The organism is Nostoc sp. (genome assembly GCF_036917515.1).
Taxonomy (GTDB): Bacteria; Cyanobacteriota; Cyanobacteriia; order Cyanobacteriales; family Nostocaceae; genus Nostoc.
Map to the genome: position 1 here is coordinate 1 of NZ_JBALDE010000272.1, position 52904 is coordinate 52904.

The following is a 52904-nucleotide window of genomic DNA, read 5'->3' on the forward strand; positions in this document are numbered from 1 at the left end:
GTAAAACTCTTGTTAACTGTGTTTCTTTCATTTATTGCGGGCGTGTAATCGCGCCCCTTGGGCGCTCACATCTTGCACCTAACCGAATAAACCCGCAAAAGATAAATAAAGAGCGCAAAATATAACAGTAAGACAAAAACATTAACCAAGTACAGGTAAGTTTTGAAAAGAACAAAATATGTCGTAATGCTACATAGAAAGCTTCAAAACGACAAAATGATGGGATGACGCTTTCTACGTCATCAAGAGTGCGATGGCGTACCCACCCGCCCTCCGGCGATCCCCAAAGGCGAAGCGTCAAGACCCGCCCTTAGCGATCGCCATTTCCTCGACTATATTTAATAGTTGTTGCCCTTGTTCGTCGGCTATTTCTGCTACCAGCAGTCTTCCTCCTAACTCTTGGGCAATTACGCTTCCGCCTTGACGGAGACAGGCAATTTTATACAAACTTCCCACTGCGATCGCAATTATTGTAATCCCAGCCACGTAGAGAAATAACCCTGGATGCCACCAAACACGAGGAGTCATGCGAAACAGAAATAAAGTGGCAATATAAATCGCCATAATCATGACTGCGATCGCCAAGGAAAATAACCCGATTAATTGTTGCGTATTTTGGCGTGCCCGATCCTGATGTTCAAAGAAATTCATAGACATCTAAAAAGACACGCGTGGAGCATTTCTTATTTCTGGAGTTGCTTCCGGGAGCAATTGAGCAACAGTAAAGTTAAAAGTATTTGCCACCAGGTTACTAGGAAAAGATTCGCTCTTGGTGTTGTAAAGTGTCACCGCATCATTAAAAGCCTGATGGGCAAAAGCAATTCGGTTTTCAGTCGAAGATAGTTCTTCCATTACCTGAGTCATGGCGCGATCAGCTTTCAATTCTGGATAAGATTCTGAAAGTACCATCAACCGACTTAACGCACTCGTCAGCGCCCCTTCAGCATTACCCAACTGTTGCATCACTTGGGGATCGCCAGGATTTTGGGTGGCACGACTGCTAGCGTTAATTGCAGAATTCCGGGCGGCAATAACTGCTTCTAAGGTTTCTTGCTCATGTTTCATATACCCTTTAGCTGTTTCCACCAAGTTGGGAATTAAATCATAGCGACGCTGTAATTGAACATCGATTTGAGAGTAAGCATTTTTGTAACGATTGCGATACTTAATTAAATCATTGTAGGTATTAATGATAATTACAGCAATAATGGCAACTAAAGCAACAGAAAATATTAGAAGCCCCATATTTTTAGATTATTTTCATTAAGTTCTTACTTTATATCCAGCAGAATTTGTGTGAATATAAAGATGAGTCTACTTATAGCAAGTTGGCTTCGTCGTCTGTAAAATTACTTACGCAATTATACTGTCTATATAGTTGGTAAGATTTTTTAAATAACCACAGAGGCACAGAGAAGCCAGTGCGTTGCGGGGGTTCCCCCGTTGAAGCAACTGGCGCGGCGCAGAGAGAAAGAAACACAAAGATAAAAGAAATAATTTACAACAATTCTAAATTTTTGTGAATATCATCTCTCTTTTCTCTGTGTACTCTGCCCTCTGCGGTTGATGAAAAATTGTATAGTTAAGTTATCTATGAATATGAATAAATAGGGAATAACCACTGATAGCAAAAATAAAAAGGATGGCGGTAGGAAAAATTATTACATCTCTGACAATAAATAAAATCCAATCTTTTCTTAGTTCTTGTTTAAACTTGAGTTCTCGAAGTTTTCGCTCAAGTTCTAAGTCTTCTTGTGACTGCAAGTTTACAGGTGGCAAAATTAACGAGTTGTTATCTTTGCTGACAATATTTTTTGCTAAATCTGTTATATCTGTCATGCTGTTTAGATACCAATAATTTCAGTTTAAATATTTTGGTTATCATTTACAATCTAAATAGGTTTGCCTTTTTGCTTGGCTGATAAACCTACTTTTAGGAGTACATAGGTGCAGCCAGCGCTAGACATTGCCTTTGCATTTATTGAGCAATGTCAGGTTGTCATTGACGTAGTTTTGAATTGAGTTATTGTAAAGCATCCATTTAGATAAAAAAGAGCCAGAGAGTGTTAGTTCTCTGACTCAAACCTGGAGACAAAAGAATCATCAAATAAAGGCTAACTTGAGTAAGAACCTAAATTCTTCCCAGGTTATGCAGCCCTAAAATAGCACCTACTCCCAAGATATGACCAAAGGCGGTAGTTGCTAAAAGGGCTGGTACACCAAAATTACCAAAGAAATTGGCTGAGGGTAGTTTTGGTTCTGCGTTGGGATACTTGATGGTAGATTTGCCAAAAGCAATGGCAATGATATTAGCAATAATCATAATCAGTCCAACTGTAGGACTCCATTGCAGAGGTGTAGTTGCAGCAGCGAGTAAGGTTGAGGTCAACACCTGGTTTGCTCCTGAAATTTATTAATGGTTGAAAACATAATCTGAAACTTTCCGAAGCAAATTCAAGAAATTACCTGATTTTGCATCAATATTTAACAGTTATTCTTACTACTTAACGTAAGTTGCTAGTTAATGTCCATAAACTATATCAAGATTTGATACAAAAAAACCAAGTTTTAAGTACTGCTAAATACCAAAAAATAAAATGTTGTACTTAAGCAAAGGCACTTTTTGATAACTAGCAACTTGGGTTATTAGTCCTTTGCACCAATAAACCTGTCCAATTCTTATTGCCCTAAATTGCTGCGCAGCTTGGCGATGTCACGATGCGGGGGAATACCAAATAGTTTTTTATATTCCCGGCTGAAATAAGACGGGTCATCGTAACCGACGCGGAAGCTGGCGATCGCCACGTCCATGTTTTCGCCTAGCATCAGACGGCGTGCTTCCTGAAGCCGTATTTGTTTCTGGAACTGCAAAGGACTCATCGCCGTGACAGACTTAAAATGTTGGTGAAAGCCTGACACGCTCATGCCGAGTTCGCGGGCTGTATCTTCGATTTTCATCGGCTGATCAATGTTTTCGCGGATTTGCCTGACCACCCTGGAGATGCGTTGCGCGTCGCCTTCCGTAGCGATCAGCTGGCTGAGTCGTGCCCTCTGTTTTCCTTTTAAAAGCCGATAGATGATCTCGCGGATAATGAGCGGCGCGAGAAACTTCATTTCGTCCGGCGTGTCAAATAGTTTCACTAATTTGACAATCGCATCCAGTAAATCGGCATCAACCGGGCTGACATCCATCGCCTTGACTCCGGCACCGCTTTTTTTTGTTTCAATGCCGCATTCAATCATCACCGCAGCCACAAGTGCCGGATCGAGGTCTATCCGAAGATTCAAATAAGGTTTTTCTTCAGAGGCTTCGACGACATTACTCATAATTGGCAGATCGAGTGTCGAGATTAAGTAATGACCGGAATCGTAGTGAAATAATTCATCGTTCAAAAGGATATCTTTGCTGCCCTGGGCGATGACGCAGAAGGCAGGCTTTAATACGGATACCTGACTCTCGGTCGGTTTCGACGATTGATATATGAAAATGCCCGGAAACACTTCCAAAAGGCTATTTTCGGGGGCGAGACGAATCATTCTTTCGATCAGCTCTTCCCGGTTGATCTGCATCTTTCGCTTTTCAAATTCTGCTTCTCTTTGGTTCATAAATTCATCTTAAAGGCTTTGTTTTTCTTCAGCACATTGCGCGGCAGATTTTTGGAGAATTGTCCGGTTTTTTTCGATGAACGTCCTCACGCTATCCGTTTTCACGCCCGTATATTGAACTTATAAGCAAATAGACCGGAAGAAAAACAGTCATTAAACTAGAGGATCTAAAAATTATGGAAACGAAAGAAAATAAATTATTTAAAGACAAGGTTGCCTTTATCACTGGCGGCGGAACGGGTATTGGCTTGGCTACTGCTCTGGCATTTGCAAAGGAAGATGCCAGCGTGTGCGTTGCCGGTTTGTCCGAGAAAGATATTCAAGAAGCTGTAAATCGTATCAAACAGGAAAGCGGAGAAGCGATTGCTGTTAAATGCGATGTTCAGCGGGCAGAAGATATAAAAGCCGCACTCGACCAAACCATCAAAACGTATGGCAGGCTGGATTACGCTTTCAACAATGCCGGTGTCGAACAGCCGCAAATTGCATTGGCTGATATTACCGAGGGAGGAAGAATTTGATCGCCAGATGAATATTAACCTAAAAGGTGTTTTTCTTGGCATGAAGTATCAAATTCCCCTGATCCTCAAAAGCGGCGGTGGTGCCATTGTCAACACATCTTCCGGTGCAGGAGTCAAAGGATTTAAAGGACAGGCAGCTTATACAGCAGTGAAGCATGGAGTCATTGGTCTGACCCGCTCGGCAGCTCTGGATTATGCAACAGACAATATCAGGATTAATGTCGTGGCTCCGGGCATCATTGATACGCCGATGATGGCTCGATTCACGGGCGGAACGGAAGAAGGGCGCAAAGGAGCTATTTCTCAGGAACCTATTGGCAGAGCGGGAACACCGGAAGAGATTGCCAATGCTGTCATCTGGCTATGCTCGGATGCTTCATCCTTTGTGACAGGTCACGCGCTAGTAGCTGACGGCGGACAAACGGTATAAAGCATTTGGGAAAAGCGTTTTTACTAGCAGAGCTTTCTAAAACTTTTAGCAGCATTGCCGCCATTACTTACATTCAGAAAACAAGTAATAAATACAGGTCTATGAGTCAGAAAAATGAAGATGAAATATATATTAATTTTAGCAATGATGACTCTGACGATCGGTGGGCAGGCTTACACACAAACAGAACAAAAAGGACAATCAAAACAAACAGCAGAAATGGAAAAAATAACACCAAAGGGATATACAACTTTTAAGGTAAGCGACAACGTTACGATGTATAAGGTTACTTTTAAAAACCAATACAAAATGGATGTTGCGGGACATCTTTTTATTCCCAAGAATTTAGATCAAAGTAAAAAACATTCGGCGATTATTGTTGGGCATTCTATGGGAGCTGTAAAAGAACAAAGTGCCAACGTGTATGCTGCAAATATGGCTGAACGAGGGTTTGTAACTTTATCTCTTGACTTGTCTTTCTGGGGTGAGAGTGAGGGCGAACCACGCAACGCTGTTGCACCTGATATTTATGCTGAAGATTTCAGTGCAGCAGTTGACTTTCTTGGCACCTGTCCATTTGTTGACAAAAACCGAATCGGAATAATTGGAATTTGTGGTAGTGGAAGCTTTGTTATCAGTGCCGCTAAGATTGATCCGCGAATGAAAGCGATCGCAACTGTCAGCATGTACGATATGGGAGCAGCCAACCGAAATGCACTCAACCATTCGCTGACCCTTGAGCAGAGAAAGAAAATCCAGGATGAGGCTGCAAAGCAACGTTATGTAGAGTTTACCGATGGTGAAACCAAATACACGAGTGGGACTGTACATAAGTTAGATCAAAACACAGACCCCATCCAGCGTGAGTTTTATGATTTCTACCGTACACCGAGAGGTGAATACACTCCAAAAGGAGGTTCGCCGGAACTCACAACGCACCCGACGTTAAGCAGTAACGTTAAGTTTATGAATTTTTACCCGTTTAATGACATAGAAACGATTTCCCCTCGTCCTATGCTTTTCATCATGGGTGATAAAGCTCACTCAAGAGAGTTTAGTGAGGATGCCTACAAACGTGCAGCCGAACCCAAAGAATTGTATATCATTCCGAAAGCAGGACACGTTGATTTATATGACGAGTTAAGTTAATTCCCTTAGATAAACTCACATCATTTTTTACCGAACATTTAAAGTAACGTTCGTTTGGGATAAGAACCGAAGAATTATTGAAGAAACCGTCGTTGAAAGTACGATTGCGTTTCTGTTTTGAAAAGCCATTATGAAAAAGCCATGATGCAGCACTGGCGAGTGGAAGGCGGCCACCGCGTAGGCGTCATCGGGCTGGGCGGCTTGGGTCAAGCGATTAACAAAGGAGAAGGAGTTACATCATGATCAATCCATTGGACTTCAACGGCAAAGTGGCACTCGTCACCGGGGCCGCAGCCGGTATGGGACTTGCGACCGCGCAGGCATTCGCTGATGCGGGCGCGGCTGTCGTTCTGGCGGATGTCAATGAAGACGCGGTGAAAGCCGCAGCGGAAAAGCTCGTCAGCGCGGGTCACAAGGCATTTGCCATTCGTTGCGATGTCAGTGATGACGCCGAAGTGGCGGCGATGGTGGACCGCACCGTCGCCGAGTTCGGACGACTCGACGCCGCGTTCAACAACGCAGGGGTGATGGCTCGAATCGCACCCATCGCCGACAGCACCCACGAGGACTTTGACCGCGTGATCGCGATCAACTTGCGGGGTGTGTGGAGTTGTATGAAGCACGAGCTTCGGCAGATGGAACGACAAAGCAGCGGCGCGATCGTCAACAACGCCTCGGTCGGTGCGTTGACCGGCAACCCTGGAATCGCTTCCTACATTGCCTCCAAGCATGGCGTGGTGGGCCTGACACGGACGGCGGCGCTCGAATATATCAAGCACGGCATCCGCGTTAATGCGGTGAATCCTGGCCTGATCGACACGCAGATCGCCCGCGACGTCGTCGCCGGGGACGAGAAGGCGTATGCCGACATAGCGAAGAACATTCCTATCGGCCGTGCGGGCAGACCTGAGGAAATCGCGTCGGTGGTCCTGTGGCTTTGCAGTCCGGGAGCGAGCTTCGTGGTCGGCCACGCCCTCACCGTCGATGGAGGAGCGACTGTGCCATGAGGAAGCGAAAGTTACTCTCGGTTTTGCTCCTGACCGCGGCGCTGGTCGGAGCTATCGCGCTTGGCTGTGTCGACACGAACGACTCTGCATCAACGGAAAGAACACCTGGCAAGAAGACGAACACCATGAAGATTCGCATCAAACTCGATAACAAGACGCTCACCGCCACGCTCGCCGACAACGCAACGTCCGCAGATTTTGTTTCCCTGCTGCCACTCACGCTGACGCTGAAAAACTACGCCTCGACCGAAAAGATCGGCGATCTGCCAAAGCAGTTATCCACCGAAGGCGCGCCCGCAGGCTGCGATCCTGATGTTGGCGACATCGCTTACTACGCGCCATGGGGTAATCTGGCGATTTTCTACAAGGACTCCAGCAACGGCTATGCACGCGGGCTGATCAAACTCGGAAAGATTGATGAAGATGTAGGAGCGTTGAATACGACCGACGATCTGAAAACGACAATCGAGTTGATCAAGTAACCAAACTAACAGGAAAAAACCACGATAACGAACGGAACTCAGCTTTGGCAGTGTACAAGACTCGAAGAATTATTGAATAAACCGTCGTTTGAGATACAACGACGGTTTCTTTTCAAGTAATTTCAACAATAATTGAAACAAATCTTTGTCACGATGATTGAATTCGTATTTGCACTCGAATGAGTGCAAATAAAAGTTCTATTAAAGATTGACTCTCGATTTTTAAGAAGCGGTCTAACTATTTGACTGTGATAGCTAGTTTGAATTTCAATATCTAAAACAAGCAACCTATTAGTCTCGATTTATACTTAGATAACAGTAATTTGGATAAAATTATTTCAATGTATTCATAGCAATTTGGGCAGCAGTTAGGAATAAAAAGATCCTCGACTTTTTGAGGAATACAGTTGAAGTAAAAAATTTAAGGAGCGGATTCACCTTTCGGTAGATTTAGACAGAATCATCAAAACTGTATATTTGGATGAGATAACACATAATTTGCCACAAAACCTCATGCTAAATCAGTAATTTCAAGTGTAACAGATGAAATTTTGATTGAATTCTAGTTAATTTGTTCCTTAAGTTCCTCAAAAGCCATGACATCCCCTGAGCCTCAAACTGATTTTGGAGAAAAAGCTCCACAAACGTCATTTGAGCCACCTTCTGGAAAACGGCGGTGGCTTTGGTTGAGTTTAGCCGCACTCCTATTGTTAGGGGGCGGAGCAACTCTAGTTTGGCGTTTACTCACTCTGCAAAATTCAGCACCTTCAACTGTTAACGCTCAACCTCAAGGGGTAAGAGTCAAAATATCAACAGTACAAAGCGGCATAATTGAGGAAAGTTCAGATTTTATTGCTAGTTTAAAATCCCGGCGCTCAGTCACGCTCCAGCCGAAAATTCCGGGTCAAGTTACCCAGATACTTGTCAAATCGGGAGATCCAATCGTCGAAGGAGCTGCAATTCTCCAAGTAGATCCTATATCACAGGCAGCGATCGCGAGAAATAATACTGTGCCTCAAGCATTTTTCGTACAACTGGCAAATGCCCGCGCTACACTCAAATCTCTAGAAGCAGAACGACCGTCCTACGTTGCGAATGTGCAACTGTACCAGCAGAACTACGAAAAGTTTGTCAGCCTAGCTGAACAAGGAGCGGTGTCTCAACAGGCTAGCAATCAGTTTGCTAATCGGCTTGCCAATGCTAAGACTAGTCTGGATGCAATTGATTCCAGGATTCAAGCACAACGAGCTACCATTTTGCAGGCTGAAAAATCCTTGCAGCAATCTAATGTAAATACTCAAACACAACAGCCCCAGTCTGACAAAATTACCGCTCCCTTTAGTGGCACAGTTGGCAACATCCCTGTGAAAGTCGGTGATTTAGTTAATACTTCTACACCATTAGTTAATATCAAGCAAAATCGACCTTTAGAAGTGAATATCTCTGTACCACTACAGCAAGGGCCCCAATTGCGTAAGGGTATGCCAGTAGAGGTGATGAACACACAAGGTCAAAAGCTTGGTAGAAGTAGGATATTTTTTATTGCACCTAATGCCAGCAATGAAACACAAACCATATTAATTAAAGCACTTTTTGAGAACACTAACGATCAGCTACGTGCAGATCAATTGGTCAGGACTAGAGTGTTCTGGAATCAGCGCCCCGGAGTTTTAATTCCCACAACAGCAATGACTCGTGTAGGCGGAGACACTTTTGTTTATATAGTTGAAACAGAAACATCTCCCCAAGGTGTATCCCAACAAATAGCTCGGCAAAGGCGAGTGAAGCTAGGCGAGATCAAAGGTAACAATTACCAAGTTATTGAAGGATTACAGCCAGAAGATAAAGTTATTATTTCAGGGTTGCTTAATCTTAGGGATGGTATTGCGATCGTTCCAGAATCTTAAAAATGGGTGCTAAATGGTAGTATGTGACTACCAGTATACTACCAGCATACTACCAAATACCTACCACCAATCCCTATGTTTGTTGATTTCTTTATTAAGCGACCTGTATTTGCAAGTGTTTGCTCCATTATCATTTTGTTGGTAGGAGCCATCAGTATCCCGACACTACCCACAGATCAATATCCAGAGATCAGCCCGACTCAAATTAACGTTACTGCTAACTATGTCGGTGCTAATGCTGAAGTCGTAGAAAATACCGTCACGACTATTTTAGAGCGGCAGATTAATGGCGTTGAAGGCATGAAGTACATGACTTCAAATAGCAGCAACAATGGCAATAGTACGATTACAGTTACATTTGACGCATCGCGCAACAAAGATATTGCAGCAGTCGATGTGCAAAATCGTGTGTCCATCGCCCAACCGCTCTTACCAGAAGCTGTACAGCAAACTGGAGTCACCGTCACTAAGCAGTCTAACAACATTCTCTTAGCGATCGGACTGTACTCAGATAACAAAGAATACGACAACGTTTTTTTAAGTAACTATGCCGACCTCTACATAGTAGACGCCCTCAAAAGAATCAAAGGTGTGGGTGAGGTGCAGATTTTTGGTGAACGCCGCTATGCGATGCGCTTGTGGCTCAACCCCAACAGTCTTGCTAGTCGTAACCTCACCCCCCAAGATGTGGTCAATGCACTCAACGAGCAAAACTTACAGGTGGGGGCTGGGCAAATCGGGCAGCAGCCAACATTACCAGATCAGATGTATCAAATCGATTTGCAAGCTGTTGGCAGACTAAGTGGGGCAACGGAATTTGCCGACATGGTGATTAAGACATCTGAGAATGGCACGCTGGTAAAGTTAAGAGATGTCGGTCGAGCGGAATTGGGAGCAGAAAATTATAGTACTTTTCTGCGATTTAGAGGCAACGAAGGTGTGGGTCTAGGGATATTTCCTAGCCCTGGGAGTAACGCTTTAGACGTTGCTAGGGCAGTTAAAACCGAAATGCTGCGGCTGGAGCAAAGTTTTCCTCCAGGACTGAAATATCAGGTGGCGTTTGATACAACACTTTTTGTGGAAGCGTCGCTAGCAGAAGTAGTTAAGACGTTGATAGAAGCGATCGCTCTGGTCGTTTTAGTAATTTATATCTTCTTGCAGGACTGGCGGACTACGCTGATTCCGGTGATTGTTGTTCCCCTAACCTTGATTGGTACTTTTGCCTTTATCAAGGTTTTTGGATTTTCGATCAACACCCTAACCATGTTTGGTTTAACTTTGGCAACAGGATTGGTGGTTGATGACGCAATTATCATTGTTGAGAATATATCTCGGTTAATTGAGAATGAGAAGATGTCGCCTCGCCAAGCTGCCTCTGAGTCAATGCGGGAGCTGTTTGGGGCGGTGATTGCAACTTCCCTAGTGATGATGGCTGTATTTGTGCCCGTGGCATTCTTCCCAGGAGCTACAGGACAGATATATAAGCAATTTGCGCTGACGATCGCCTTTTCAATGGCGATTTCTACCTTTCTGGCTATTACCCTGAGTCCTTCCCTCTCAGCCTTGCTACTACGTCAGGGGCAAAGACCACGCGGTTGGTTGGGCTGGATTTTTGAGCGGGTTAACAGATTTATTGATTGGATGCGTAGGGGGTATGAACAAATACTCAAGCGCTTGACACGAATCAAAGCGATCGTAGTGGCGGTATTTATATTGTCCTTGGGGGTGACGGCCTGGCTTTACATCAACGTACCTACAGCGTTTATCCCTGATGACGACCAAGGTTATTTCATTACCATTATCCAAGGACCAGAGGGAGTTTCACTCAACTACACCAGCAATGTCATGGCTCAGGTAGAAAAAGAAATCCTCAAATTGCCGGAAGTCACAGGTACTTTCGCCATCGGTGGCTTTGGTTTTAGTGGTAACTCTGCCAATAGTGGTGCAATTTTTTCGACTCTCCAGCCTTGGGACAAGCGTCACGAACCGGGACAGTCAGCACAGGCAATCATTGGTAAGTTGAGTGGAGTGCTTGGAGCAATTTCCGAAGCGAGAATTTTCGCGGTGAATCCACCATCTATTCAGGGTTTAGGCAGTTTTGGCGGTTTCCAGTTTGAGCTACAAGATAGAACAGGGAACAGTGGTTTAAATAACTTAGTGCAAGTTATGGGTCAGTTACTCCAACGTGGTAATCAGACACCAGGATTGCAAGCTGTGTTTAGCACTTTTAGCGCCAAGACACCGCAGATGTTAATTGAAGTAGACCGTAACAAAGCTAAATCCCTGCAAGTTGGAGTAAGCGATATCTTTAATACCCTACAGGCTTACTTGGGTTCGCGGTATGTCAACGACTTTAATTTGCTACAACGGACTTATCGGGTGTATGTTCAAGCAGATGCTCAGTTTCGCTCTAACCCTGCGGATATCGGTAAATTATACGTGCGTTCTGCGAATAATCAGATGATTGCCCTGAGCAATTTTGTGAAAATTACTTCTGCCACTGGGGCGCAAACGATCAATCATTACAACTTGTTCCGTGCCATTGAAATTAATGGTTCCGCTGCTCCTGGTTATAGTTCCGGTGAAGCAACAGTAGCAATGGAGCAAATAGCAAAGCAGGTTTTGCCAGCAAGTATGGGCTATGAATGGTCGGGAATCGTTGCCGAAGAAAAACAGTCTGGCGGTCTAGCGCCCCTGATTTTTGGATTGGGACTTGTCTTTGTCTTTTTGGTGCTGGCTGCTCAGTATGAGAACTATGTTGATCCACTAATTATTATGCTGTCAGTTCCCCTAGCTATTTTGGGGGCGTTGTCGGCGCAGATGTTGCGGGGTTTACCTAACGATGTATTTTGCCAGGTTGGTTTAGTGATGCTGATTGGTCTGGCAAGTAAAAATGCCATTCTGATTGTGGAATTTGCCAACCAACTGCAAGAGCAGGGTTTTTCAATTACCAAAGCAGCAGTGCAAGCATCACAAGAACGCTTACGACCTATCCTGATGACTTCCTTCGCCTTTATCTTGGGTATTTGGCCATTGGTAAATCCTGAAGGAGCAGGAGCAGCTAGCAGAAAATCTCTTGGTACTGCGATCGCTGGTGGGACAATTGTCTCTACTTTGTTGACTCTGTTTTTTGTACCAATTTTATACATCGTGATTGGCAAAATTCGCGAGCGCTTGAGTCCACGTCGTCAGCCTCATAAGCTAGATGATAGTCAAGATAGCAAAGTTCCTTCTATCAGCCATCGGTAAGGAGTTGAAATTTTCTCCTTATTAATAACTGAAGCAAAAACAGGTGAATCTATGGCATCAATAACCGGAAAAGTTGCAATTATTACTGGTGCATCACGGGGAATTGGACGAGCGATCGCATTAAAATTAGCTGGTAACGGCGCATCTATTGTCGTTAACTATGCAGGTAATGCAGGCAAAGCACAAGAAGTTGTTGCAGAAATTGAAAAGTTGGGAGTAGAGGCAGTTGCTATCCAAGCTGATATTAGCAAAGTGCCCGACATCCAAAGGTTATTTAAGCAAACTCTTGAACACTTCGGTAAAATCGATATTTTGGTCAACAATGCCGGAATCGCCTTCTATAAACCAATTACTGAGGTGAGTGAAGAAGATTTCGACGCGATTTTTGCCATTAATGTTAAAGGCACTTATTTTGCTTGCCAACAAGCCGTGCAACACATGGCAGAAGGGGGACGGATTATCAACTTTTCCTCATCAACTACGGTGATGATGCTGCCAACTTATAGTGCCTATGTCGGAACCAAGGGTGCTGTTGAACAAATCACGCGGGTACTAGCTAAAGAATTGGGTGCAAAAGCGATCGCAGTTAATGTTATTTCTCCTGGCCCCACCGATACAGAACTGTTTCGAGAAGGCAAAACACAAGAACAGATAGATCGTTTAGCCCAAATGGCTGCTTTTAGTAAACTGGGAGATGTGCAAGAAATCGCCGATGTAGTAGCGTTTCTCGCTAGCGATGAAGCTAGATGGATCACTGGGCAAAATATTCGTGTCAATGGTGGAATCGCCTGAGGAAAAGCAAGGGGGCAGAATTTTTTTGCAACTTTGGCATTCTAGGAGAGTTTCTCACTCAGCTTTACTTAGTGGATTGCCAGTTGCTCCTAGTGCGATTGCTGGGATTAGCTCACTCCACACACCCATAGGTAAAGTATCGTTGGAAACTCCCCCTACTTTAGAAAACGCAGAAATTTCCGAGATTGTTGAGCAATTTTGCAAAGGTGCCGAAAATGCTTTAGCAGCCTCCTGTTCTGCAACGCCAATATTTTTTACCCCTCCCTAACCCACTGTATGTATTGGGGAGCCACTGCGTTGAGCGGGCAATGCCCGACTTGTACCCCTCCGGGGAAGCAAGCTAGCAAGAGCGTCTCCCCTTGGGAGAAGCAAGTGGCGTGAGGGAACCGCATTTTTCTTGTTTCCCCCCAATACAATCCATTAGTCATATCAAGTCCGGCCAATTAGTTATGATTCCCGAATCTATGCAGAAACCCAAAAACCCTTCCCCTGTGCCCCTCTGCCCCCCAGCCCCTCTGCTGCCTTAATGATAAGTCTTTAACCGGACATGATATCACATCTTTCTTTACAATCTGGAAACGCTTGTTTTGTAAGTATCTTAAACACATTCAGTGTGAGGCATACTTGACAAGTTATCTTTTAATCTTCTCGTTAAAAGGAGATTTTTATTAAGAATTAATAATAAACGAATCAGGATTAGAAAAAATCTGAGTGAATACTCTCGCAAATGTTGAGAAAGATCCGGGTAATGGATAACAATACATCGGGGAGACTAAGGGGGGTAACAACGCAATTAAAATCACAGCTAACCGCTTTTCAAACAACCTCTTAAAGAAATTACAGTCATCTCTAAATCAAAAATATAATTTGTCAGTTGCAAAACTTTTCGGTTTTATATTTGTCCAAATAGGAGAACACGCCCGTGCTACCTGACTATGAAAACGGATTGCTAAATATGGGCTGAAAAAGTTTGTATTAATATCATGTCCAGCTAATTAGTTATGATTCCCTTTCTCTATGCAGAAAGCACAATGAACAGAAGTTACAAAACTCAAAAATAAAATTTACTTTATATCTAGTTCTTGAGTTTAAAAACGTAGCTTATTAACTTGCAAACTGCTGTTATTAAGCTGTCTTTTTAGCACATAAATGCGAAGTATCTCTTGAGATATTTCGCATTCTTACTTTATATACAACTTCTACAGTCAGTTAACAGGTTATTAACATAACTTTTTGCATAGATGCTACCCGAATGCCTTCTTTTAAAAAATCTCAAAATATTTACAAACTGTTTAATATTTGAGTGTATTACTAATTGAAATCTCAATAATTCTTAATTGGATATCAGTTAAAATAGATAATAATTAACTTTTAGCAATACTTTTTTAGTAATATCGTTTAATATTTCAATAACTACAGAATTTACGTATTCTTTATGTAAATTTGAAATTTGCTAGCTAATTACTAAGTTTCAAACATTTCGGAGATATTTTTGTGTCAGTTATTAAAATTGCACACGAGCAGACTCATGCATACCAAAGATTTTCAAAACAGTATTCCAACTTAGGAATTGAAGGGACATATTATCTTGCGTTCGCCAATATTCCCCAACGCATTCAAAACCCTGCTTATGGTTTACTAGCTCTAGATTTTGGGTGTGGAGCAGGGCGATCAACTCGGTTTCTCAAGTCTTTGGGATGGAATGCGATCGGTGTTGATATTAATGCCGAAATGTTAGCCCAAGCTGATCAAATCGATCCCACCGGAACATACTATTTGATTGATGCATTACCGTTACCTTTTGCAGATGCTAACTTCAATCTGATTTTTCAAAGTTTTGTCTTGCTCGAATATTCCTCTATTTCTCAGATGATAGAAACACTTAAAGAATGCGATCGCCTACTAAAAAATGATGGCATCGCGATCATCGTGACTTGTTCAGAGGAATATTACTCTCATGATTGGCTGTCGTTTCAAAATGATTTTCCAGAAAATCAAAGCCTTCAATCAGGGGAAAAAGTTCGAGTCTCAATTCGGGGAACAGAGATAGTCTTATATGACTATTACTGGACAGATCGAGACTACCGAATTGCGTTTGAGCAGGCGGGGTTTGAGGTCATTCAAGCGCAACGACCTCTCGCTCAAGGGAACGAACCCTTTACCTGGGTAAGTGAACTAGAGCATCCATGTTGGGTGATTTATTCACTCAAGAAACGTACTAACTAAAAAAGGAGACTTTACCCATGACCGGAGTATTACCTATCAAGGCTGAACTAGAAAATCGGCCTTCTGTAATGTCTACTCTTGAAGGGAATAATGTGGTGCAGAGTGTGCTTGACGATATTCACCAAACCCTTGGTAATACAGGGGGTGAAGTTTACTTCAGTGGTGTCGATGAGCGTCGTTTTATGGAGTCTGATCCAGACAACATTGTTTCCCGTTGGCGTCAACTAATAGCTCAAGGGATTGAAACACGAGTACTTACCCGATTTGGTGATGCTTTCACCCTTAGAGACTCCAAATCCCAACATCGTTGGATTCCAGAGCATTTCTTTAATCCCACTACTATTTGTGTCTACGGCGATAAGGTCGCCACAATTCTTTGGGGTTCTCCGGCTCAGGTATTAGTAGTGCAAGATTTTGCCTTTGCTGACGCACAGCGCAAACAGTTTCTCTGTATGTGGGAACAAGCAGAGATTCCAAGTACAGAGAGCAACACACTAGAAGCAAAGCATCTCTTGGCTGAACGGACAATCAAACGATTTGGCGGTCGAGTCAGCTACATTAGTGGCAAAGATCGGCAGCTTTTTCGAGATTTTCGCTTATTAGATAAAACGCAGACTTACGGTAACAGCTTTTATTATGTCTGCCAAGCAGCTAATGGACTCGGGCCAGATCGCCTCGGACTGAAGTACTTTGATGGTCGGATGCTAGCTGGTATCGGTATTGGTAATCGCTTCTCACTCGGTGGTAACTGGCACTTCCATGTTGTTAACCCGATGGGAGAATTCGATCCAGAAAGCTTACAGCGTCTATGTCGGCATTTATTAGAGCTAAGTGGCGTTCCTGTGTTCGTGAAAAAGTTAACTACAGAAGAACGCGATCGCCTTTTAGGCATTGGCTTTTCACCAATCGAGGACTATCCCTGGCACGCCCAAGCGATGGAAGAAGATGATACCTTTGCTGAACAAATCCTCGATGTCAATGCCGTTTTGGAAAAGCTAAAGGTGCATCAACGCAGTGGTCTCAAGACCAACTATCGCTACTTCTGCTCTAAGTTTGGAGATCAAACCACATCTGAGTTTCTCGGCGAAGAGAATGCTGCTGAAGCACATGATATCGTCAATAAGTTCTTTGACTATTTGGATATCAAGCAGTTGCACATTTCCCAGACCTCAGACTACGACAACATTATTCATTATCCGCCATTGGGCAACAACGGCAAAATGTACTTCTCACGGTTGATTCGGATTGGCGGTAAGGCTGCGGCTTTCTTTGCTATGGAGCCTGTAAGTGATGATACAGTAGGGCTTTATGCTAGCATCACCCTGCATCAAGAATTTCCTAACCTTTCAGAGTACTTGATTGTGGAATGCTGTCGGCTCCTGCAAAAAGCAGGATATCGGTATTTAAATTTAGGTGGTTCGGAAACAAGTGGATTGTTTAGCTTCAAAGAGAAGTTCTCACCTGTAGAATACAAGAAGCTTCAATGGGTGGTATATAAGGTTTAGATTATTCCTCTTGTACCGTGGCAAGAAAAAATAGTTATGATTTTTGGGAATTTGATTGCATGAAAATTTTGGACTTCAGATTGAAAATAAATTTTATTAATTAACAATGGAATAAAGTTATTTCAATCAAGGATTTCAGATTTTCTTTATTGAAAGTGAAAAAGAGTTATTATCTTAACAAACTAGATTAAAGAGTGCTAATGTTGCCTATCTTGGCAACATATACTGATTTAATCGGGATTTCAATGCAAAACTTTGCCCCTTGTCCTGGCTCAGAAATACACTCTATTTTGCCACCGTGTTTATCTACTACAATTTGGTAGCTAATAGATAATCCCAAACCCGTGCCTTTACCCACGGGTTTTGTAGTGAAAAAAGGATCGAATAGCTTCTGTTTAACACTTGCGCTGATTCCAGGGCCATTATCTTGAATAGAGATAGCTATCCAATCAGGATTTAATACTTTAGTACAAATGATAATCATACTAGGGTAGTTTTTGATCTCTGCTACTGTTCTTTCATGGTTGTACTTGTCTAACGCATCAATAGCATTACTAAGAATGTTCATAAATACTTGGTTCAATTGTCCGGCATAACATTCTACGGTTGGTAATTCTCCATACTCTTTGTAAATCTCAATAGCCGGATGGTCTGATTTTGTCTTCAAACGATTATGCAAAATTAATAGTGTGCTATCTATTCCCTCATGAATGTTGACAGGTTTCATCTCTGCTTCGTCCAGTCGAGAGAAGTTGCGTAAGGTAAGTACAATTTCGCAGATGCGCTCAGTACCAACTTTCATCGAAGAAAGGGTTTTGGGCATATCTTCTATCAGATAATCAAGTTCAACTTCTGAGATCAATTTTTGAATATCTGGTACTGGATTTGGATAAACATCTTGATAAAGCTCGATTAAACTAATTAGATCCTGGGTATAGTTATCAATATGAGTGAGATTTCCGTAGATAAAATTAACGGGGTTATTGATTTCGTGTGCTACACCAGCAACAAGTTGACCGAGGCTAGACATTTTCTCAGTTTGAATTAACTGTCCTTGGGTATGCTGTAAATCTTGTAAAGTTTTTTCCAGTTCAGCCGCTTGCTGGCGCAAAGTTGCTTCAGAATCGCGTAATGCTTCTTCTACTTGCTTGCGATCGCTAATATCCCGTAAGAAAACAATATATTCTTGGCGCTGGTGATTGATTTTGTGTGAAATTGTTGTTTCAATGATTTGCTTATCTTGTGGAGATTTTTGTAAGATTTGCTCACTTCTGCTTTGCCAATAAGCAGGCACATCACTTAATTCCGGAAAAAAATCATCAAGATGAAGCCCAAGCAGCTGATGAACATCTATTCCTAATAATGCTTTAGCAGCCGAGTTAGCTTGAGTGATTACGCCATTTTCATCCAGTACTAAAACTGTATCTAGGACAGTATCTAAGGCAGTAATGAAGCGACTTTCAGCCACTTCGCGGGCTTCGGCAATCGATGCAATTTGTGGTAAAGTAGTCCAGCAAGCGATCGCTACTGCCATAAATGAAATTATCATCAGCAGAATGAAAAAAAGATTGTTATCTGCACCACTAGGAAGTTTTTCAAACTGCTCCTTAATCACCCAGGTAATAGTGGCAGTACTAGAAATTAATACTACTAAAATTCCTACCTGAAACCCAACAAAATCTTTAATCTGGGTACTGTATGACTGTCGGCGTTGTATCCACCATCTCAGATTGAAAGGTGCAAAAGGAATTCGCCTGATAGCTGCATCAGCTACCAAAACTATCATAGGTAACAGTAGCCCAGCAGCTAAATTTTGCCATCTCCAGGCTAAACCACCAACAACTAAAGCTACTAGCTCCACAAAACAAAAGCCCAAGGATAACCAAGGCCATCGTATTCCAGGCTGTCCGCGGTTCAACCATAGCCCAAAGTGGAATGTGATAATACATAACAAATAGCTAATAGTGATAGTTATCACTAAATTATTAAGATCGCCCGAAATTAAATAAAACAAACTGAATATAAAAGCAAATATTAAACTAGGTTGCAATACCCCTTGACGAGAAACAACTGTAAAGACTGGAGACATATACCCGTCTAAAGCTAGTTGGTACAAAATACGAGGAGTATTAGCTACCCCGATAGCAGCACCAAGAAGGCAACTAGAGCAAATCAATAACGTTACAATTAATGAAGCTGCCTGGCCCCAAAAAGGTGAAGCGGCTACAAAAGTCTTAAACAAATCGCCTTCTAACTCTGGGTTACTAGCTAAACGCATCAATACCCAAGAGCCACACAGAGAAATGATCGCGATCGAATAACCAGCTACTGATAATAAACGTAAAGTTTGATGGGGTTTTTGACTATCCGCTACAAACGCTGCGCCTGTTTCCACACTATAAACAGCATAAACGGCGAAGAAAAACCACTTCGGCCATTCAACAGCTGAAAAACTAGGCAAACTACCAGCAAACAAACCAGGACTTTGTGGCGAAAACGCTAACCAGCCTATGCCTTGAACAGAAAACAGAAGCACTAATCCTACTGCTGGAATAATAAAACATAAATGCAGAATTGCCAAAGCGCGTGTACCGCTAAATGCAATACTGAATAAAAGTAGTGTGAAGCCAATTTTCATTACCATTTCTGGACAATGAATGCCCCAAGGTTCAAGCTGAACTTTGATCAATTCTGTAAGAATGATACCGTTGATGGGAAATGAAACCCAACCAACAAAATATCCTAGTGCTGCGTAGCGTCCTAAAAACGGAAAATTTTTCAGCAGTCTGCTGGTGTAATTAGGTGTTCCTCCTGACACATCCGGCCATTGCCTGCCCAACGCTTGCACCTGAAAGCACAGCATTACACCTATAATCGTTGCTGGTATCCACACAAACAAGGCTTGTATTCCTAGCCCAGAAGTTATAAATGGTGCAGAGGTAAACCATGAAAGTAAGCCAGACAAACCAAAGCCAAAAGTTTCAATAGCAGTTAAAGAACGCGGAAGCTTCATGACTGATTTGTAATTTTTTTCCACACCCAAAACTGACTGGGTAGGCATAATTAGTTAAAAATGACACTATAAGCGTTTAAATAACATATTTTTAGTTGTTGGAATAAGGGTGAAAATGCTGAAAGCTTCAAGATTAGCTCATATTATGACTATTTTGATCGGTAATTATCCATAACCTTCTAAAGGAAGTATTGCCTGTTTGATTACTTTTACTGAGATAGCTGTCTCTATTGCTTTGAATATTTCAGTACTTTAGACCTCTTGCAAAAATCCTTGAATCACCCCTCCCCAACCCTCCCCGTATGTATTGGGGAGCAGGGTAGTTTCATACAAACAGAGAAAAAAAATAATGATTTATAGGGGGTAATGAAACATTTACAACAGGCCAAATATGAATCTGATCGAGCAGTTGCAACAAGTTCCAGACTATCGGCATATCCGGCGAGGAAGACACGAACTATGGTTGGTTGTGTTGTTGATATTACTAGGAGTAATCACGGGGTACTGGGGTTATCGACCACTGGAGGACTTTACTAACGTACATCGGCAAAGCTTGATTCAAATGTTAGAACTGACACCTGATATCAAGTTTCCTTCATACTCGACGTTCCGACGGGTACTAAAAACCATCGATTTTCAGCGGTTAACAGACTTATTTAATACTTGGGCATTGGCGATCGCCTCACCAAAACCAGAGGAACGATTGGCAGTTAATGATAAGAGCATTCGTTGCACACTGACAGATTATAGTCAGTCATATCAGAACTTTATTTCAGTTGTGTCAGTATTTAGTCACCAACGCGGTGTTGTTATCCAGATGCAAATTTGCTAATCAACAAGTCAGCGAAGTCGCAGTTGTGCAACAGTTAATATCTGAGTTTACAGGTCAAAACCTAATGTTTACCCTTGATGCTTTGCACTATCAAAAAAAACACTATCGTTGATTATTAATACTGACAATGATTATTTGATTGGATTGAAGCAAAACCAGCCTATGCTCTACAAAATGGCTCAAACTCAATTACAACAATCATCTCCACTCAGTTGTGCCACGGCTATTGATTTGTGGCATTCAAGAATCGTCAAACGCACTTGCCAAGTATTTCCAGTTCCAGAATCACTTCAAAATCAATAGGCTGGACTCAAAACATTTTGAAAATATTCCCAGCCCTGATTAAATAAAGTTCGCTCAATTTCAATTAATTCTATTTCAGGACTTTCCAATAACCACTTCCTAACTTCAACTGCTTTATAATGAAGATTTCGACCATTAAAAAAAGTAATAACTTTTTCAAAAATGTATGTTGTTGTTATTAAAAAAGGTTTAAATTTTATTAAAGTAGCCCAATTTTGTAATACTTTTTGATGAGCCTCTTCATTTTTGATTTCCAGAGCTAAAATATAGCTGGTATCTAAAAAGTAGATACCTCTCATGGATTATAGAGATAGCGATCGTGGTTAATTGCACCATCTTTTACATCACATTCCACAGGGTTTGAACCTAAATTCCAAATAGAAGATATTTGTTTGATGCTATTAATAATAATTTTCCCATTTTCTTGAATAATCTCAAATTCTTAGTTTTCTCCTAATAGTTATTTATGCATTAATAAGCCTTTTTCTGTTGCTATTAATTTCATGTTTAATTACCTCGATTGTTTTTGTAAGTTAATCAGATGAATTTGCTTTATATCAGATCCCCGACTTCTTCAAGAAGTCGGGGATCTAAATTTAGCTTAAGTACGTAACTCACCATTCAGGTTTTCGGTGCGTTAGCCTACGGCATAACATACCCGACGAAACTACGAGGCTACCAGCTACCTACAGGTTGAGCGATCGCAGAAAACATTGAAGGATCAATTGAAATGCCCAATCCCTCAGCTACACGACGACCATAAGAAATATCTGCCCGGAAGAAGTGGCAAAGTTGGCGCATTTGAATATCCTGTCTCGCTTGAGAGAGACTGCCAACAATATTATGAGCAAGACGCTCTTGCTGCTCAGGAGTCATTAACCGATACAGATTACCTGCTTGGGTGTAATCGTCGTTTCCTTCACGATGATTGTAACGATCAACTGTAACATCGCCCAAATGATTAGGTGGTTCTGCATAAGCTGGATTTTCTTTAGGCGTACCCTCAGCACTATTCGGTTCATAGTTAGGAGCGCTACCGTAGTTGTTCCCCGGTGCCATAAAGCCATCTCGCTGATAATGCATCACTGGACATTTGGGCTGGTTGACAGGTAGTTGCTGATAGTTACCACCCAAGCGATACCGTTGAGCATCTGGGTAAGAAAAGATGCGAGCTTGCAGCATTTTGTCTGGAGAGAAACTAACGCCCGGAACCACTGCACTAGGGCTAAAAGCGGCTTGCTCTACTTCAGCGAAATAATTCTCAGGGTTGCGATTTAGCTCTAATATTCCGACTTCGATTAAAGGATAATCTGAGTGCTTCCAAACTTTGGTCAAGTCAAAGGGATTATCTGGATGTTTGGCTGCTTGCTCCTCAGTCATTACTTGAATACACATCCGCCACTTAGGATAGTCTTTGTTAGCGATCGCTTCAAACAGATCGTGAGTTGCATGATCTGGATCTTCGCCCTTAATCATAGTCGATTCTTCCTCAGTCAAGGTTTGATGCCCTTGCAGAGTTTTAAAGTGAAATTTGCACCAAACGCGATCACCTTCAGCGTTAATCAAACTGAAGGTGTGGCTACCGAAGCCATCCATGTGGCGATAGCTTTTCGGTATTCCCCTGTCTGAAAACAGAATCGTCACCTGGTGAAGCGATTCTGGACTGAGTGACCAAAAATCCCATCTTGCATTATGGTCTTTGCAATTAGTTTGGGGATTGCGCTTTTGGGTATGGATGAAATCAGGAAACTTCAGGGGGTCGCGGATGAAGAAAATAGGGGTATTGTTACCTGTAATATCCCAGTTGCCCTCTTCAGTGTAAAACTTGATGGCAAAACCTCTAGGGTCACGTTCGGCATCTGCTGAACCTTTTTCTCCCCCGACTGTAGAAAAGCGTAGGAGAACTTCTGTTTTCTTGCCAATTTCAGAAAAAAGTTTGGCTTTACTGTAGCGAGTGATGTCATTGGTGACAGTAAAAGTACCGTGAGCTGCCGCACCTTTAGCGTGGACAACGCGCTCAGGAATACGTTCTCTGTTGAAATGAGCCAGCTTTTCTAAGAGGTGAAAATCCTGTATTAATAAAGGCCCGCGCGATCCAGCCGTGAGTGAATTCTGATTATCAGCAACAGGAATACCGTCAGCAGTTGTCAATCTTTGGGGTTCAGTCATGGGTTAAGAAGCTCTCCATTAAGTTACTCAGATTGCCCATAATACATATTAGTCAGTAGATTAACGGATGCCTACTGATAGAGCAATCTAATTCATAGTCATAACGAGTTTATATATAAAGCATACTCGATATGATTATGAATTACAAATAATAATTTTGTATTTTTGTAATAGGATTTGCTACAAACGAATCGGCTGTAGGGACGTACAGCTAGCTGTCCCTATCAATGAATGTGTAGGATGTAGAGAGGCGATATATTGCTTCTCTACTGCCTTTTAGGTATCTAAATGTTTGAGAATCAACGAGCAAACATCTGTCGCTTCAATTTGATGTTCGTCAACTAGGTGAGTTTGATGGGTGATAAATAGAGGCCCTTCAGATGGAGAAGTGGTGATGTTACCGTGAGAACCACGCACCAGAGAAGCATCCAGAGGAATCACATCCATTAAGTAGCGAAGACCGAGTTGTTTCTTAAGTAACTTGAGAGCAATTTTTCCTTGGGGGAATTTTATTTGCGGATCGAGGAAAAGTTCTACAGGATCGTAACCAGGTTTGCGGTGGATATCTACAGTTCTAGCAAAATCAGGCGCTTTGGCATCATCAAGCCAATAATAATAGGTAAACCAAGCATCAGATTGAGCGATCGCTACCAACTCTCCCGATCTAGAATGATCGAGATGGTAGGCTTGTTTACCCTCTTCATCCAATACCTGCGCCACGCCTTCAGTCGCTTCTAAAAGCGATCGCACTTTCGGGATATACGCCGACTCGTTCACATATACATGAGCAATTTGGTGATCAGCGACGGCAAAGGCAATGCTAGCACCAAAATCAAGCAGTTCTCGCCCTAATTCTTCTCGCACAGCAATTAAACCATTTTCCCGTAATACGCGGTTCAAATCCACAGCTTGAGAAACTGGCGTAATGCCATACTCAGAAAGAATAATTATCTGAGTATTACGTGCTTGAAAATATTCAATTAAATCGCCACAAACAGCATCAATTTCTCGTAAATCTGCTTGAATCTGTGTTTGATTGTTACCAAATTTTTGCAGACAGTAATCTAAATGTGGTAGATAAACTAGTGATAATGTGGGGCTGTAGCGTTCCTCAATCCATTTTGCGGAATTGGCAATCCATTGACTAGAACTAATGGTAGTTTTTGGTCCCCAGAAATCGAACAGAGGGAAATTTCCTAAATCAGATTGAATTTGCGATCGCACATCACTAGGATGAGTATAAATATCAGGTAATTTTCTCCCATCTGCGGGATACATTGGGCGCGGCGTAATCGCATAATCTACTGAAGAATACATATTGTACCACCAAAAAAGGTTGGCACAAGTGAAGTTTGGATCGATTGATTTAGCTATTTCCCAAACTTTGGGAGCCTGTACAAGTTTATTAGATTGTCGCCAAAACTTCACTTCGCATTCATCGCGGAAGTACCAGCCATTAGCGACAATTCCATGCTCATTGGGCAATTTTCCTGTTAAATAAGTAGCTTGAACTGAGCAAGTTACAGCAGGTAAAACTGTTTTAATGGAAGCTACTTGACCAATAGCCGCCCAAGAAGATAAAAACGGTGTGTTTTCTCCTAGTAAACTGGGCGTTAATCCCACGACATTTAGAACAACCGTTTTCTGCATAAAATTAATCTCCTTATTAATTTGCGGCAAATTCCTTTAATACCCATTCATACTCACGCTGAATAGAAGTCAGCAAATCTATCTTCATTTCTGATGGCAATACATCCCAAGTGTAAGTCTCAATTTCTAAATGGGAGCAAGCATCGTTTGTCTGAAGTAAATGCAAAACAGTAGCAATGTCATCTTGGGTAGATTGCAAAATTTGATAATCATGAATAAAAATTGGGACATGAAAGTGAGTCCGCCATTCTTCAGCTAAAGATTGCTCTAAATTTGGTAATGCAGTTATTAAATCAGGATAATGATGGAGTGTACCATCGTTACGACGTTCTATTACCTGGTGAAGATAGGTAGATTCTGCAAAAGGACGTAAGCGTTCAACTATCAAACTCCGCTTCTCAATATCAGTAGGTATTTTTACTTTAATTGCAGCGCTGATTTGAATTTTCCCAATCTTAATACCTACCGATTGCAAACGTGTAAATACAGATTGTGGCTGCTCATATTCAACTGAAAAATGGCAGGTGTCATAGCAAACCCGAACGTGTTCTAGCAATTTAGTCTGTGCTAAATCCCGCTCAATATTTAACTTTTCTGATAAATAACTACCACTTATTGGCAATAACCAATTTTGATAAAAGTCAATTATTTCTGAGGTATTTTCGATTAAACCATCAGGCTCAGGTTCTAAATCAATATGAAGTATCTTGCCTGTTTCTTCGCTGATGCGAATCATTTCTACAACAACTGATGCTATGTTCAAACAACTCTTTTTCAGAACTGTCTCGAAAGTTGTTTGGTCTTTTACCCACCAAGGTTTATAGGATAATGGTAGTGTAGAAATTCCACCATCAAGTCCTTCGGGTAACAGAGCAGCTAAAATGTGTGCCAAGTTTAATGTATAATTAACCCGTTCTGGTGTAGACCAATCTGGTGCATAAACGTGGTCTTTTACTACCTGTCGATGAAATCCGCCATAAGGGAATCCGTTTAAGGTGAAAACATATAAATCTTCTTGAGTCAGCCATGCTTGAAATTTAGCTAAATTATTACTTTCTAAAAGTTGTTTGGCGGCAATATCTGCTAACCTCAAGCCAATACCAAAAGGTTCTGTAGGCGATAAACGTGATTTTAGTTCGGGAATATACTTTTCTAAATTGGTAAAAACCTCTAGCCAACTTTCACCAGGATGAATATTACTGCAATAAGTTATGTGAAAATTATTGTTGTTTGTAATTTTCATTTTCTAGCTCTATTCCTTGTATATGTGTAATCTGTTTTCTTTGGCTTAAGTTTCACAAAATACTTGCTATATATTCATAGGTAGGGGCGCACATTTATGCGCCCCTACAGCCGATTCATGGTATTACTGAGTGTACACATTCAAATTTAAGTCACAGCAAAGACTTTTGCTAACTTCATCGAAATTGGTAGCAAGATTAAAACTAGTAAACCGTAATACAAACCAGCAAAACCAGATGCAACGGTTGCATCTAAGACTATCAAAGATAAAACGCCTATTTTCACAGCATTTCGGATATTTTCAGCTATCGGTTTCCGCGCAGCTTTGATAAAGTTAGGCAAGATTCTAATAGCTAATAAAATAGCAAATGGTAGGGCTGCAATCACTGTATACTCTTCTAATAATCCTAAAGCTAAAACTGCTGTCAAAACTATTGTAATTAGCAGTAGCGCGAGTATTCCCGTAATCTTCTTACCTCCGTGAACTTCACCCTGACTAATTGCGGTGATAGCAGCAATATAAAGAACAGGAATCAGCGCTAAATACCAGCGTTCTCCAATAATTTCTGGTACAGCACTTACACCTAATAATAAGTTACTGCCACGGCACAAACCCATATTTAAAGGGCCGAAAAAAGGATGATGTTTAGCGAGTGAGTTATAGAGGAGGCATGAAAGAGTGATAAAAATAGCGATCGCAGCACTCAACAACGATACTTGAAAAGCAGCTATAATCCCGATTGCAAATAGTATACTTCCTAATAAAGTAGCATTTTGACGAGATACGCGACCACTGGGAATTGCTCTATTTGGTCGCTCTTTTGCATCTAATTCTGCATCGAAAACATCATTAAAAACTATCCCACCGCCGTATAAACCAGTTGTAGCTAATAACAACCAAGCTAATGGCATTAGTATGGCAAAAGTTGCTTCGCCATTAATTAATTTAGTAAAAATTATTCCAGAGCCAGAAGCAGCAAAACCAACAAGAATATCCGCCCAAGCAGTAACAATATTAGCAGGACGCATTAATTCTAGATAACCCCGCCAGCTTTGAAAATTTAAGCTTGCAACATTCACTTATCTGCCTCCATGCCTAGTAATTTCTCAAAATAAACTGCATATTAAAGATGAATCAGATATTTATGCAATTCCTTTTTCTCACTCCCCAGTACAGACGCGATTAATCGCGTCTCTCCCCAATTTTCTACTCAATCAACACATAATCTGAAACTGATTTGATTCCTGGTTCTTGTCCCCGCAGCACAGAATTACCACTGAACAACTGACGCTGATCGATAGATTGAGGATTGAGCCAGTCTGACGCTTTCATCTGCCCAGTTTGACTGTAAGCAGCTAGGGCATTTTCATAACAAACTGCTCGCACATGTTCTTCAGGAATGCCCCTATCTAACATCAACTGAGCCGTTTTCGGGACTGCCAAAGGATCGCTAATACCCCAATCAGCACTACTATCTACAATGATGCGATCGCATCCATACTTACGGACAACTTCTACCATCCTGGCGTTACCCATCTTCGTCTGTGGGTAAATTGTGAAAGCCGCCCAAAAACCGCGTCCTAATACTTCTTCAATAGTTTCTTCGTTGTTGTGATCAATAACTACTTGTGAAGGATCTAAGCCATATTCAATACAGCGATCCATACTCCGACTAGCACCCGCCTTCTTGTTACGGTGAGGAGTATGAATTAGTACCAACATATCGAGTTCTTTGGCTAATTCTAACTGTTGACAAAAGTACTTATCTTCTGCTTCTGTCATATCGTCATAGCCAATTTCACCAATGGCAACAACTCCTTCTTTACACGCGTAAAGTGGTAGCAGTTCCATAACTTCAGTGGCTAGCGCTTCATTATTAGCTTCTTTCGGATTTAGGCCGATTGTGCAATAGTGTTGAATGCCAAACTGACTAGCACGAAATCGTTCCCAGCCCACAAGACTACTGAAATAGTCTTTAAATGAGCCAGCGTTAGTTCGGGGTTGTCCTAACCAAAAGGCTGGTTCAATAACGGCAACAATTCCATATTCACGCATTACTAAGTAATCATAAGTAGTACGCGAACACATGTGAATGTGAGGATCGATGAACATCATGGTTTTAATGATTGGGGATTGGGTATTGGGATTGGGAATTGGACGTGGGTTATTCTCCTTGTCCCCTTGTCTCCACTTCCTTCTATTTGTAAACAAAGAGGCGATCGCGGCTAAAACTGCTCCAAGTCAGATTACCTTGTTGAATGGATGACTGTAAATCTGGGTAATGAGAAAGTAATGCTTGTGCTTGGGGTAAAGCAGACTCAGCACAAGCTAAGGCTGCTGCTTCTTGTTCTTGTATATCTCCATTAACCAGTACTTTTTCCAAATCTGTAATGATTGCGCTATCGGCAAACCGCCCTACAGGCCGCCAAAGTTCTGGCGTAACTGTGCGTTTAGCTGCCCAACGTTCATGGGCATAGTTTGTTAACATCCTCGCCAACTCAGGGTTAGCACGCCTATCTAGACCCCAAATTAAATGCAACGGACTGCCGACAAATACAGCCTTCAACACCATTTGATTCCAAGCAGCATTATCTAAATAATTCGCTGGATAAGGGTTACGTAATGCTATGGCTTGGAATACATTGCTCATATTGCTGCGAATTCCCTCAGCAGTACGATGGCGATGTAACTCTGGGTGTGGTAATAGCGGCAAACTTTGATAAAGAGCAACTAATTCCCCCATATCGGCAGTAGAGAAGACTTGATCGAGTGATCGCACACAGCCTTGGGGATCATCGTAGGGCAATGCTAAAAGTAAAAGTGTGCGACCTGCTTGATCTACACTCCAATTACCAGGATACCAGCCAGGAATTACATCCTCTGCTGCTTCCAAGTCCTGGAATGTTAGTTGCAAATCCTCTTTACCTAAATAACGCGGCACAGCACTAAAAGCCGTAAAAAACACTCTCTCAGCTGCGCCACTCGCAATCTGTGCCTGCTTTTGTGACAACCAAGTAAAAGCTTTCTCTGAAACAGACTTTAACAGCCAATGATGCAGTAATTGGTTTACTTTACTCATAATAAATTTAGGATAAGTTGCCCAACTTTTTTATGACAACTCAAGTATAAAATATACCACTAAACTTGATTTTTGGGGTTTGAAGCAGTTAGATAATATCCTACTGAGAGCGTAACTTCACTGAATCTATAAAAATATCCTAATTTTAAAGAAGATACTGTAAAGATACCATTTTGATTAGATAAATACTCAAATTATCTTACGGAAAAAATTAGAATTTTATGTAATAATGATCTGCATTACAACCCTTATATATGAAATAAAGGCAGCAATAAAAAATATATATGAATGAATACTATTTTTTACTTGAACGTTAGGCAAAGACATTTCAAAACTATGATTAAGTAAGTAAATTTATTTAGTAATTTATTTATAATTTGAATTACTTAGTGAATCTATTATGCCTATTTTAGGACAAGTTTAGATTGCAGTAGCATATCTATTTACAGTTACTTAAAAACAATAATATTCAAATGATTATTCAACAAAAAAGCGCTCTGAATCTGCAACAAATTAATCAATGCGTCCGTGTTACCTTTAATTATAATGTTCACTTTACTAAAGGTCTGTTTCAGTTAGATAATCCTTTACTTGCACAAGCGATCGCCGCAGATGGAGAGACAACCCCAAAACAAGTATTAGCGGTAGTAGATGGAGGATTTTTACAGTATCAAGATGGGTTGTTAAAAAAATTATCAGTCTATGCTCAATATTATCAAGATGTATTAACACTGAGCGGTGAGCCGATAGTAGTTCCAGGTGGAGAAGCAGTCAAGAACGATTCTAGATTTATAGAGCAAATTCATCAGCGGATCAATGCAGCTGGATTGTGCCGTCACTCCTACGTTTTAGCAATTGGAGGTGGAGCGGTCCTAGACATGGTAGGATACGCAGCAACAACGGCTCATCGAGGAATTCGGCTGCTACGAGTACCGACAACAGTATTAGGGCAAAATGATTCGGGTGTAGGAGTAAAAAACGGAATCAATGCTTTTGGTAAGAAAAACTTTTTGGGTACATTCATGCCACCTTATGCCGTCTTAAATGACTTTGATTTTCTTACTAGCCTCGACGATCGAGATTGGCGATCGGGTATTGCAGAAGCGGTGAAAGTAGCGTTGATTAAAGATGCAGATTTCTTCGATTTCATTATGATTAATGCCGATAAATTGGCTAATCGAGATATGGACGTAATGGAAAGGTTAATCTATCGCTGTTCTCAGTTGCACTTAGAGCATATTGCTGGAAGCGGCGATCCCTTTGAAATGGGTTCATCGCGTCCTTTAGATTTTGGACACTGGGCTGCTCACAAACTAGAGCATTTAACTAATTACAGCCTACGTCATGGTGAAGCCGTTGCGATCGGCATCGCTTTAGATACAACCTATTCATATTTAACAGGGCAACTCTTGCAATCAGAGTGGCAAAGGGTTCTAACTACACTCAAAAAATTAGGCTTTACTTTGTATGTATCGGCATTGACAGAGCAATTAGATCGACTAGACCATCCGCATTGTCTATTTAGAGGGCTTACCGAGTTCCGCGAACATTTGGGAGGAAAATTGACAATCACCCTTTTACAAGGAATCGGACAAGGAATAGAAGTTAACCAGGTGGATTTGTCTTTGTATAGAGATGCTATTTTGATGCTGCAAGATCGGGAACTTTTGCAGTAATTCTCCTTTGGATGCAATCAACAGAAGCGATGTCTAACGACAAGCCGCTACACTTTTTCCATTGCTTACTAGAAAAGTTTTCATTGGCTATAACGAAAAAGCCCTTTGTTAAACCCAAGATGCAAGTTGGTATGAAATATTGTCCTAACACGCCCGTTATTGGAAGTAACTAGCTACTCCTCAATCTATTACAAAAAGTTCACGATCCCCAGACGCAAGATTTCTCGCGTAAAGTCACAGGAATAACCGATAGTTGCATCGGCAAGAAACTTGCCAGCCAAGCACTCTTTTGTCACCCCATAGCCCCCAAGAATTTCAACGGCTGTTTGTGCATTTTTGATTGCAACATCCACTGCAAAAGTCTTGGCAGCTGGTGCTTTGATTGTGGCGGCAAGTTGGGGAGAAGTTTCTGCTGTAACAGCTGCATCCCATACCACCAGTCGTGCAGCCTGGGTGTTAATCATCATATCCGCTAATTTTAAAGCTACTGCCTGATGTTCGATAATCGGACGACCCCAACTGACTCTTTGCTTGGCATAACTCAAAGCATACTCATAAGCAGCACGAGCCAAACCAACATAAGAAGCTGCCAGCCCAATAGCTACTTCTGGAAGCAACATTAGTAGTTTTCCGGCTTCTCCTTCTTGTCCGATCAGATTTTGTGCAGGGACTGGGACGTTATCTAGGCTAATCTCAGCATGATGAGAGGCTTTCCAACCAATCATCTGTGTCTTTTTGCCAAACTTAATCCCAGGTGTCTCTGTTGGAACGAAAAAGATAGACAAACTTTCGCGCAATGGTTTATCCATCGCTGTACGGGCAATAATGAAGTAGGCATCCGCAATTCCAGCATTTGTGACTAACGAGGATTTTGTCCCATTAAGGATGTATGTATTGCCCTCACGCGCTGCAAAGGTCTTCATCCCAATATTGGAGTTTGGAAGCGCACAGAACATATCAGAGGTGGCGACATTAGGTTCACTCTCTGCGGCGCTGAACAGATGGGGTTTTCCGGAATTGATAAAAGATAGTATTCGTTTTTGTTGTTCTGTGGTTGCTGCCCTAGTGACAAACAGTGACATTGCTGCGGTGAGATTGAAATAACTACAAGCAATGCTGACATCCACAACGCCTATTTCTTCCAGAACTATAGCCAAATCTATACACTTTCGCCCCACACCTCCTAACTTTTCTGGAAGCATCAAGGATGTAAATCCTAATTCAGATCCCTTATAGAACAAATTTTGGCAAAATTCCCAAGGTTCTATCTCTAGATTGTTAGACTCTTCGATGATACGAACAATAGGCTGAATTTCATTTTGGGCAAACTCACAAGCTTGTATTTGCAATATCTGCTGTTCTTGAGTCAGGTTGAAGTCAATCATGTCTTATCCTTTTTTTCCCATATCACCAATATCTAGTTTTGTTCAGGTATTAAAAACTAAATTTTGTAACTGCATTTGCCTCTTTTTTAGAAGAGACAATTCAAATGTTGTGGAAATAAAAAGTTAACTGAGATATCTTCTACAGTTTTAAAATTAACAGTATGTAAACTGCGATCGCAATGAAGAATCCTTTGATTAACTTGTCAATTCTTTATCAGTACTGAATAATTTGCCTGTACTGACCAAACCTTTGATGCCGTAAGGCGTTAAGCATAATATTTTAATCTGTAATACCATTTCACGAAAAATCTGATACAGATGCAAACCCTGAAAGCTTTGCTGCATCTAAGTTTTTTCATTGCGAATTGCAAATTGTGAATTGGTATAACCCTATATTCTTTCTCTATCACACTCAACAGCCTTTCCTCAAACTCAGTCAAATATGGGCGTTTCAACTCTCTTAAACACTTCAAAACTGCCTAGAATCGTTCTTCTACCTTGCTATCGGTTCCATAGTGTGTTAATACGTAGGCGTAGCCCGCTGCAGGCATCGCTATGCTGCATCTGCTGACATTCTGAATCTAAGTAGTTTAGTGGCTTTAAATAGTAAATTATTTTATTTATTATAGATGCGTAAGATTAAACCCTCTACAGTAGGAAATTATTAATTTACTCGCGCTTTCACCTGATATTTATAGCAATCTTGTGAATAATTCCTTTTATATGTCATCTACAACCACCAAATTTTTTGCACAATCTCCTTTGAGGAAGCGATCGCAATCAAAACTTGCTTTAAAAGCAGGAAAGATTTTTGATGACGATCCTTACTATTTCAAAGTTAAGCATGATTAAGGTTCATCGGAAAAACCTGTTACCCAATTCATACGTAACAATTTCTAACAAATTCAACGATATATATGTTGTTTTTGGGATGTTGGATAGTTGGATTGGTGAGTTTGCAAGCTTTTGAGGAGCCATTTCTAAATCCCGAAGAAGCAAGTTGGAGGTTGATTTACACAAAACAAGTGCAAAAGGATGCGAAGAAATGAGCTTATAGTAACTTAAAGGAAAAAGCTGAGGAATTACTCGCAGCCTTTGCAGAAAATCCTTTTCAAAATCCTCCACCTGATGAAAAGCTGGCTGGTGACTTATCAAGTGCTTATTCTTGGAGGATAAATATACAGCATCGGTTGATATATGAAGTAATCGAATCTGAGCAAATAGTCAGGATAATTTGCATGTGAACGCATACGAGTAAGTTATCTCTTCAGCCCTCCTTGGTGTTCACAATGAAAACCTTGATGCTCCCAAGCTTGCATATCTACATCAGTAAGTTTTGTGACGTTTGAGCATTGCGGTTGAATAATTTGACTTAAAATCGCCCAAAATAAGCTGCGTGTTACATCTAATCCAGTTTTAGTCCAAGATTCATGATTACCAGGAATACCCAATTCTTGAACAATCTCTGGCTCTACCCAAATACCATGAGCGCCTAAAAGAATCTGTGCCATCCATTTAGCTCTGGGTAAATGACTTGTCGAAGTGATCAACATGACTTTATGCACTCCCCAACGGCGCAAAATTGGAATACTATAATAAAAATTTTCAAAGGTAGAATTTGCGCAGTTTTCTAACCAAACGTTTTGTAACTCTGCTAATTCCGCCTGAAAAATTAACCGTATACAGGGATCTGGGGAACCATGAGAAATTAAAATTGGGGTTTGTGGGTATTGTTTTGCCAGTTGGGCAACATAAGTTTCTCGACGAATACTGCCACCTAGCACAAAGAAGGCATCTATCGGCTGCGAAGAAGCAATAACTAAGGTTATAGTAGTAAAAATCAACCAAACACCCACGATAACATACAATCCACCACTGAGTTTTTGTAACAGTTGCCACAGATTAGGAGATTTTTTTTTAACAGAAATTAATGATTTGCTGGTAAATTTGCGTTTCATGACTTAAGTAAGAAAAGCTGATTTTGCTGCTGTCTAACAATACTGCAATTGAATGAGCAAAGTGCTATCTTATAAAAGTAATCTAGAATGCAAACATGACGCTAATTAAAGTGTCACATGCTCAGTATAGCCTTCCGGAGAAGACTAACAAAGTGAGAAATGATTGTTAATAACTAATGCGGCATTTTTGGCATCATTAAAAGGATAAAAATGATGAATAAGCATAGTTGATTCTAGGGTATAAAAACTTAAAAATTTCTGGAAAGCCTGATTGCTAAACTGTCAACAACACAATTATTCCAGCTAAGTATACATGAACCAATCTGCGAAAAGTTACTCACCGCTCCAAGTAGCCTTGATTGGTGGAGCGATCGCCACAACTGCTACCATGTCCGTGTTCGGTCCCGCTTGGACTCGTGGTGTCCGTGCTGCTCTAACCCTACAAGACAGCCCAAAAGTGATAGTTGACCAAGTTTGGCAACTGGTAAATCATGAATATGTTGATAGTAAATTTAATCAACAAAATTGGCAAGCAACCAGGCAAAGCCTGTTGAGTAGAGATTACTCTTCTCGCGAAGAAGCATACACTGCCATCCGCGAAGCTTTACAAAAGTTGGGAGATCCTTACACTCGGTTCATGGACCCCCAACAGTTTGAAGCTCTGACTAACCAAACATCTGGGGAAGTCTCTGGTATTGGCGTTCGGATGGAAGTGAACGAAAAAACTCAGCGGCTCACCGTTGTCGAAGCCATAGAAAATTCTCCGGCGCTGAAAGCTGGGATCAAAGCAGGTGATGAAATTTTGGCAATTGACGGCAAATCCACTCTCAAAATGAAAGTGGATGATGCTTCTAAGCTAATCCGTGGCAAAGCGGGTACTCCTATCAGGATACGCGTGGGACGCGCAGGCCAAAATGCCTTTGATGTGAAGCTGACAAGGGCAAGTATTGAAGTGCCAACAGTACGCTATACCCTCAGACAAGAAGGGAACCGCCGCGTTGGCTATATCCGTTTGCGAGAATTTAGCGCCCACGCCGCAGACCAAATGCAACGAGCCATCCGCGATTTGAACACTAAGAAAGTTGATTCTTATGTCTTAGATTTGCGAGGAAATCCTGGCGGTTTGTTGCAGGCAAGTATTGAAATTGCTCGGATGTGGTATGATAACGGCGGAATTGTCAAGACAATAGACCGTGTGGGCAGCAGTGAGGAAACTAAAGCCAATCGTACTGCTTTGACAAATCGTCCTTTGGCGGTCTTAGTGGATGGTAATTCAGCTAGTGCTAGTGAAATCCTGACAGGGGCGCTCAAGGATAATAAGCGCGCGGTAGTTGTAGGTGGTCAAACCTTTGGCAAAGCCTTAGTCCAGTCAGTTCATGAACTCGCAGATGGTTCCGGCTTGGCTGTCACCATTGCCCATTACTACACCCCGGCGGGAACGGATATTAACCACAAAGGAATTACACCAGATATCAAGCTAGACTTGACAGAGGCACAAGAGCGTCAATTGGCTTCTAATCCAGATTTAATCGGAACTAAGAGCGATCCCCAATATGCTCGAGCGATCGCAATTCTATCAAATAACAACTTTGCCCAGCCGCCAGCAAATCAACCGACTCGACCCATGAGCCGTGCTGGTGACTTGAAATTTTAGGTGAGTTATTTGTTACCAGGTATTTACATATTCCCAAATCCAGATTTTTGGAGTTATGGAAACTGCTTGATATTACCGTTCCAAGATTTTGATTTGGGAATACTAGCTAGTAATCCCATCTCCAAAATCTCAGATTTATGAATCATCAGCCAGTTGATGCAACCACTGCCACCAGCTTTTTACCAATGGTGTCGGTGGTTGTTCCTATTTATAACGGTGAGGCAGATTTACTAGAGTTAATCAATTGTCTGTTGTCTCAAACTTACCCAAAAGACCGCATAGAATACTTGTTGGTGGACAATAATAGTAGCGATCGCACTCTCACCATCCTGAAAACATCTGCCGAAAATTGCCCAATTACAATTCGCCCCTTGAGCGAAACCCAAATTCAAAGCTCTTACGCTGCTCGTAATACCGGGATTCGCGGCGCTACGGGTGAAATTATCGTTTTTACCGATGCAGATTGTCGCCCACAACCGCAATGGCTAAAAGCATTAATTCAGCCTTTTGTCAACAAAGAAGTGATAATTGTTGCTGGTGAAATTTTGGCACTACCAGGCACAACTCTATTAGAACAACACGCAGACCGTCAAGAAACTTTATCGCAAAAGCATACCCTTAACCATTCCTTTCGTCCCTATGGTCAAACAGCTAATTTGGCGATTCGACGCATTGCTTTAGAAAAAGTAGGTTTATTTCGTCCCTATCTGACTACTGGTGGCGATGCCGATATTTGTTGGCGGATTTTAGGGGAAAACATCGGGCATTTAGAATTTGCCTCAAATGCGATCATTCAACACCGCCACCGTGCTACACTTCAAGACCTGCAAAATCAATGGCGGCGTTATGGATGCTCAAATCGCTATCTGCACGAACTGCACGGTGTAGATTTAATGCGAGAGATGACACCCAAAGAATACGGCTATCGTTTGACACGTTGGTTATTGAAGGAAGTACCAACAGATATTAAAAAGGCGATTGTCGGTCAAGCCACTCTTGTAGATTTATTAAATACTCCCATTGGTTTGTTCACAGCTAGGGCGCGTACTGCTGGACAAAGAGACGCCAAGCTGCCAGAGAAGGCCAAGATAATTGCTCGACTGTAAGCAAGAAAAAGGGCGCTGCTGATTAGATGTATAAATCTTGGTGTAGAGATTAGCAATTGCTAGTCTCTACAAAGGTTTTGAAATCACACAAAATAATTTTCAGACCTGAATTGTGCAACGTTTAAGCAAAAACGCTCTTGTCAGCCCAAAACTCGGATTTGTCACCACATCTCTCAAAACCTTGTGCAGGGCAGCAGAGGAGAGTTTTTGTACAAGTTCTCTCTCCCTCTGCTTCTCTACACTCAAGCTTGTGAGAAATGCGGAAAAAGCATTGGCTAAGACCCTTATTCTTTCTTTAGCTCCCAAATGTGAATGTATCTTAAGAAGTATTTTCAAAAATCAAGAAAGCAAATATGCTGTTATTAGTAGAGCTTTAACTTTAATACCCTATATTATTTAATAAAATAAAAGTAAAAAAAAATATCATTAAGTAAGGCTTGTTGCAACTTTGCACATTAGTCGTTATTGGGCAAGTTTATGGCACTGAATAGGGCAAAAAGTTGATTTGAGCCTACACAAATTTGATTGCTCTCTAATCTGATAGATAAGTTAGTAAATCAAAAAGCCAAGTTCTGTCATATTTATTTATAGAGTGTCTGCTCTTGCAAGTAACGTGCTACTTGCCTGCTTAATAGCGTTTGAAGTCTTGAAGAAAGTATTGAGTTTGCTTCTCTTGCTCTCTTCATTCACAGGCTACGCTTCATAGTTTTGTGAGTTAAGCAACATGAAAGTGGATGGATTTAGCGAACAGATAGAGAAATTGCGCTCAGACATACAGAGACTATCAAAATGCGATACAACTAAGCTGAACTCACAACAGGAGATGATAACAGAGGCTTTCGAGAAACTTAACACTGCAATGGAAGAACTATTGATAGCTTCCGAAGAGTTAGAGCTAACACGAGCTACAGTAGAGAAAGAGCGTCAGCGTTACCAAGATTTGTTTGAGTTTGCTCCAGATGGCTACTTGGTAACTGATACTAAGGGGATAATCCAAGAGGCTAACCATGTAGCTGCAACTTTACTCGGTGTCCAACAAAAGCATTTAGTAAGTAAACCATTAATTCTTTTTATTGCTCAACAAAACCACCAATCCTTTAGCTTTCAAATAAACAATTTACAGGAGATACTGAACTGGGAAATTCACCTACAGCCACTAAGAGGAACGCCTTTCCCTGCTAGTGTGAAAGCGTCTGTAGTATACGATATTCAGGGGAAGCACCTTGGCTGGCGTTGGCTGCTATGCAACATCAGTGAACGCAAACAAGCTGAAGAAATGTTGCACCGAGCTTACAGTGAGTTAGAAATACGGGTGGCGGAACGGACAGCGGAACTGGTAAAAACAAATCAGAAATTGCTAAATGAAATTACAGAACGTGAACGAGTCGAGTCACAACTACTGCACCTTGCCTTTCACGATGTACTGACGGGTCTGGCAAACCGCAGTGCATTTATAAACCGTTTAAGACATGCGATAAATTATTCAAAACGGCATTCAGATTATCTATATGCTGTGCTATTTATTGATCTAGATCGGTTTAAGGTGATTAATGACAGTCTTGGACACCTAAATGGAGACCAACTTCTGCTTGCTATTGCAAGTAGACTAGAAATATGTGTACGCTCCATAGATACAGCGGCACGGCTGGGAGGAGACGAATTTACAATCCTGCTTGAGGGAATCCAAGATGTGACAGACGCTATCACAGTAGCTGAAAGGATTCAGAAGGAACTAGCGTTACCCATTGAGCTTGGCGGACAAGAAGTGTTCATCACGGCGAGTATTGGCATCACATTGAGTTCAACAGTAGATTATAAACACCCAGAAGAACTGTTGAGGGATGCTGATACAGCAATGTACCGAGCCAAAGTGCTAGGCAGAGCGCGTTATGAGCTATTCAACTCAGATATGTATGCTAATGCTCTAGCAAGATTGCAGTTAGAAATCGATTTGCGCCGAGCAGTTGAACGCGAAGAATTTCAGGTTTTTTACCAACCGATTGTTTCGCTCACTAGTGGCTCTATTTTAGGTTTTGAGGCTCTGCTACGCTGGCAGCATCCAGAGCGTGGTCTTCTTAATCCAGCAGATTTTATTTCCCTAGCAGAGGAAACTGGACTAATTTTTTCTATTGGCAAATGGGCGTTGCATGAAGCCTGCCGCCAGGTGCAAGCTTGGCGGGTATGCCATCATTCCAACTTTTTAGAGAAAATTAGTGTTAATCTCTCCGTCAAGCAATTTTCTCAGCCGGATTTGATAGAGCAGATTGGGCAAATTTTGCACTCAACTGGTCTTGATGCTGGCACTTTAGTACTAGAGATTACTGAAAGCGTAATTGTGGAAAATGGTAATCAGGTAACTACCGCAATCTTACAACTTCAAGAGATGGGCATTGAGTTATCAATTGATGACTTTGGTACAGGCTACTCTTCAGTAGGTGGTCTTTATAACTTTCCAATTAGTGTATTGAAAATTGACCGTTCTTTCATCAGCTTGATGGGCAGTAATAGTAAGAATTTAGAAATTATTGAGATAATTATCACATTGGCACACAAGCTAGGTGTGGATGTGCTTGCCGAAGGAATAGAGACAAAAGAGCAACTATTACTTCTAAGAAAGTTAAACTGTCAATATGGCCAGGGACATTTTTTCTCAGTTCCGTTAAATAGCTCGGCAGCAGAGGCATTAATTATGGAAAATCCTCAATGGTAAGAGTAATTTAAAATCCTGAGCATAGTTTTGTCTAGCCTACGCGCCATCAAAATTTGGCATATAGCTACTGGAGACTGTCTTACTTATATGGTCGCTCAGTCTGAGCCATGACGAGCAAACTCTCCTCAGCGGTAGCCAAGATAAAGCTATCAACTATTGGGATCTTACTACAGGGGAATGTTGGACAACTTTGCAGCCAGCCCGTCCCTATAAAGGCGCGCTTCCAAGGTATCAACGTGGATGGTATCCATTCAAGAAATCGTTGATAACTTGGAAGCTTTGGAAAAGCATGACTCCATTGCTGTTTAACTTGATTCAAATAAAAATACTTGAAATTCCGATAGTGAGTCTGATGGAAAGCAACAAGAATCGTGATTATCTCACTCAAACATAGACTTCTTTTCCGGTTACGTCTGATTGCTTCATTGCTTAACAGCTTTTTGGACCGTTACACTTCAAATACCTGACACAAATCATCTACATGGCAGAATAAAGCTTCTAAACTAAACATTGGGCAGCTTGCTGTTTGTCGTTATTTTCAGCTTACTACCTGCTCCTTTCCTTATCCCGAACTCAGGTTAAATTACACAAAAGGGGAGTGATTATCATTACTAATATTGGTATAATTTGTTTTTTGGAAGTCCCTAAATTCAAATTGCTCGATGCCTACCAACTTTCGCTAAATTGGAAAAAGGAAAACTCAAAGGAATTTTAAATGTCAGCACAATTGTTACTGGTGGATGATGAACCAGGGATACGGGAAGCCGTGAAAGACTATTTGCAAGAGAGCGGTTTCAGCGTTCAAGTCGCCAGTAACGCCCTTGAAGGTTGGGAATGGATGCAGCTGAATACACCTGACTTAGTGATTTCTGATGTGATGATGCCTCAAGTGGATGGCTATCAATTCCTGAAGCAACTACGGGAAGACCCCCGTTTCCAAGCACTCCCAGTAGTATTTTTAACTGCTAAAGGGATGACAGGCGATCGCATTCAAGGCTATCACGCTGGTGTTGATGCCTATCTACCCAAACCTTTTGATCCAGACGAGTTAGTGGCTATAGTCGAAAATTTGCTAGCCCGTCGCGCTGCTAAGGTTGCGAGTACAGGAGATGACGCTGAAATCCCCGATCTTGCTGAACTAGCCAATCAGATTGCCCAAATTAAAGCATTGTTAACTCAAAGAAATGCTATTTCCCAATCACCAGCCCCTTTTAAAATTGATTTGACTCCCAGAGAACAAAGTGTTTTAAATTTGGTCGCAGAAGGATTGATGAACAAAGAAATCGCCCGTCGTTTAGAAACCAGCGTCCGCAATGTAGAAAAATACGTCAGCCGTCTATTTAGTAAAACTGGCACCAATAGCCGTACAGAGTTAGTCCGTTTTGCTCTGGAACATGGTCTTGCTAAATAGGCATTATTGGGAATTGGGCATTGGGCATTGATTAGTAGTTATTTTCCATCTCCCCTGCTCCCTTATCCCCTAATCCTGGGTAATTGGTAATAGGTAACTGGCTGCTAAACCATGACCTATTACCAGTAATAGATAAAACATAAGTATTTCAGCAAATTAGGCACTTAGTTTAAGCAAAAAGCTAAAAGAAAGGTTATTTATTTTTACTTTGGTCTTTTAGTTTTTCATTTAATTTGCGCCTGTTGTCCAATTCCCCATCAGTAAAGACACAGGGTTTTATTATTCTGCAATGTTTTGATAAAAACTCGGTAAAATGCACCCGGCTGAATTGGCTTTCAGATTCTACCAGTACCCTTTGCTACAAAGTTTTTAATAGCGGAAACTGTTCCTGGGACTTTGTGCTGCTAAATAAGACTTTCACAAAGTAGAAATCAAAATATTTTATGAAATCTACTGACTGCTTAGTTTTTATGGCAACGGGGTATGGGATCAACATTTAATTTGATACCCAATTCACATTTTTCACTACTTAAATTACACCTTTAGATTCAAGAGTTTTCCGCGACATTACGCAAGCGCATTAGCTGACGTCGCATTTGAGGCGAGGCTTTAAACTCAGACACTTCCTGGGCTTTAACAGACGCTTGTAGCGTTTCTAGAAAGTCATCAGAACCTTCGGTTAAAGCATCAAGTAGCACCTGTAATAGTTGCTCGCGATCGCTCAATAGACTCTTTTCCTCAATCAACCGGAATTTGAGATGTATTTCACACTCATAAACACCTACTTCGAGATTATTTATCTGGCGTGGTAATGCTTTGGAGTTCATAGCTATTGAGATTCCTTTACTTGGTTGTCATGAGGGCAAGGAGGTAGATGTCCAGCAAAAATTCTTTATATCTCTTTTGAATCCAAAGTGCTTGAATTAAGAATTTTTCTTCATCAATCACCTTTGTATTCCATTTCACTCTACTTTGGTGTATTTTCAAGCTAAATTTTCAGTGTCTAGATTTTGAGGTTTTTGTGCCAGATGTAGCTTATGGTAAGCCATAACTATTATTCAGTTTTTAAGATTCTACACAATAAAGTTTCTGTAAGAAGTTGTTCAACCTTTTTAAAGGTTTTTACATCAACTTTATATGAACGTCAATAACAGTTTAACTTGTTACTTTAAATTTAGTATTTATACGTAAGTAAAACCGCTGATTTTTTTGAGTTTATTAAAGCTAGCAGTCGATGTAGCGTTATTCAGTGAAATTACTTGATGTACGTTTTTTGCAATAGGAAATTCAGGATAAATTGATCGGCATAATTATTAATGTCAAAACTTTTGTTCTCCAACAAAAAAAGTACACAGATCAAATTATTCCTGCTGAGTGGCTAGCTATACTGTCTTTTAGGCTTGATTGAGTCCAAAAATCTTAGCAGTAAGTTAGATTCAGAGACTAAATGAAAATACTCTAACAATTAATTTTTACAAAAAAATAATTAGACCACTGTCAGTACTAGCAGTTAAATATATCTTCAACTCATAACAGAAGTAGCAAACTCATCAGTAAAGATGATATTTTTACTTATACCTACTCAATATACCCTTTTGAAACTGTATTCAAAGCTTTGAAATTAAGAGCATTCAAGCTCGGATATAACGTCTACAATAATTTCAGTGTAATCCACGCAAATCTTACACCTTTTTATGGATAACCCGATGCTGCTCAAGTCCACAACCCGGCATATCCGCATTTTTGCAGGTGAAATTGACCGGGATGGCGATCTAGTTCCTAGTCAACAAGTCTTAACCTTAGATGTTGACCCAGATAACGAATTTAATTGGAATGAAGATGCACTGCAAAAAATTTATCGAAAATTTGATGAACTAGTAGAAGCATCTAGTGGCGAAGACCTCACAGACTATAACTTGCGCCGTGTAGGGTCAGATTTAGAGCATTATCTGCGATCGCTTCTACAACTCGGCGAAGTCAGCTACAATCTTTCTGCCCGTGTTACTAACTACAGCTTGGGAGTCCCTCAAGTTGCCGTTGACGACAAATAAGCCAATGAGTTGGTAGGAGGCTAGCTGAACCCTTCTGTACCAATGCTGAGTTAAAAGTGTCTTGGCTAAGAGTGAAAAGATTCATAAGTCAACTTCTTAACTCAGCACTGGCTCAATAGCTATCCGCTAATGGCAGTCCTCAAGAGATTTTTAGAGCTACTAGATTTATCAGGTACTTTTGCCAAAATTAATATTTGCTATTCTTAATTATTAAATTAAAGTTAATTCTTGCTATCCTACTTATAAACTAAATAAATACCAATATTCTCTGCCTGTTAATGATGGGGTAATTTAGTAAAAACAAATCGCGCAGTTATGCTTGGGTTATGCTGTGGTGACAGGGTTGGAGTTAGTTGCTTTGGCGATGGAGAGTCACAGGGCAATAGAAGCTATGATTAGGCTGTATGGTTGAAGATGGAGCGTATTTTTGGGATCGGATAATGTATTAGCACCTGCCGATATCCGCCAGCTAAAATCATCATCTAAAGTCTGGGTATGTCAAGTTTAAGAAAGATGAGCGGTCTAGATTGTCCCTACTAATGCTATTAAAGAAATTGCCAATCGCTGATCGGTGCGAAAACTATGGAAAATGATGCGGCAACGCTCTACTGTCCAAACGAAAATTGTCAGGCTGCCAACCCCCTGACTCACAAGTTTTGCCAGCGATGTTCCACGCCCTTACCCAAAATTTATCTCTGGGCTGTGGTAGATAGCCCAAGTTTGGGTAGCCCTGGAGAAATATTAGCCGATCGCTATTTAATCCTTGATAAATTTGTTCTTTTAGATACGAAGCCCGGTTTATTGGCGCTAACGCCTGAGTTAGATAATTTGCAGCCTCTAAAAGCCTACCTGAGACTGATTCCCTACCGTTTACACGTACCGCAGGTATATGGAGTGCTTTTTGTTGCTGACGGGTCTTCCCACCGAGAAATATTACTTTTAGAAAAACCGCCACTATTAGTAGATGATACTATTCAACAAGTACTTTTAGGCAGGCAGTTAACCACCGCTTGGCGTAATGCAACATCAATGCGCCAACTAAATTGGTTATGGCAAATAGCTCATCTGTGGCAACCTCTAGTAAGTGAAGGTGTCGCTTCTAGCTTACTTGACTCTGATGTATTACGGGTAGAAGGATCATTAGTACGTTTGTTGGAATTGCGTTTTGATAGCGCCACATCACCAGAATTGCCTCAATTAGGTGAATTTTGGCAGCAGTTGGTCAGCACTGCCAAACCAGCGATCGCAGAGTTTGTTGATCGCGTTAGCCTGTCTTTAATTCAGGGAGAGATTAATTCAACCGATCAATTAATCGGAGTTTTAGATCGAGGACTGGCTGGGTTAGGGCGATCGCAAACACCCACTATCCAAATTATCACCAAAACCGACACCGGGCCAAGTCGTCAACGTAATGAAGATGCCTGTAGCCCTCCTAGTGGAACGCTGGTGAGCAAACCACCCCAGCCAACAGCCTTAGCAATTGTCTGTGATGGCATCGGTGGACACGAAGGCGGCAATGTCGCCTCAAATTTAGCCATTGAAACGATCCAGCAGCAGGTACAGCAACTAACAAAGGTTCCCTACGACCATATAGACCCTTCACTACTGCTGAATGACTTAGATAAAGCAGTGGCAATCGCCAACGACAAAATCAGTCAGCGTAATGACGGTGAAAATCGCCAAGGGCGTCAACGCATGGGCACGACTTTAGTTATGGCATTGCCTGTTGCTCATGAAATGTATATTACTCACGTTGGTGATAGTCGTGCTTACTGGATTACACGTCAAGGCTGTTATCAAGTTACCCTCGATGATGATGTCGCCTCCCGCGAAGTGCGACTAGGTTATGCCATTTACCGCGAGGCAGTGCAACAGAGTGCAGCTGGCTCTCTCGTCCAAGCTTTGGGGATGGGGTCTAGCACTTCATTGCATCCCACATCGGGACGGTTTATGCTCGATGAAGATGCTGTTTTTCTGCTCACATCTGATGGTTTGAGTGACTTTGATCGGGTGGAGGAGTACTGGGAAACAGAAATTTTGCCGATTTTAGTTGGGGAAGCAAATATAGCAACTGTTGCCGATAGATTAGTCGAAATTGCTAATACTAAAAATGGACACGATAATGTCACCGTCGCTTTAGTTCACTATCAAGTCCAATATTGGGAACCAGAAATTACCATCCAAGCAGTGATTCCACAGAGTTATTCTGCCAAAACTGTTGATTTAGCATCCAGGGCGACAGATGCGACAGTTTTAGGCAGCCCAAACCACAAAACTCAGGTGATACCAGACACTGAGCATGCTAAAACTCGTCAATTCCCGCTACAGTGGATAGTTCCATTAATATTTGTGGCAGCAGCAGGTTTTTTAGGATTGTTCGTCAAGCAACTGCGATCGCCATCAGGGGCTTCTCCAATTTTTTCCAATCCATTAACTCAAAACCCTGCCAACCCTGCCATTGAAGCGACACCCGCAGCGCGATCGCTAGCTAATCTTTCTCCTGGTTGGGTAATTAAAACCAATAATGACATCTCTTTGGGAAACAACCAATCACTCCCCCGTGGGACTTTTTTAGAAGTAATTGAGAAAAAATCAAATCCAAATCCTGCTTCTGGAAGTTTTTTGGTGTCTATGCGAGTCTGTGCTAATAAAAGTACCCAAACTCCAGCTAATCCGAATAATCCAGCTGGAACTACCTCAGTTCCACCAAATTCAAAACCTTTGCCAGCAAAAGTATTCCTAAACTCTTCCCAACTCAACCGTTTTGGCGTTGTTTTACAATCAGACGCTGCAAATCCATGTAGAACTGTGACGCAACCGCCAGTTACCGAACCATCTGAAACCAGTCCAACTTAATCAAATACTCGATAAACTGGTAAAAACCTGGAATAATAACAGGTAACAATCATAAAAAACTTACAAGGTCAAAAAAGTAGAAAATTTTCACCTTAAAAAATTGTTATTTGAAATTATTTTTTTTAGCTTTTAGTTTAATGAATCCATGCAATCCCTGAATTTGGCGATCGCCCGTCTCGTAAATACTGGCACTGACAACTTCGCGATTTGGGTGGTCAAAGCTCCGTATCCCAGTGGCTACGTTTTACATGACTGTGTATGGCCTGTTGAACTAACCCAAGTCTGGCAAGAATGGCAGCAGATGTTTGCTGGTCATGGTCGCCTAGATATTTCCCCATCAACATCTCAAAAGGTCAACCCATTACCTATAGATTGGATTTCACCCCCTTCAGGTCAAACTACTGGCCCCTACAGCAGTCGTCTGATGCAACATTTGGGAATGAATTTATGGCAGTGGGTATTCGACGGGCAAATTCTTGGTAGTCTAGAACGCAGTCACGGTATGGCTATGGGTGAGCATACACGTTTGCGCTTTCAACTAGAAATTCGCGACCCGAATCTGATTGCTTTCCCTTGGGAAATTATGCAGCGTAAGCCTGGTCAATCGGCGATGTCTTTGTCGCAAGATTTGCTATTTAGTCGCACCACCACTGAAGTTGACGCGTTACCGTATTTGCGAACTGACCAAGCTTTAAGTATCCTGCTGGTTTTAGGTCACGATCACAAGCTGCAACTAGAACAAGAAGCCGCTATCTTAGAGCAAGCTCTTGCAGATACGCCTGATAATGCCCAAAGATATGCACCTTGTGTCGTGAATCAACTCATTCAACCAACTCCACAACAGTTGATTGATGAATTAGAAACCAAAGAATACAATATTTTCTTTTATGCTGGACATGGTTTGCCAGACCCAGATGGAGGGTTACTGTTTTTGCGACCAGATATGCCCCTCAATGGCATAGAATTGGCGCAAGTATTGACTCGTACGGGTGTGAAACTAGCGGTTTTCAACGCTTGTTGGGGGGCACAACCAGCCGCGATCAATCATCAAGCTATTCCTGCCAGTAGTTTAGCAGAAGTATTGATTCGTCATGGTGTACCCGCGGTTTTGGGGATGCGCGATGAAATCGCTGACCACGAAAGCCATAGTTTTATTCAAGCTTTTACCGAAGCTTTGCGATCGCACAAGCCAATTGATGAAGCCGTAGCACAGGCTAGACAAGAGTTGTTAACACTGTATAAATTTAATCAACCTGCTTGGACTTTGCCTGTTCTCTACCTACATCCAGATTTTAATGGCGAACTGATTAAGAATCTGGATGAAGGTATTACGGAACTACCAGATACAGCCATTCCTGATGTAGGTTCCTCGCTTCCAACCGCTTCTTTGCGATCGCTCACTCCCAAAGGTAAAACCTGGTTACTGCGTTATGGAATCACCCGCATCGGCCGCACGAGAGATAATGATATCGTCATCCCCGAACCATCTGTATCTAAACGCCACGCCGAAATCTTCTGCCGCAACACTCTTACTGATGCTACACTGAGGCGAACTTATTACTTGCAAGATTTTTCCACCTATGGGACAACTTGGTTTTTAGGCCCTAATGGCTGGCAACAAATCCTCCGAGAGGAAGTCCCTTTGAAATCAGGAATGCAGTTAAAGTTTGGAAGTGCTAGAGGTGAAACCTGGGAGTTTGTGATTGAAGACTCATAGCAGAGATATTGCGTAAATGAATTTGAGTCTTTAGCATCAGCTTTTGAAATCTGTTTTTCTTGGAGAAAAAATCAACTTTTTTTGCGGAAATCTCCTCTGAGAACTTGTAGCTGTCAATACTACTAAATAATCATCAGGTAAGAAAATATGGCTGATAAAATCAACGGCTTAGACACTTTCTCTTCTTTGCCATCTCAAGTAGATTTAGAGTTATTAGAAGCGTTACTAGAACCAGAGGATGCTAACTATCCCTGGAATCCAGGTGATGAGGAATCAGAAGCTTATTTTCAGGAACTAGAACAACAGTTCGGAATAGAAGATTTGCTTGACGAAGAAATAATCAGGCGATCGCAAGATTTTTACGGGCATCTAGATACACTTTGGTCTAGTATTACTTCTACATCTGACCATAATAATGATAATCGACAACAGTCAGTAGTGCTTAACCTTCAACAAACACTATGTACTAATTTTTCCGCCTGTGTGCCCCAAATATTGCTCAACACCATCGCTACCAAAGCTGCTGAGATATTTGCGGCTCGCCAATTAATCAGCGAGCAACTGGTTGAGTGCGTTCAAACAATACTACCTGCTTGGGGAACAGAGGATCTGATCGTTTTGGCTCGTCCTTTTGCTTACGCTATGCGAAGTAGCGAATCGCAAAATGCGGTATCTGCACTCAGTAATCTTCAAAATAGCGAGTGGACAGCTTTATCAGAGGTAGATAAAGCAAAGGTTAGTTTAGCGGTCGCTTCTTATGCTTTTACTGAACTTAACAAGTCTCAACCTAAACTATGAATGGTGAATGGGGACTAGGGAGTAAGAGAAAAATTTTCATTACACGTTGTGTTCGTGTAACCCACGCTTCGCGTTCACTTTATTTAGAGGTGTCTTTTGCAAAGATATTGGTTTCCCTGACGCAAAGATATATTGAAAATCAAGACTTTTGCAAAAATGAGTTTAATGATTTTTGATTTATTTAATATTCTTACCCCATAATAAGTTAATAATACGCCGATTTTCAAATTAGGCCATCTATCCCAAGAGGTAAATACTCAAGCATTGCTTGTCTCTCCTACTCCCCTATTTTGGCCCAAGAAATCGGGTAGCAAAATTTTGCGATCGCGTTGGTGAGAGTGCCCGTGCTTTGAGAATTGCCGCCATCAAAAAGGCGTAAGATAATACTCCAACAATTACCAACAGTAAGGCATTGATTGACCCTGTAGCATTCCAGAGAGCATGGAGCGCAGAGGCACTCAGATAACCAATAGACAGAATTTGCCAACTTCTACTAGGTTTGAGGACAGCTAACCCGATAAAATAACCCAGGTAGCCACTATAAGCCATGTGTCCGGCTACAGAGCCTAAAATTCGCGGAATTAACAGTTGTAAACCTGCCAGTTGACCAGCAGCCCCTATACCCACCTGTTGCGTGACATTTTGAGTTATATCAGGCACATATTGACCGAGGGTTTCCAAGAGAGTGAAGCCAACGGCAGAAGCCGTTCCCAGGAGAATACCATCTAGAGGTTCCCAGATACCGATGCGTTCCCGCCAAGGTGAAGACAACATTCTACCGATGGCAAAAGCCCCTAGTACAGGTAATACCTTGAGTAATTCCTCCATTAACCCAGCGCCAAAAAACATCCGCACCAGTAACTCTGTGAAGGTAATAGATTCTTGGGGTGTGGGTAAGCTTCCAGGTAAGATGCCACGAAATACGAAAATAAATATATTCAATAGCGGACTGAGCAAAATCAAGATTGTACCCAATGACGTAGCCATTAGCACCCACCAAGGCTTCTGTTTCCCGCAAAGTTGGTAAACAAAATAGTAGGCAGCAAAGGCAATATAACTTGCTACAATTACTTGATTAGCTTGCGGCCGACCGACTGTAGCGAACATCAGTACCACAAAAATTACAGTTAGTATTCCCGGTACGAGGTAAGCTTTACTAGTTAAATCTTTACCAGTGGAAATAATCGGAAAAAGCTGGGTGAAGCTAACAGAATCTGGCTGCTTTAATTGCGTGTGGTTGTGGTAGTTCGTCGCTGAAGGTAGTGGTGTAACTTGGTTGACTGTCGTCGCCGGGGTCAGTGAGGTATACTCGTACTCAAAAATGTATTGCGGCCCATCAGCACCTAGAGAAATGCGATCGCCTGGGTGCAATTCCTGACATTCATACAAGCGTTGTCCATTCAAGTAAGTGCCATTAGCACTATTCAAGTCACAAAGCATCCAGCTAAATTTGCTCTCTGGGGATAGAGAGAGGGGACGAACCACTGCATGACGACGAGATACCATTCGGTACATCATGGCATCTAAGACAACTTGGCAGCTGGGGTCGCGTCCAATTACCATTTCTTTACTGGGGGGCAGCGAGTAGCGAGATTCTGCTCCCAAAGCTGCCCCATTACCAGACACTAGCCGCAGAAATGCATTATGTCTTGCGTTTTTGCCTGTCATCGATAAGAAGTGCGTTTCTAAACTTATTCTTCACATAATTTGGCAGCAGGACTAACCTTAGCCACATTAGCAGCAGCATTGCTAAATCCACTATAGCTTCACTTACTGCTAAGAAATTTAAAATTATTGATGCAAAATTTCAAATTGTTTCGCCTCATGTAAAGAAGTATTCCATCTGCTGAGAGTTTGTCCTAAAACTGGCTTGTTAAGCGGATAAATCAGATTGTCTTGATGCTGTACTTTTGATATCGTAGCGGCAAATTAAACCTACTGCAAATTATTAAAAAATAGTATTTTATACTGCATTTAGTTCCATTTCAAAAATATATAATTTTCAGTCGTATGTTGTCAGCCAGTACGGTTTTATTCTAAAGGGAGAGGCTATCGCCTTTCCTTCTGTACGAGATGCTACGCAAACACATCCTGTCTCATAGAAAAGCGGTAGCGACGTGGGAGTGTCACCTAAAAGGTCAGTTGTTTGTTTTTGCCACTGATAATTAACTAAGCTCTTTTGGAGTGCAGAGTAGGTAAAGAAACTCTTCTAAAGTCTTGAATCAAGAGATATACGGTCTCTTGCCTCACACAACTGTAGCTAGTTCTGGGTGTTCAATCTTAGTTCCAAGTACTGTAAGGAATTCTGCTAGCCAATGTGGGTGAGCAGGCCAAGCTGGTGCTGTCACCAAGTTACCATCAACTATTGCTCGATCGACAGAGATATCAACATAGATCCCTCCAACACTCTTGATATCTGGGCTACAAGCAGGGTAGCCAGTACATCTCTTACCTTGCAGTACATCAGCAGCTGCCAATATCTGCAAGCCGTGGCAAATGGCAGCAATCGGTTTATTCGTTTGGGCAAAGTGACGGGTGATTTTTAGCACCTGCTGATTCAAGCGGATATATTCTGGTGCTCGTCCTCCGGGAATGACTAAGGCATCGTAGGTTGCGGCTTCTACTTCTGCAAACGTCGCATTTAAAGTAAAATTGTGTCCGGGTTTTTCACTGTAAGTCTGATCTCCTTCAAAGTCGTGAACTGCTGTCCGCACATGATCGCCAGCTTTTTTGTCAGGGCAAACTGCATGGACAGTGTGTCCTACCATTTGCAACGCCTGAAAAGGAACCATCACTTCATAGTCTTCTACATAGTCGCCAACAAGCATCAAAAGTTTCTTTGCAGCCATATTTTGTTACCCTCATCTTTTGTCAATAGTTGTTTATAACGGTTCCCAGGTGCGTAACGTGAAGTAAATATTGAAATCATTCTGGCAATTCATGGAAAGGAGAAATAAAGCTGTGCTTTATGCCGCTGAGGTACAGCTTAACCCCACTTTTATTGGAAAACACTATATAAAGTAAATATTAGTTTAGAGTCAGCTATTTTAGGCGTTAGCATCCCCATGAATTTTTGATACATTACAACATATTTAGTTTTGTAATGTCATTAAACCGAAAAGTTTTCCAGAAGCCTTATCAGTCCTTTATTTGCGCTTAGGAGTACAAGGAGCCAAAATTAGCTTTTAATCTGCCTTTCAAAAACTTTTGTTGTGGTGGACGAATAGAGCGATGTCTACGACAAGCCCTTTGGGTTCGGGAGTTCGCAAGACGCTCCTACGTCGCTAACGCTGCGCTAACGACGGGAACCGCCAGACGCTCGCGGACTCGCTAAAGCTGCGCTATCGCTCTTAGCGTCTCCCCTTGGGAGAAGACTGCGACTCCCTCAGTGCTAAGAGCGTCTACGCAAAACTGTCATAACTCCACACACCTAATCGTATTTTTCAAAACAAAGCCGATTGCTTGAGAATTAGTTTATATAACTCTGTTTAGGAGAATAATCATCTTTCTGCTTGCGTTTGCGATACCACCACATCACAAAGCCAGTGATAGATAGAATTAACGGAGCCAGACCAACGAAGATGTAGAGAATACGGGTAGGTAAGCCGCCGAAAGTACCGTAGTGCAGTGGCTCAAAGGAATTGAGAATCTTATCGCCTAACGATGCCTTTAACGAATTCTCAACTCGTAAAACCTGACTGCTGTATCGATCCAGATAGACATTGCTCATGCCGTATTCCTCTCGCTCTTGGGGGAGCTTCATCCGCAATCGCAAAGGAGCTTTCGGGTCTGTCGTTAAGTCAATGCTTCGCAATGCTCCGTTGGGTAGGGCAAGTTGAGCCGTTTTCATCTGCTGGCTCAGTGGTAAAGGAGATTGATTTGCGATCGGCTGGGAAACGAGTTCAGGTAGAGGTGGACTTAAGGTAATGGTACGAATCAGTGGGTCAACATAGCCTAAATTCCAAGCAAATCCAGTGAAAAACGTGAACAATAAAAATATGGCGGTAGTTATACCAAATACTTTATGTAAATCGAAGTTAAGGCGCTTGGGGTGGGCATTCCATTTAATTTTGAAGCCTACCGTCAGCTTGCGCCAACCGGGCCATAAGATAATTCCGGCGATCGCCACAATGCACATCATCAAGCCCACAACACCGACAATCTGTAAACCCAGATCGCCTAATTTCAAAGAGGTGTGGAGTTCATAAACAATCTGGAGAAAGCGCTGTATAGCATTGGGATGCAGACTGTTGCCCAGAATTACCCCTGTGTAGGGGTTAACGTAGACTTCTACCCAATCATTGCCCGGAATTGAGATGATGACATTAAATATAGCAGTTCCTGCTTGAGTGCAATACAGTATGGGATGATGGAGTATATCAACGTCTAAGTGCCTGTAGAATGAAACCTTACTCCTGT

40 protein-coding genes and 2 pseudogenes are annotated in these 52904 nt (G+C 41.7%); 23 read left to right on the forward strand and 19 right to left on the reverse strand.

From position 1 onward, the window contains the following. Window positions 1-297: 297 nt before the first annotated feature. The 5 genes from V7K89_RS34360 to V7K89_RS34380 all read right to left on the reverse strand — a co-directional run bounded on the left by V7K89_RS34360 (window position 298) and on the right by V7K89_RS34380 (window position 3606). The gene (locus V7K89_RS34360; protein WP_335195349.1) at window positions 298-657 is read right to left on the reverse strand and encodes a hypothetical protein; all 360 of its coding nucleotides are present in this window, start codon (window positions 655-657) and stop codon (window positions 298-300) included. Further along, on the reverse strand, window positions 658-1245 hold the full coding sequence (locus tag V7K89_RS34365; protein ID WP_335195350.1) for a LemA family protein: 588 nt from the start codon (window positions 1243-1245) through the stop codon (window positions 658-660). 342 nt (window positions 1246-1587) lie between these two features. Then, window positions 1588-1839 carry a hypothetical protein gene (locus V7K89_RS34370; RefSeq protein WP_335195351.1) on the reverse strand — a complete coding sequence of 84 codons (252 nt, stop codon included), beginning with the start codon at window positions 1837-1839 and terminating at the stop codon, window positions 1588-1590. A gap of 292 nt (window positions 1840-2131) precedes the next feature. After that, entirely contained in the window at window positions 2132-2392 is a 261-nt protein-coding gene (psaK, locus tag V7K89_RS34375; protein WP_335001419.1) for a photosystem I reaction center subunit PsaK, read from the reverse strand. Window positions 2393-2679: 287 nt separating this feature from the next. Continuing rightward, complete coding sequence (locus V7K89_RS34380) at window positions 2680-3606, reverse strand: AraC family transcriptional regulator (protein ID WP_335195352.1); 927 nt, start codon at window positions 3604-3606, stop codon at window positions 2680-2682. Window positions 3607-3782: 176 nt separating this feature from the next. On the opposite strand from V7K89_RS34380, the pseudogene V7K89_RS34385 reads away from it, so the two are divergent. The 10 genes and pseudogenes from V7K89_RS34385 (at window position 3783) to V7K89_RS34430 (ending at window position 16874) form a co-directional block, all read left to right on the forward strand. After that, window positions 3783-4557 (forward strand): annotated as a pseudogene (locus V7K89_RS34385) (glucose 1-dehydrogenase). 120 nt (window positions 4558-4677) lie between these two features. Next, window positions 4678-5706 carry an alpha/beta hydrolase gene (locus V7K89_RS34390; protein WP_335195353.1) on the forward strand — a complete coding sequence of 343 codons (1029 nt, stop codon included), beginning with the start codon at window positions 4678-4680 and terminating at the stop codon, window positions 5704-5706. A 239-nt stretch (window positions 5707-5945) separates the two neighbouring features. After that, the gene (locus tag V7K89_RS34395) at window positions 5946-6713 is read left to right on the forward strand and encodes a glucose 1-dehydrogenase (protein ID WP_335195354.1); all 768 of its coding nucleotides are present in this window, start codon (window positions 5946-5948) and stop codon (window positions 6711-6713) included. Further along, complete coding sequence (locus V7K89_RS34400; RefSeq protein ID WP_335195355.1) at window positions 6710-7195, forward strand: cyclophilin-like fold protein; 486 nt, start codon at window positions 6710-6712, stop codon at window positions 7193-7195. The genes V7K89_RS34395 and V7K89_RS34400 overlap by 4 nt, the downstream gene beginning before the upstream one ends. Before the next feature lie 596 nt (window positions 7196-7791). Continuing rightward, window positions 7792-9102 (forward strand): efflux RND transporter periplasmic adaptor subunit, encoded by a 1311-nt coding sequence (locus V7K89_RS34405; protein ID WP_335195356.1) that lies wholly within the window; start codon window positions 7792-7794, stop codon window positions 9100-9102. 75 nt (window positions 9103-9177) lie between these two features. Next, window positions 9178-12351 carry an efflux RND transporter permease subunit gene (locus V7K89_RS34410; RefSeq protein ID WP_335195357.1) on the forward strand — a complete coding sequence of 1058 codons (3174 nt, stop codon included), beginning with the start codon at window positions 9178-9180 and terminating at the stop codon, window positions 12349-12351. A 51-nt stretch (window positions 12352-12402) separates the two neighbouring features. Beyond that, window positions 12403-13143: an SDR family oxidoreductase gene (locus tag V7K89_RS34415; RefSeq protein ID WP_335195358.1), complete on the forward strand. Its 741-nt coding sequence runs from the start codon at window positions 12403-12405 to the stop codon at window positions 13141-13143. Beyond that, window positions 13127-13411, forward strand: coding sequence for a hypothetical protein (locus V7K89_RS34420; protein WP_335195359.1), 285 nt, complete (start codon window positions 13127-13129; stop codon window positions 13409-13411). Before V7K89_RS34415 ends, V7K89_RS34420 begins: the two co-directional genes overlap by 17 nt. A 1226-nt stretch (window positions 13412-14637) precedes the next feature. Next, window positions 14638-15369: a class I SAM-dependent methyltransferase gene (locus V7K89_RS34425; RefSeq protein WP_335195360.1), complete on the forward strand. Its 732-nt coding sequence runs from the start codon at window positions 14638-14640 to the stop codon at window positions 15367-15369. Between the two features lie 17 nt (window positions 15370-15386). After that, entirely contained in the window at window positions 15387-16874 is a 1488-nt protein-coding gene (locus tag V7K89_RS34430) for a hypothetical protein (protein WP_335195361.1), read from the forward strand. A 187-nt stretch (window positions 16875-17061) separates the two neighbouring features. Here the strand turns inward: V7K89_RS34430 and V7K89_RS34435 are convergent, their stop codons facing one another. Then, on the reverse strand, window positions 17062-19935 hold the full coding sequence (locus V7K89_RS34435; protein WP_335195362.1) for an ATP-binding protein: 2874 nt from the start codon (window positions 19933-19935) through the stop codon (window positions 17062-17064). Window positions 19936-20278: 343 nt separating this feature from the next. Here V7K89_RS34435 and V7K89_RS34440 point away from each other — a divergent pair, with 343 nt between their 5' ends. Together V7K89_RS34440 and V7K89_RS34445 are read left to right on the forward strand one after the other, a co-directional pair. After that, window positions 20279-20719, forward strand: coding sequence for a transposase family protein (locus tag V7K89_RS34440; protein WP_335195363.1), 441 nt, complete (start codon window positions 20279-20281; stop codon window positions 20717-20719). 162 nt (window positions 20720-20881) lie between these two features. Further along, the gene (locus V7K89_RS34445) at window positions 20882-21022 is read left to right on the forward strand and encodes a hypothetical protein (protein WP_335195364.1); all 141 of its coding nucleotides are present in this window, start codon (window positions 20882-20884) and stop codon (window positions 21020-21022) included. Here V7K89_RS34445 and V7K89_RS34450 read toward each other — a convergent pair. From V7K89_RS34450 to V7K89_RS34480, 7 genes are all read right to left on the reverse strand, one after another. Further along, on the reverse strand, window positions 21016-21321 hold the full coding sequence (locus V7K89_RS34450) for a PIN domain-containing protein (RefSeq protein ID WP_335195365.1): 306 nt from the start codon (window positions 21319-21321) through the stop codon (window positions 21016-21018). The two genes, V7K89_RS34445 and V7K89_RS34450, sit on opposite strands and share 7 nt — an antisense overlap. Before the next feature lie 376 nt (window positions 21322-21697). Continuing rightward, on the reverse strand, window positions 21698-23191 hold the full coding sequence (locus tag V7K89_RS34455; RefSeq protein ID WP_335195366.1) for a catalase: 1494 nt from the start codon (window positions 23189-23191) through the stop codon (window positions 21698-21700). A 276-nt stretch (window positions 23192-23467) separates the two neighbouring features. Continuing rightward, window positions 23468-24841, reverse strand: a complete 1374-nt coding sequence (locus V7K89_RS34460; RefSeq protein WP_335195367.1) for an alkaline phosphatase family protein — start codon at window positions 24839-24841, stop codon at window positions 23468-23470. A gap of 16 nt (window positions 24842-24857) precedes the next feature. Beyond that, entirely contained in the window at window positions 24858-26084 is a 1227-nt protein-coding gene (gene eboE / locus V7K89_RS34465; protein WP_335195368.1) for a metabolite traffic protein EboE, read from the reverse strand. A gap of 146 nt (window positions 26085-26230) precedes the next feature. Further along, the gene (gene eboC, locus V7K89_RS34470) at window positions 26231-27163 is read right to left on the reverse strand and encodes a UbiA-like protein EboC (RefSeq protein WP_335195369.1); all 933 of its coding nucleotides are present in this window, start codon (window positions 27161-27163) and stop codon (window positions 26231-26233) included. A 127-nt stretch (window positions 27164-27290) separates the two neighbouring features. Then, window positions 27291-28199 carry a TatD family hydrolase gene (locus V7K89_RS34475; protein WP_335195370.1) on the reverse strand — a complete coding sequence of 303 codons (909 nt, stop codon included), beginning with the start codon at window positions 28197-28199 and terminating at the stop codon, window positions 27291-27293. 82 nt (window positions 28200-28281) lie between these two features. Beyond that, window positions 28282-29163: an EboA family metabolite traffic protein gene (locus V7K89_RS34480; protein ID WP_335195371.1), complete on the reverse strand. Its 882-nt coding sequence runs from the start codon at window positions 29161-29163 to the stop codon at window positions 28282-28284. 473 nt (window positions 29164-29636) lie between these two features. Here V7K89_RS34480 and V7K89_RS34485 point away from each other — a divergent pair, with 473 nt between their 5' ends. After that, the gene (locus V7K89_RS34485) at window positions 29637-30839 is read left to right on the forward strand and encodes a 3-dehydroquinate synthase (protein WP_335195372.1); all 1203 of its coding nucleotides are present in this window, start codon (window positions 29637-29639) and stop codon (window positions 30837-30839) included. A 188-nt stretch (window positions 30840-31027) separates the two neighbouring features. Here the strand turns inward: V7K89_RS34485 and V7K89_RS34490 are convergent, their stop codons facing one another. Next, window positions 31028-32224, reverse strand: coding sequence for an acyl-CoA dehydrogenase family protein (locus tag V7K89_RS34490; RefSeq protein ID WP_335195373.1), 1197 nt, complete (start codon window positions 32222-32224; stop codon window positions 31028-31030). Between the two features lie 723 nt (window positions 32225-32947). Here V7K89_RS34490 and V7K89_RS34495 point away from each other — a divergent pair. Together V7K89_RS34495 and V7K89_RS34500 are read left to right on the forward strand one after the other, a co-directional pair. Then, window positions 32948-33076, forward strand: coding sequence for a hypothetical protein (locus tag V7K89_RS34495; protein WP_335195374.1), 129 nt, complete (start codon window positions 32948-32950; stop codon window positions 33074-33076). Between the two features lie 215 nt (window positions 33077-33291). Beyond that, window positions 33292-33468: pseudogene (locus V7K89_RS34500) on the forward strand (Txe/YoeB family addiction module toxin); the annotation flags it as partial. A gap of 15 nt (window positions 33469-33483) precedes the next feature. Here the strand turns inward: V7K89_RS34500 and V7K89_RS34505 are convergent. Then, window positions 33484-34182, reverse strand: coding sequence for a YdcF family protein (locus V7K89_RS34505; protein WP_335195375.1), 699 nt, complete (start codon window positions 34180-34182; stop codon window positions 33484-33486). A 313-nt stretch (window positions 34183-34495) separates the two neighbouring features. Between V7K89_RS34505 and ctpB the strand changes: the two genes are divergently transcribed. The 4 genes from ctpB to V7K89_RS34525 all read left to right on the forward strand — a co-directional run bounded on the left by ctpB (window position 34496) and on the right by V7K89_RS34525 (window position 41063). Continuing rightward, a complete protein-coding gene (gene ctpB / locus V7K89_RS34510) occupies window positions 34496-35836 on the forward strand; it encodes a carboxyl-terminal processing protease CtpB (RefSeq protein ID WP_335195376.1) in 1341 nt (446 codons plus the stop codon). Between the two features lie 137 nt (window positions 35837-35973). Next, complete coding sequence (locus V7K89_RS34515; RefSeq protein WP_335195377.1) at window positions 35974-36942, forward strand: glycosyltransferase; 969 nt, start codon at window positions 35974-35976, stop codon at window positions 36940-36942. 724 nt (window positions 36943-37666) lie between these two features. Beyond that, the gene (locus V7K89_RS34520) at window positions 37667-39652 is read left to right on the forward strand and encodes a putative bifunctional diguanylate cyclase/phosphodiesterase (protein ID WP_335195378.1); all 1986 of its coding nucleotides are present in this window, start codon (window positions 37667-37669) and stop codon (window positions 39650-39652) included. A 715-nt stretch (window positions 39653-40367) separates the two neighbouring features. Next, entirely contained in the window at window positions 40368-41063 is a 696-nt protein-coding gene (locus V7K89_RS34525; protein WP_335195379.1) for a response regulator transcription factor, read from the forward strand. A 548-nt stretch (window positions 41064-41611) separates the two neighbouring features. On the opposite strand, the gene V7K89_RS34530 is transcribed toward V7K89_RS34525, so the two are convergent. Further along, entirely contained in the window at window positions 41612-41890 is a 279-nt protein-coding gene (locus V7K89_RS34530) for an Npun_R1517 family heterocyst differentiation transcriptional regulator (protein ID WP_335195380.1), read from the reverse strand. A gap of 867 nt (window positions 41891-42757) precedes the next feature. Here V7K89_RS34530 and V7K89_RS34535 point away from each other — a divergent pair. The 4 genes from V7K89_RS34535 (at window position 42758) to V7K89_RS34550 (ending at window position 48485) form a co-directional block, all read left to right on the forward strand. Then, window positions 42758-43114: an NAD(P)H-quinone oxidoreductase subunit M gene (locus tag V7K89_RS34535; protein ID WP_335195381.1), complete on the forward strand. Its 357-nt coding sequence runs from the start codon at window positions 42758-42760 to the stop codon at window positions 43112-43114. A gap of 582 nt (window positions 43115-43696) precedes the next feature. Then, the gene (locus tag V7K89_RS34540; protein WP_335195382.1) at window positions 43697-45970 is read left to right on the forward strand and encodes a protein phosphatase 2C domain-containing protein; all 2274 of its coding nucleotides are present in this window, start codon (window positions 43697-43699) and stop codon (window positions 45968-45970) included. Window positions 45971-46115: 145 nt separating this feature from the next. Continuing rightward, the gene (locus V7K89_RS34545) at window positions 46116-47687 is read left to right on the forward strand and encodes a CHAT domain-containing protein (RefSeq protein ID WP_335195383.1); all 1572 of its coding nucleotides are present in this window, start codon (window positions 46116-46118) and stop codon (window positions 47685-47687) included. Window positions 47688-47834: 147 nt separating this feature from the next. Then, on the forward strand, window positions 47835-48485 hold the full coding sequence (locus tag V7K89_RS34550; protein ID WP_335195384.1) for a hypothetical protein: 651 nt from the start codon (window positions 47835-47837) through the stop codon (window positions 48483-48485). A gap of 285 nt (window positions 48486-48770) precedes the next feature. Here the strand turns inward: V7K89_RS34550 and V7K89_RS34555 are convergent, their stop codons facing one another. From V7K89_RS34555 to V7K89_RS34565, 3 genes are all read right to left on the reverse strand, one after another. Beyond that, on the reverse strand, window positions 48771-50153 hold the full coding sequence (locus V7K89_RS34555) for a PrsW family glutamic-type intramembrane protease (protein WP_335195385.1): 1383 nt from the start codon (window positions 50151-50153) through the stop codon (window positions 48771-48773). Between the two features lie 578 nt (window positions 50154-50731). Next, window positions 50732-51334: a DJ-1/PfpI family protein gene (locus tag V7K89_RS34560; protein ID WP_335195386.1), complete on the reverse strand. Its 603-nt coding sequence runs from the start codon at window positions 51332-51334 to the stop codon at window positions 50732-50734. Between the two features lie 620 nt (window positions 51335-51954). After that, a partial coding sequence (locus V7K89_RS34565; RefSeq protein WP_335195387.1) for a PepSY-associated TM helix domain-containing protein occupies window positions 51955-52904 on the reverse strand: 950 nt, incomplete at its 5' end.

Excerpts from the sequence above, each read along its gene's own strand:
- V7K89_RS34360 (WP_335195349.1), bottom strand. The coding sequence starts at position 657 with ATGTCTATGAATTTCTTTGAACATCAGGATCGGGCACGCCAAAATACG.
- V7K89_RS34365 (WP_335195350.1), bottom strand. The coding sequence starts at position 1,245 with ATGGGGCTTCTAATATTTTCTGTTGCTTTAGTTGCCATTATTGCTGTA.
- V7K89_RS34370 (WP_335195351.1), bottom strand. The coding sequence starts at position 1,839 with ATGACAGATATAACAGATTTAGCAAAAAATATTGTCAGCAAAGATAAC.
- V7K89_RS34380 (WP_335195352.1), bottom strand. The coding sequence starts at position 3,606 with ATGAACCAAAGAGAAGCAGAATTTGAAAAGCGAAAGATGCAGATCAAC.
- V7K89_RS34390 (WP_335195353.1), top strand. The coding sequence starts at position 4,678 with ATGAAATATATATTAATTTTAGCAATGATGACTCTGACGATCGGTGGG.
- V7K89_RS34395 (WP_335195354.1), top strand. The coding sequence starts at position 5,946 with ATGATCAATCCATTGGACTTCAACGGCAAAGTGGCACTCGTCACCGGG.
- V7K89_RS34400 (WP_335195355.1), top strand. The coding sequence starts at position 6,710 with ATGAGGAAGCGAAAGTTACTCTCGGTTTTGCTCCTGACCGCGGCGCTG.
- V7K89_RS34405 (WP_335195356.1), top strand. The coding sequence starts at position 7,792 with ATGACATCCCCTGAGCCTCAAACTGATTTTGGAGAAAAAGCTCCACAA.
- V7K89_RS34410 (WP_335195357.1), top strand. The coding sequence starts at position 9,178 with ATGTTTGTTGATTTCTTTATTAAGCGACCTGTATTTGCAAGTGTTTGC.
- V7K89_RS34415 (WP_335195358.1), top strand. The coding sequence starts at position 12,403 with ATGGCATCAATAACCGGAAAAGTTGCAATTATTACTGGTGCATCACGG.
- V7K89_RS34420 (WP_335195359.1), top strand. The coding sequence starts at position 13,127 with ATGGTGGAATCGCCTGAGGAAAAGCAAGGGGGCAGAATTTTTTTGCAA.
- V7K89_RS34430 (WP_335195361.1), top strand. The coding sequence starts at position 15,387 with ATGACCGGAGTATTACCTATCAAGGCTGAACTAGAAAATCGGCCTTCT.
- V7K89_RS34435 (WP_335195362.1), bottom strand. The coding sequence starts at position 19,935 with ATGCCTACCCAGTCAGTTTTGGGTGTGGAAAAAAATTACAAATCAGTC.
- V7K89_RS34440 (WP_335195363.1), top strand. The coding sequence starts at position 20,279 with ATGAATCTGATCGAGCAGTTGCAACAAGTTCCAGACTATCGGCATATC.
- V7K89_RS34445 (WP_335195364.1), top strand. The coding sequence starts at position 20,882 with ATGCTCTACAAAATGGCTCAAACTCAATTACAACAATCATCTCCACTC.
- V7K89_RS34450 (WP_335195365.1), bottom strand. The coding sequence starts at position 21,321 with ATGAGAGGTATCTACTTTTTAGATACCAGCTATATTTTAGCTCTGGAA.
- V7K89_RS34455 (WP_335195366.1), bottom strand. The coding sequence starts at position 23,191 with ATGACTGAACCCCAAAGATTGACAACTGCTGACGGTATTCCTGTTGCT.
- V7K89_RS34460 (WP_335195367.1), bottom strand. The coding sequence starts at position 24,841 with ATGCAGAAAACGGTTGTTCTAAATGTCGTGGGATTAACGCCCAGTTTA.
- eboE (WP_335195368.1), bottom strand. The coding sequence starts at position 26,084 with ATGAAAATTACAAACAACAATAATTTTCACATAACTTATTGCAGTAAT.
- V7K89_RS34475 (WP_335195370.1), bottom strand. The coding sequence starts at position 28,199 with ATGATGTTCATCGATCCTCACATTCACATGTGTTCGCGTACTACTTAT.
- V7K89_RS34480 (WP_335195371.1), bottom strand. The coding sequence starts at position 29,163 with ATGAGTAAAGTAAACCAATTACTGCATCATTGGCTGTTAAAGTCTGTT.
- V7K89_RS34485 (WP_335195372.1), top strand. The coding sequence starts at position 29,637 with ATGATTATTCAACAAAAAAGCGCTCTGAATCTGCAACAAATTAATCAA.
- V7K89_RS34490 (WP_335195373.1), bottom strand. The coding sequence starts at position 32,224 with ATGATTGACTTCAACCTGACTCAAGAACAGCAGATATTGCAAATACAA.
- V7K89_RS34495 (WP_335195374.1), top strand. The coding sequence starts at position 32,948 with ATGTCATCTACAACCACCAAATTTTTTGCACAATCTCCTTTGAGGAAG.
- V7K89_RS34505 (WP_335195375.1), bottom strand. The coding sequence starts at position 34,182 with ATGAAACGCAAATTTACCAGCAAATCATTAATTTCTGTTAAAAAAAAA.
- ctpB (WP_335195376.1), top strand. The coding sequence starts at position 34,496 with ATGAACCAATCTGCGAAAAGTTACTCACCGCTCCAAGTAGCCTTGATT.
- V7K89_RS34515 (WP_335195377.1), top strand. The coding sequence starts at position 35,974 with ATGAATCATCAGCCAGTTGATGCAACCACTGCCACCAGCTTTTTACCA.
- V7K89_RS34520 (WP_335195378.1), top strand. The coding sequence starts at position 37,667 with ATGAAAGTGGATGGATTTAGCGAACAGATAGAGAAATTGCGCTCAGAC.
- V7K89_RS34525 (WP_335195379.1), top strand. The coding sequence starts at position 40,368 with ATGTCAGCACAATTGTTACTGGTGGATGATGAACCAGGGATACGGGAA.
- V7K89_RS34530 (WP_335195380.1), bottom strand. The coding sequence starts at position 41,890 with ATGAACTCCAAAGCATTACCACGCCAGATAAATAATCTCGAAGTAGGT.
- V7K89_RS34535 (WP_335195381.1), top strand. The coding sequence starts at position 42,758 with ATGGATAACCCGATGCTGCTCAAGTCCACAACCCGGCATATCCGCATT.
- V7K89_RS34540 (WP_335195382.1), top strand. The coding sequence starts at position 43,697 with ATGGAAAATGATGCGGCAACGCTCTACTGTCCAAACGAAAATTGTCAG.
- V7K89_RS34545 (WP_335195383.1), top strand. The coding sequence starts at position 46,116 with ATGCAATCCCTGAATTTGGCGATCGCCCGTCTCGTAAATACTGGCACT.
- V7K89_RS34550 (WP_335195384.1), top strand. The coding sequence starts at position 47,835 with ATGGCTGATAAAATCAACGGCTTAGACACTTTCTCTTCTTTGCCATCT.
- V7K89_RS34555 (WP_335195385.1), bottom strand. The coding sequence starts at position 50,153 with ATGACAGGCAAAAACGCAAGACATAATGCATTTCTGCGGCTAGTGTCT.
- V7K89_RS34560 (WP_335195386.1), bottom strand. The coding sequence starts at position 51,334 with ATGGCTGCAAAGAAACTTTTGATGCTTGTTGGCGACTATGTAGAAGAC.